Raw genomic sequence first — 56004 nt, forward strand, 5'->3', positions numbered from 1 at the left:
CACCTGCCGCTGAGCCACTCTCGCCTGTCCTCGGTTCCCCGCTGAGTCTCGTGGCATCGCTCGACTACCTCGACGTCGTGTGGCGCCTGCGCTTCGGAGTCGGCCTCTTGGTCATCCCCAGTGCTGAGCGAGCAGCACGGATCGTCTTCGGCGCTGCGACGGCGGAGGAGTTCGACAACCGGCTCAGCGCTCTAGGTGAGATGTTTAAGGGATTCGACGTTCCAGGCGATCAGCAGCAAGGAACGCTGCGACGGCTCCGAGCCTTCCTCGCCGCCCATCTCACAGACGAAGCAATCGCCCGCGTTGACGCGGCGCTGACGACGCTGCGGAACGTGACTCACATCCGCAACGCTGGCCAGCACATGGACGCGTCGCCCAACGCTGTTGCAGCCCTACCATCGTTCGGGCTGACCTATCCCATCAGCGACTTCGGCCGAGCCTGGCAGAGCGTGCAGGCGTACGTGGTGTTGGCGCTGGACGCTCTCAGAGAGGAAGTTCAGGCAACCCTGACAACCTCGGGCGCCCGCCGATCTCAAACCCAACGCCCAGGCCGCCGCCCACGACAAGCAGCGCGTTAGAGGGGCGGTTCTCCTATGCTGGCATAGTGCTAGTTGATCTTCGCTAGCCTTTGCCTACTTCATGACAGTTGATCGTTTGGGTAGGCGCGGGGTCGCGGTGTGTGGTGGCGCTGTGGGATGGTGCTGCCGTGAGTGAGACCGGACAGACCGAGGCGGTGGCGGTGTCGCCGGAGAAGCCGGACCAGTGGCATGACTTCCGTCGGGGCATCGCACTGTTGTCGATGGTGCTGTTCTTCTTCTGCATCGTCGCCCTGGGGTTCCTCGTCTACCAGCTGGTCGTCGGGGATGCCGGGAACGTGTTCGACGGCTGGTCGTTCTTCCGTTTCCTGTCGGTCGCGGTGCCGCTGGGGGTGGCTGCGGTGACGGGCCTGGGCGTCTACCGCGCGTCCAGCAACGCAGAGGCAAAGCGGCGCGGTCGGGTGATGGGTCTTGCACTGCTGCTCGCCGCTGTCCTGCTGGTCGTGACGGGCGTGATCGGGGATCGGCTGTCGTGAGTTTCTCCGTCGAGCCCGGTGCCCTGGAGCGGGCCGCCGGCCGTATGACCGATGCCAGCGTTGACGCCCAGGCGGCGAAGGCGTACATCACCAAGCACACCGACATGCCCTGGTATGGGCAAGGGCTGCTCAACGAGGCGTGGCCGGCGCATCAGAAGCTCGTCGACGAGATGACCGCGCGGCTGACCCACTTGGTGCAGCTGTTGGACAAGTCGCGTGACGCCCTGCAACGCACGGCGGACTACTACCGGCGCACCGACGCCCGGAGTGCTGGGCGCCTGGACGCCACCTTTCCGGCTGTTGATCGCGGGGAAGACACGATGTCCGGGGAGCGCACCGGTGCCAGGAGCTACCCGTGATCGAGCCGACCGATTTCCTGCGCGAGCCGGACAAGCCTGACCCCTCGATTTCCCAGGGCTTCGCCAACCCGATCGGCATCCTGGACGCCATCTCGATCTCCCACTGGGTCAACCAGGTCATCAAGGATGTCGCTGGCTACGACGTCATCGGCACCATCACCGCCGCGTTCGTCGGGGACTGGGAGAGCTTTTACAAAGTTGGTGACGCCTACGGCAACCTCGGCCAGAGCCTGCAAGCCCTCGGCGGCAACCTCATCGAGGTCTCCACCCAGGTCGACCAGCAGTGGGACGGCCGGGCCGCCGACGCCGCGTTCATCTACTTCCGCAAGCTCGCCGCCGCCACCGCCCAACAGAACGTCGTCCTGGCCCAAGTGCAGGACAAGTACCACGAGGCAGCCCGCGCCATCTGGCTGCTGGCCGACATGGTCGGCGGCCTCATCAAGATGATCATCGACAAAGCAATCATCATCGGCGTCAGCGCCGCAGCAGGCACCGCCCTCATCGAAACCGGCGTCGGCGCGGTCGCCGGATACGGCATCGCCACCTGGCAAGCCATCGAACTGGTCAAGAAGGTCAACGACGCCGCACTGAAGATCCAAACCGGCGGCACCCTCATCCTCGGCTTCTTCAGCTTCCTCAAGACCCTCGCCGAACAGGGCGGTGACCTGTCCAAGATTCCGCTACCGGACCAGCCCTACACCAGCCCGGTGCCCGCATGACCATCCCCGACCACGAGCCGGAGCGGCAGTTCCTCGACATCACCGAAGGCAGCCGCGGCCTGGCCAAGCTTCTCCACACCAGCCTGCGCCGACTCAGCGACGGCGTTGCCGGCGACGACCTCCAGGAGATGGCCCGCGACGTCCTCGCCGGCCACACCGACCTACGCCAGATCGCCGCCAGCGACGCCTACGGCAACCAACTCCTCGATCGCTACCACCACTTCAGACAGTGGGAACAGAGCCTCGACCCGGAGGAACGCCAACGCCTGGGCGCCCAGGCCGCAGAGACGTCCGGCCGCCTGGAGGAGGACGTGTAGGGGCAGCGGGCCCCTGTCTTGCAGCTCAATCGGCTGCTGTACTGCCGTTGCCTAGGGACTTCGCACGTCAGCCGCGGAACATGTTCGATTGGTGCCAGGCGAAGTAAGCCGCGCTCGCCTTCGTGTGGGCGCTGACGGGCCGTCCTTCGAGGTCGGCCAGCTTGTTCGCGATGGCTTTATTCGCTGGCTCGAAGCTGCTGGTGACGATCTGGCCGTTCTCGTTGACGCTGATGTAGCCCGTCTCGAACAGCGCATCGCAACCAAAGACACAGGCGAGCATCCCCACGTGCGATAGGTCTCGGCGTTCGGTGTCCGTGCAGACTGATCGTGGCTTGATGTGGGCTGCCCATAGAAAGCGTGCTGGGTAGGCCTCGCCGCAGATGGCGCACTCGGCTTCGGACACTGAGCCGAGCAGACGGCGGCGCAGAGCTGGTTGCTCTCCTCGCTGGGTTCCCGCGAACGGCTTCTCGAGACTGCCTGTGAAGGGATCCGTGGCGCCCTTGTCGGTCGCCGGCTGTGGGATGGCCTCTGGCTCAGCCTCATCATGGGCCTGGAAGCTGATGACGGGAGGGCTGCCGCTCGCCTGCGCGTAGGGCAACTGGAGTAGAACGGCTCCGATGAAAGCGCTCCGGTAGCCGACCTGGTCGGGGTGGATGGTGACTGAACCGTGTTCCCGCAGAAGCTGCAGCGCCTCCTCGACCCAAGCAATCGGCACCAGTTGCCCGGCAGGGGAAGATTCCGTGGCAACAACGACGTCCGGCGGTCGCATGGCGAGAATCTTGTTTGTCCGCCCCTTGACGGTAAGCAGAGTCACGCCAATGAGCGCACGGAGCAGCTCAACCGCCTCCATCCGCGCCTCGCTGGGCACGTAACTACCGGCGGCAACCCCCAAGGCCGGAAACCGGACGCCGAAGGCCGCCGTGAACGACTCCCCGAAGGCCTTACTCAGGGGGAAGAGGTAACCCTGCTTGACCTTGCCCGCACGATCGAAAGGCCCAGCCTGCGGCTCCTTCAGCCGGTCATCAAGCAGTAGCTCGTCTAAGGCAACCGCTTTCGCAGCTTCGCTGTAGGTCGTCCGAACCGTGCGCCCGTCACGGTCCCACATGTCTTTCGGCAGGTCGCCGGGCCTGTGCGCGTCGACCGCGGCGGTCGCCACCACGCTGAACGCACGAACCCCCTTCGCATAATGGAGGATCACGTCTCCTGGCCGCACGTCAAGCATCGACTGCCAGTGCAGAGGCTCGACGCCATTCTTCTGCACCTTCGGCGCCCAGAGGATCCCGGCCTTACGCTCCTGGTTGTAAGTCTGACCCTGGTTGACCCACCAGTAGTTCGTCTGTCCTAGCTTCGCTTCAGCCACGACGTCTGGTCTATCGGCTCCCGCCACCGAGAACAAGATGCGATCGGTCCAAGATCCTCACATGGCCGGTCCGGGCGATGAACATCATCACCGCCCTCCTGTTGTCGGCGGCGTTGGGGACTAGTCCAGTGCTCACGTAGATAACTCCTGGCGTCCGCCACGTGCGTACGCCCTCCTAGCAGGATCACTATGGCACCTCGTGGCTGGGTTCCTCTTCGGACGCAACCTGCCCCTCCAGGGTCAGGCGAAAGGACTGCCTAGCCTGCTACTGCCCGCCAGACGATGTCGGTCCGGCCTGCTAACGTCCCGACACCTAGACGGGAGGACTGTAGATGAACCATCCGAGATCCGGGCCCAGCACCGAGGTAAGACCGTGGGCCGAGCGATCGAACACGATCGGAATCCTGCCCGGCAGGAAGGAGAACCGCCTCGAAACTCTCCGGTACATATTCAGCCACCTTCCTGCAGCGCCTGGGTCGACGATCCCAGTCACCATGGCGTCCGGTGTCCAAGTTGATGCGACGGTTGAGGATCTCTTCGGTAAGCAGCTTTCCCGCGGCGCCCTCGTCCGCCGAGACTCCAAGGGGAATTGGGTTGCGGTTGAAGTTGTTGCACATTGGCTTGAAACATCGGACAACGACGCTCTCGCTGACTACTTGCACGCAAACGTAAAGCTCTTCGGCGAGTTGTTGAACGAGTTGAGTGGCATCCAGTCCAAAGGCGACCTCTTAGAGATCCCTAATAGGTACGGGCTTCCCTGGAGCAGCTCAGATCAGGTCCACCGGCGGATCGGATGGATGACATCGCTTGGGCTGGTCGAACGGTGGGACAACAGGTACGTTGTTACCCCACGGGGACATGCTTTCTTGGATCGGATCCGGATCTGCTCCGCAGACGAGGCGGTCGGCGCGTCCTCTAATGACGAAACCATCGAGGTTGAGCTTCCTGAAGCGGGCGAGGTGGTCTCTACGCTTACTGGGGCGCTAAGCTCTCAAGCGCTCGCTAAGCGAAGGGCGCTCATAGGGTATATTCCGCGAGGCCGCAAGGCCCCTGAGCGTGACGAGGGTGCTGGTTCACAGTCACCACTGGACGCGGTCAGGATTCTCGTTGACATCGTCGGCGCAGGAAGCTCTACAGAGGAGCTGTTCGAGCGGTTCAGCACGCAGCTCGGAATGAAGAAGAGCTCGATCAGCCAAACCCTGCAGACTCTCAAGAACATGCGGGCCATCGAAATGGTGGCCTTTAATCAGTACGGCACAAGAGAGGACTTTGCAGAGCTTGTCGAATTTGGGCAGGAGATCGACCTTGTGCGTTTTCTTCACACCCGCTACAAGTTCGTGGGCGAACTCCTGACGCACCTTGAAGAGGCTACGGCCGTATCCGAACTTGTGCGTACAGCGAACTCACTCTATCGCTGCACCCAGATTGATAACTACGAGGTTCGCACGCGCCTGGGCTTTATGGTCGAGGCTGGTTTGGTGGAACGGATTGACTGGACCCGTTACCGTATCACTGCGCTCGGCCGGCTTCTGGCAAAGGATTTGCCACTAGAGTCGCCTACCTGGCGGGACGATCCGGAAAGCGAATCCACCACCGAGGAGGTCGAGGCGCCACCCGCTACAGCATCCGTCGATTCCCTCACCGCCAGTCTTCGCAACTACTCCAACCGGGGCGACGCTAGCACGGAATTTGAGGCTACAGTGGCTGACGCGTTCAGGTTCCTCGGATTTCAAGCTGAGCATCTTGGAGGAAGCGGGCGAACGGATGTCGTCATTACCGCCGAACTCCCGGCGGCGGACCGCTATCGCAGCATCGTGGAAACGAAGTCGTCGGCAAGCGGAATCATCACCGACAATCTAATTAAGTTCGACGCACTCAAGGACCACCAGAAAAAGCATCGAACCGACTATGGAATGGTGGTGGGGCCCGATTTCTCTACGCGAGTCCGCGAGTGGGCCACGAACAATAACTTTACGCTGCTAACGGTCGAGGATCTGATCGGACTGCTGTCTAGACATGAGCGGTATCCCCTAACGCTTGTCGAGCTTCGTCTACTCTTCGAGCGGACCGGCGATGACCTCGCTGACATCGAGGAGCAGTACGGAGCGGCAGAGCGGACGGCGGATCTGCTAGCCAAACTGATCGAGCTGTTGCACAATGAGGCGAACGAGGACGACCCGCTAATGAATGGGTTCATCAGTAACGAGAACATCCACTATGCGCTGCGCAAGGAAATGAACCCTCGGCCATCGGCGTCCTCTATAGAGGAGTGCCTTCAGTTCCTGTCGCATGAATTTGTACGAGGAGCGATCAAGAGTGGTTCGAAGTATAAGCTGACTGATGCTCCGAGCAATATCATGCGCCGGCTTTCTGGTCTGGGCATCAAAGTCGGCGGCCTCACTCCGGATGCTCCATAAGATATGAGCCCCAGGGAAACCAGGTGGGTCTGAGGTAAAGCGCCAACCACGGCCATGAGGCGGGACCGCTGACGGGTCGGCTGCATGGGCAGCTGTGGAGCCACACCGGGCCACTCCTGGTCTAGCTTCTCAATGTCAGGGGGCTTGGTGGCGGGCGAGGTAGGCGCCGTAGCTGCTGGATCGCTCGACCTCGACCGCAAGCAGCCGGACGAAGGAGCTCAGCCATGCTCGCAAATCCTCGTCGCCGGCGGCGGTCGCCGGGAATTCGTCGTCGACCACCAGAGGCGGACTCCCTCGTCTTCGGCTCGCAGTGTCAGCGATCGAGGGTGGGGGCCAGTCCGGCCGGGCAGTCACTGGGCATCCCCGCCTCGTCGCATAGCCCCGACATCCCCAGCGAAGCGTTTGGCGAAGCTTGAACTTGTCGCCTCCAGTCATGAGCGTGCCGCAGCCCGAGGCTGCCGTGCCCCTGTACGCCCGTAGCGGCCTTGAGAGGCAGAACGCCAGCAGCCTCCTGAGGCGCGCCAGTTTGTCGGTGGGTCTAGCTAGAGTCAAGCTAGCCCGGTTCGGTCGACTTGCCCCTTTGGCCCCATGAAGGAGGTTTGGCTGTCAGATATGAGGCATTGTCATGCGTGACGCGCCCAAGTACGTTGTGCAGTTCAGCGTATGCACACAGCGACCGGGGAGCGGCATGCCAAAGCATTCATTTGCGGTATATGGCCTATTTGTGGCACCGCGCATGCGGCCAAACCTTCGCCTGCGCGTCGACAACATTGACGGCCAAGGCGCTAGCCTCCTGCATTTAACGTATGGCTTTCTTCGGAATGTTCAAAGCCAGCCGATTGACGATACGCGCCATAAGCAATACTTCTCAATCGACACTCTAGATGCATCGGGCACTCGCATTTGCTTTGGCGCCGACTACGGAAAATACGGCGTCGAAGGCGAGATCGTCAACAGGACGAATCATGAGACCACCCACACCTTCGGTGCAGATGAATCGACACTCACCACTGCTCGCAATATGGTCATCGTTCCCCCTGGCGGGCACATGGCTATTCTTCTGGCAGAACGGTATGGAGGACGTGGCGCTGCGAGCTTCTTCATGCGTCAACTCAAATCGGCGTTCAGGGGCCGCTTCGGCGGGGATTATTTGCTCCATGATGAAAACTTGATCGACCAGGAAGCCTGGCGTGATTACTTGGCGAACGCTAAACTTACTGGGATCAAGGTTGTTCGATATGACGCAAGTCATGATTTAGCGGACAGGATTAAGCCGGAGGTGGTGGGTCGGCTGGAGTACGAGATGAAGCCTCGGCGGGGCGTGAAGAGCTTCGGGCAGGCGGTGAAGGACGCGTTCCTTCGTAAAGACATCCAAGCCCAGCAGATGTTCGGCCTCCGTGAGGCGCTGGATTCCGACGAGACACGACTGAGTCTGGACGATGGCCACCAGCAGCGACAGGTGGTGATCGGCAAGGAGGAGCCCCCTGCTCTCGTTTACGTCCTCCCCCACGAAGGTAAGGATCGCGTTAAGGACGATGTGATCTTCGGACATATGGACCTTGTTGTTCCATCCCTCTGCCGGCAGCTACATCTGGAACTCTCGCCGGACTGGCGCGAAGGCGCTTGGACGGACGAACAGCTTGCAATTCGAATGGAGGTTATACGTGAGCGCCAAGTGGTCCGTAACTCCATTAGTGAAGAAGCATCTGGAAACGCTGTCTGATCAACGTGACCAGGATCGACTGCCTCGCCCTATCGACTTCGCTGGATTCTACGGGATCCCGTTAGCGCTCGGCACCTTCACGTGGATAGCCGGTTTTCGCCTCAGGGGGCCTGAGGGCATCCTATCTGGGGTCTCTATCTTTACCGCTTTGTTATTTGGCCTTCTAATCCACGTGTTCAGTCTCGGTATGCGGATTACGGACGATCCTCGCGTTTCGCGCACTAGCAGGGTTTCCCAGCTTGTAGATCAGCTGCAAGTCAACGTTGCTTACTCTGTTCTCGTGGGAGTTACGACAACGGCTACGCTGATTGTTGGTGTTAGCACTACCGTGAAAGACAGGCCACTCGGCGTGCCGATCAGCGCTTTGGTCGTGGCACTAATTGTCCATCTCCTGCTAACAATCCTAATGGCACTTAAGCGCACTCAGGCTGCGTATGAGAGCTTGCGCGATTAGGCTTCTTGCTTATGTCATCCCGTCTGCCGCCGACCCACACATCGTGGTGCAGACCAGGGCCAGGGTGACAAGGTGGAGCGCCCTACTGGACGTACGACCTTGTCGCCCTGGCCCTGGTCTGCTCGGCTTGCCTGGGTCGGTGGCTGGCGGGATGGCATCCCACCCCCACCACCCACAACCGGAACAGTTCGGCAACTGCATCCTGGAGTCGTCTGGCCCCCGCCGGAGGCAGCTCTAACCCCAACCCCGCCCCACCCCTCCGCCCCTCCGTCACCCCTCACCTCTTCCCCACCTCGGACCCGTGAGCGGCCGACGGATTCCGTTCGGCAACTCGACCCGACGACCGCAGACCGGTCCGCGGTGAGACGTCACGAGGCTGGAAGAGACGGTAGGGAGACGTTGTCGTCCTGGTCCCAGTCGTCCTTCGGGACTCGTCACCGGGTCACCTCACTGACCCAGGGGTGACGCGCGGGGCGGGGCGTGGGGTTCGGGCCGGCTGACTTTTCCGCCCCGGCGCCCTTGCGCCGGGGCGGCGGCTCCGCAGGAGCCGTTTGCCGCGCCCCGGCCCGCGCCGCGCGGAGCGCCTTGATCCAAGTACAGGCCAATTCGGCAACAGATCACAGGCAGCTCCGAGCCGACCAAGACCCAGCACGACACCACCAACCGCTGCGGCACCTTCCACCCGCAGCGACCCCGCAACCCGGGCCATCTTCTGAGGTCCGCCCGGCACGAGCTGCCTACCGCAGCTCGTCATGCTCGCTCCGGACTCCACACATCCTGATGGCCGAACATCAACCGCCGCGACCTGCTTGCACTCCTGCTCCGACCTACCTCACTCGACCGGCAACTCCTCACGCCACAGGTCCAGGGTCCGGCGCACCTCCGGCCATTCCTCCGCCGTGACGCTGTAGAAGATCGAGTGCCGGACGTGTCCGTCTCGCAGGATTCGGTGGTTCCGGAAGACCCCTTCCTTGGTGGCCCCCAGGTGCTCGATCGCCCGCTGAGATCGGAGGTTGCGGGAGTCGGTCTTGAAGACCACGCGGATGGCGCCGGCGGTTTCGAAGGCGTGCCGCATGAGCAAGTAGGAAGCCTCGCGGGCGGCACCGGTACTCCAGTGTTCTGGCGTTACCCATGCCCAACCGATCTCGACGCCTCGGTGCCTTGGCTGGATGTCGATGAAGCTGATGCTTCCGACGGCGGCTCCGGTCTTACGGTCCCTGATGATGTAGGGGATGCGCACGCCCTGGTCCTGCTCCTCAACCGCTTCCGTAACGAGGGCCGACACAGCCTCGCTCGTGCTCGGTGTTGGCTCGTCCAGGTAGGTCCAGATCGCTGCGTGGTTTGCGGCCTCCGCCAGCTCTGCGGTGCTCTCGAAGGTCAGCGGCTCCAACTGGACGACGCGCCCGGTCAGTACGGGCTGCCCCAGCTCCATCAGCTCATTCACTCGCCGGCCACCTCGTAGACCAAGACATGCTTATCCCCAGCTAGCAGCTGGTCGAACGCTTCTACAGGTGTGTCCTCAGCGTCGTACGCGACCCGAACCGCTCGGACGACGCAGACCCCTGGGTCAAGCCGTAGGGTTCCCGCCTCTTCGGGCGTGGGCATCCTGAAGCTCAACTCATCGATGTAGTAGGAGATCGGCTTCCCGTGCACCCGTTCAAGCACGGTCAACACGCCCTCCTCCACGGGTGCGGGCTCAGCGATGGCGGTGTCCTTGACCAGCTCGTGCACGTAGTAGCTGTCCCCGAGCTGGTACGGCTCTTCGTCAACGAGCATGACTCGTCGACGGGCGAGCACTGGCGTTCCTTCGTTGATCCTCAACCAACGGGCAACCTCAGCGTTCGCAGGCTCGGGCGCCACGCTGATGATGTTCTGACGCCCTATCCGGCCTTGACGGGCTACCTCGCTGTTGAAGGTCGCTGCGTGGTTCTCGGCGCGGCGGGCTCGTCGGTCCTGGTCCATTGCCATGACCCTGATCGGCCGCGCCTTGCGTACGTAGGTGCCCTGCCCTTGCCCTGAACCAATCAGTCCCTGTGATTTGAGGGCCGACAGCGCCAGGCGAACGGTCGTTCGAGATGCCTTGAACTTGTCGGCCAGATCCCGCTCTGCCGGCAGGCGTTCTCCCGGGGAGAACTCGCCGCGCACGATGGCGTCGCGCAGGGTCCTGGCCAGTGCGACATGGCGGGGCTCCTGCTCTTGCCCCAGGTCACGCGGTGTCTTGTCCGGGCTCATACCGCCACTCTACGACTTTGGTACGGACCAAGCATTGACGGGTCAACTCAGGTGTGGTTTCTTGGTAGGTACCAAGTGGGCGGCCCAAAAACTGCTACTGGTTGTCAAGGCCCCTGAGCAGGGGCGAAGCCATCGGCGCATGGAGGCAGAGCTATGGCTCTTCGTGGTGGTACGCGGTTTGCGGTTCCGTTCGAGGCGGTGTTTCCGCACGGGTGTGTGTTCGTGCCGGATTCGATCGCGGAGGCGCAGGACTTCAACGAGGCGACGCGGCAGCGCACGCCGTCGAAGGACAAGTTGACGGGTCAGCGGGTGTGGCAGTGCCGGGTGATGGACATGGACCCGGAGTTGGGGTCGCGCTCGCGTGAGGTGTCGATCAAGATCCTGTCGGACGTGCAGCCCGTCCCGCCGGTGGGTCCGTTCCAGCCGGTGGAGTTCGAGAACCTGAACGTGACCCCGTACGTGGGCAGCAACGGCCGCCTCGCCTACTCGTTCCGGGCGTCGGGGATGGTCGCGCCGAAGACCCTCGCGGAGTCGCGGAAGGCGTCGGCCTGATGGGCGCCGCCCCGTACCTGTCGACGGGTGTGCACATCGACCCCGACACGTCGCTGTCGTTCCGGTCGCACCCCGACGACGACCGGGTCGTGGTGATGCTCGGCGACAACGGCGGGTACGTCGCCGTGTTCCTACCCCGGACGGAACTCGACCGCCTCGCCGAGGTCATCGCCCAGGCGCAGCAGTCCCTGTCGGCCGTGAAGGTGGCGGCCTGATTCCACGTGGTGCGCGGGGCGGCCCATGCCCTAGGAAAGCCGGCCGCCCCGCTGCCCGTCCGAAGTCCTCTCGGCCTGGAAGGGCAGGTCCATCATGCCAACTTCTCTGGACTGGTCGCGCTCTGGTGGCGCTGGCGAGTCCGCTCCCTGTGTGATCTGCGGGCGCCCGGCGATCTGCCGTAGTCCCGCTGGTAAGCCGGTGCACAAGGTCTGCGCGGAGGCGTGGACCGAGCAGCACCGCAGCAACCGTCAGGCGGTGGCGTGATGCGCGCTCCGCTGGTCAACTTCCGCCGTTTCCAGATCGCGGCCCCGTGGCCCCTGGTCTGGACGGCGACCGCTGTTCTGCTCCTGGTTCGCCTCGTCGTGGGCACCATCCGCCTGGTGCTGTTCGCCCTGCGGCACTGGCGGGCCTGGCCGGCCGTCGCCCTGGTCCTGCTCGCTGTCGACATCTACCGGGATCACGGCTGGTGGCCGCACGTCCTGGTCCTGCTCGTCCTCGCCGGCTCGGCCGCCGGCTGGTGGTGGCGGGGTCGGGAGTCCTTCCACCGCCTGGTCGTGCTGCGGGCCGTGTCCTGGTGGCGGCGGTTGTGGGTGTATCGGCGTCAGTGGCACGAGGTCATGTCCCTGTGCAGGCTGGTGAAGAAGTACGACGGCGGGGAGAAGGTCCCGACGCTGCTGTCGGTGCGCTGCACCTACGCCACCGATGAACTCGTGTTGCGGATGCCGCGCGGGCAGAACCCGGAGGTCTACCACAAGGCGGCTCGGGATCTGGCGTACTCGTTCGGCACCCGCCACTGCCGAGTCTTCTCCGGCCGCCGCCAAGCACCCCCGCCGCGCTCCGGCCGCCTCGCCTGGCTGCTGCGCCTGGTCGACCGGGTCCGGTTCCGTGACCGGCCCCGGCATGTCTGGCTCGTGTTCATCCGCCGCGACCCGCTCACCCGCATTGTCGCTCCGCTGCCCGTGCCCACCCGCCCGGACTTCACCGCCCTGCCGCTCGGCCTGCGGGAAGACCTCGCCGTCTACTGCCTACGGCTGCTCGCCACCCACGTGCTCATCGGTGGAGCGACCCGGATGGGCAAGGGCTCAGTGATCTGGTCGCTCATCCGCTCGCTTGCCGCTGGTATCCGCTCCGGCCTGGTGCGGGTGTGGGCCATCGATCCCAAGGGCGGGATGGAACTGGCGATCGGTCGGCCGTTGTTCTCCCGCTACGTCGATGACGACTGGTCCCGCATGGCCGACCTCCTAGACGACGCCGTAGCCCGGATGCGTGCCCGTCAGCAGATCCTGCGGGGCAAGGCACGGGTGCACACGCCGACGGTGGATGAGCCGCTGATCGTCGTCGTCATAGACGAGATCGCCGCCCTGCTGGCGTATCTGCCTGACAGCGAGATCCGCAACCGGATCGCGCAGTCGTTGGGGTTGCTGCTGTCGCAGGGCGCGGGCCTGGGTGTCCTGGTCGTGGCTGCCACCCAGGACCCCCGCAAGGAAGTCGTCTCCGTCCGGGACCTGTTCCCGACCCGCATCGCCCTGGGGCTGACCGAACGCGGCCACGTCGACCTGCTCCTCGGAGACGGCGCCCGCGACCGGGGAGCCCTGGCGGATCAGATCCCGCTGTCGGGCAAGGGCGTCGCCTACGTCCTCCTGGATGGTCAGCCCGAGCCCGCGCGGGTGCGGTTCTCCTTCATCTCCGACGACGTGATCCGAGAGATGGCCGCGACGTTCCCCGCCCCGGTCGAGACGCAGCCGGAGCCCGTGGTGGTGCCGGCGCAGTCCAAGCCCGTCCGGACCAACGGCAACGGCCGGCACACCTACCGGCCCACCGCGCCGAAGCAGGCCGCGCCGCTGCTGCCGCCGTCGCTGCTCAACGCCCTCGACCTCGACACCACCCCGAACGGAGGGGAGCCCCGATGACCGCTCAGAACCTGCCGGAGTCGGCTCCGGTCCCGATGCCCTACGCCGACGAGCCCGACGAGCTGACCGACCAGCCGCGCCGGTTCTACCGGCTGCGTGCCCCGCACGTCGACAAGGCATCCGTCCCGGTCACCGTCCGGGTCACCCCCGACGCCGACCTCTACCTCGCCGTCGGAGCCGGCCGGCGCCGCATGTACCTGACCCCAAACGAGGCGTGGGCGCTGTGGCGCTGCCTCTCCGAAGCCGTCGCCTCCACTGGCGAGCCGCCGGAGTGGATCCGCGTGCACGTCAAGCCCACCACCCGCTGACCCGCCTTCACCCGCTGGGAGCACCCGATGCGTACTCGTCGCCTGGCCCGCCGGCCGATCCGCCGCACCTGCCTCGACCTGCACCACACCGACCCCGACCAGACCTGCCCCTACTGCAACCCGGACACCCACGCCGACGCGATCCTCGCCGCCGCCCTCAACCGGCACGCCCAGCTCGCCGCCGAAGACGCCGAGATGTGGGGGTGGGCGGCATGAACCACCAACTCTGGTCGTGGCTGCTGATGGCCGTCGGCGTCACCGGCCTCTGGCTGGCCGGTAAGCGCTCCTGGACTGGCTGGGCCGTCGGGCTCGCCGCCCAGGTGCTGTGGCTGGCCTACTCCATCGTCACCGAACAGTGGGGATTCCTCGTCTCCTGCTTCGTCTACGGCGCGATCTACCTGCGCAACCTGCGCGCCTGGCTCCGCCCGGACCCCGCCCCGTCCGTCACGACCACGGCGGGGGTGAGTGCTCATGTCGACCATTGAGCCGGTCTCCTTCACGGAGCAGTTCGCCGCCGAGTACGCCCGCAACGCGGTCCCGACCATGCTCAAGGCCATCAGCGCGATCAAGCGGTACAACCGCTTCGTCCTGCTCGGCGCGCTGCTGACCAGCTACCTGCACCAGGCCCACTACCTGTGGACCCAGAACGCCGGCTACTTCGCCTACCTGGTGCCGCTGATCTTCGACGCCGCCATGGTGTCCATGCTCATCGTCGTCCGCACCCCGGGCATCGCCCGCGATGCCAAGCGCGGGGCCATGGTCGTCTTCGCCGCCGCCGCACTGCTGTCGGCCACCATCAACTTCGCCTCCCCCGGCAGCCTGGGCCTGCGCGTGGTCTTCGCCCTGGTCGTCGTCCTCGTCATCGGCGTCGAACTCGTCGCCGGACGCATCCGACCCGACTTCGCCGCCATCGAAGCCGAAGCCGCCGCCCTCCTCGCCGCCGCCCGCGACCTGGCCGACAAGAACGCGCCAGCCACCGAGGACACCGCACCCACCGACAGCTCCGCCCCGGTGCCGGCGGCAGAGCCGATCGACCTGGACCCGGCCGACCTGACCACCACCCCAGCCCCGGCTCCGCCCGTCCCCGCTTACGTCCCGCCGACCCCGACCCCGGCCCCGGTCTCGACGCCGGCTCCGGTGCGGTCGGCGCTCATCTCGTCCGTCGTCCAGTCCCCCCGCACCAACGGTCAGGTCTTCGCCTCGGAGGTGATCCGGTGACCCGCACCCAACTCGCCCGCCACAGCTCCACCCGCCACCGCTCCACCGTCCTGGTCCGCCGCATCGTCGGCGCCCCCGGAGAGGTCGCCGCCACGGTCGCCCTGGTTCGTGACTCCGGCCGCCTGCTGTCCATGACCCAGCCCCGCGAGGTTCCCGGCAGCGACCGGGTCACCGTGACGGTGCGGTTCCTCGACACCCACCTACCCGCCCCGGCCCCGGTACGCCGGCTGCGACGCGGCCACATCATCGCCGCCGCCACCGTCCCGGCCGTGGGCGCGCTGGTCGGGGTCGGCTACCTCGCCGCGCAGCTCGTCGACGAGGTCCGCTCCGCCGCCCCGCTGATCGCGGGCGTGGTCCTGGTCCTCGTCGTCCTCGCCCTCCTGCTCCGACGCAAGCCGGGCTGCACCGGCCTGCACTGCTCCGGCTGCCAGCACTGACCGCCATGACCACCGGTCGGCCCACCTACTGCGCCCGCTGCCGTAGGTGGGCCACCGCCCTCATCGAAGCCGGCCACCCCGGCACCGGCCACTACCGCGCCGAAACCGCCTGCGACCGGCATCAAGCCGCGGCAACCCGCTGGGCCAGCCACGCCGGCCCAACTCGCACCACCCCGCTCGCCCCGATCCAGCCCGTGTTGTTCGACCTTCCGGAGGTGACCCGATGACCGCACCCACCCTGCCCGGCCTCACCCCCGACACCCCACCCGCCGTCGTTCCGGCCACCGTCGACTCGCCGGCGCCCGGGTCCCGTGCTGCCCGCATGGCGTTGCCCATGTCGCGGCAGGTGCTCAAGGAGATGGCCGCCGAATACGGCGTCTGCCTCCACCCGGTCACCCTGCGCCGCACCGACCTGCACACCGGCCACACCGAAGTCATCGACCTGCCGTGCGGGTCGACCCGGGAAGACAAGTGCCCACCGTGCGCGAAGCGTGCTCGCCGGCTGCGGCAGACGCAGATCCGGGAGGGCTGGCACCGCGCCGACGAGCCGTCTCCGTTCGGTCCGCTCTGCGCCACCGAGGAGCAGCGGGAGTTGGTGATGCTGCGCGCGCATCTGGAGTTCGCCCGCGACGAGGCCCAACGCTCTGCGCAGTTCGACCAGGTTCCCGGCATCGACCAAGCCATCAGCGAGGTAGAGGAAGCCATCGCCGCCGAAGGGCTGCGCGGGCAGGTCGCCCCACCCCACGAAAGCGAGGAAGACGACAACCCCGGTGGGCGCCGCAAGCGGTCCACCCGCCGCCGACAGGACGCGCCCGACCTGCCGCGCAAGAAGGTCGAACCGCGCACGGTCGGGAAGGTCTACGTCGCGCCGGACGGCACCGAGCATCGGCCGTCGATGTGGCTGACGCTCACCCTCGACTCCTACGGCCGCGTCCACCCGGACGGCACCCCCGTCGACCCCACCACCTACGACTACCGGCGGGCCGCCTGGGACGCCGTGCACTTCGCCCGGCTGCTCGACCGGTTCTGGCAAAACCTCCGGCGGTGTGTCGGCTGGAACGTCCAATACGCCGGCTGCGTCGAGCCCCAGCGCCGGTTGGCGCCGCACGCGCACTTCGCGATCCGGGGAACGATCCCTCGGGCGGTGCTGCGGCAGGTCGCCGCCGCGACCTATCACCAGGTGTGGTGGCCCCCGGCCGACGAACCGGTGTACTCCCTCGACCGGCTTCCCGTCTGGGACGGCCGCCGTAGTGAGTGGGTCGACCCCGACACCCAGCAGCCGCTGACCTCGTGGGCTGACGCCCTGGACGCCATCGACACCGACCCCGACGCCGAACCCGTCCACGTCGTCCGCTTCGGCGTCCAGCTGCGCGCCGAGGGCGTCACCCCCGGGACGGTCCACGCCAACCGCACGATCGGCTACATCACGAAGTACATCACCAAGTCCGCCGCCGACTGCCACAAGACCGGCACCGACCGCCAACGCGACCACCTCGACCGGCTCTGGCACCAACTGCGAGTCACGCCGTGCAACGACCGCTGCGCCAACTGGCTGCTCTACGGCATCCAACCCAAGAAGGCCCACGGGCGCCTGCAAGCCGGCCGGTGCAAGGGCAAGGTCCACCAACGCGCCACCCTCGGCATCGGCGGCCGACGCATCCTCGTCTCGCGTGACTGGTCCGGCAAGACCCTCGCTGACCACCGGGCCGACGCCCGGGCTTGGGTACGCCGACTCCTGGGCGTCAGCAACGGCGCGGACGACGCCGAGCCCGTCGACCAGCAGGCCCCGCCCGCGTACGCGTGGGAACTCGCCCGGCCCGACGACGCCGACGTGCCACCCCTGCAACACCGGCTCCTACGCGCCCTGTCCCAACGGGCGCAGTGGAAAGCCGCGCTCCTGGCCGCGAGAGATCGCGCCGCCACCACCGCCCCAACCACCGTCGACCGCCCCACGTCCTGACCGGAGGAACCATGGAACGCGCCACCATCCCCACCACCACCCGCCCGGACCTGCCCGGCCGGATCATGCGCAACGGCGACAGCCGGGCCGTCTACTCCGTCCGCGAGGTCGCCCGCCTGCTCTCCCTCTCCCTGGGCAGCACCTACGCCCTGGTCCGCGAGGGCGAGATACCCGCCCGCAAGCTCGGCGGACGCTGGGTCATCCCCAAGAAGCGATTCCACGACTGGCTCAACGAGGCCACCGAGCAGGACAACCGCGCTCCGGAGGGGTGGGCCTGATGGGCTTCGTTCGGAAGACTCCAGCTGGTCGCCACCGGGCGTGCTGGCGTGATCCGGCTGGTCAGCAGCGGTCGAAGACGTTCCGCACGAAGAAGGAGGCCAACGCCTTTCTGGCGGAGGTGGAGTCGGCGCTGAACCGCGGGACGTACGTCGCTCCCGACGCCGGCCGGCTCCGCTTCGCTGACTACGCGCAACGCTGGCTGAGTAACCGCAACGACGAGAAGGCGACCGCTGCCCGCGATGCCTCCATCATGCGCAACCACGTCGTACCGAGGTGGGGTGCGGTGCCGCTGGCGAAGATCGAGCACTCGGCCGTGCAGGAATGGGTGACCAGGCTGGGGGAACGGTTGTCACCGGCCACCGTCCGCGAGTGCTACCGGCTCACCTCCGGGGTCCTCCGGTCGGCGGTCCGGGACCGGCTCATCGGCTTCAACCCCTGCGAGGGCGTCCGCCTCCCACCTCGGCGCCGCATGGATACTGACGAGCTGGTCATCTCCCGGTCGGACCTGTTCGACCGGCTTCTCCCTGTCGTCCCGGACCGGTATCGCGCCCTGGTCGCCGTCGCGGCCGGCACCGGCCTGCGCTGGGGAGAGTGCGCCGGGCTGCGCTGGGATGCCGTCGACCTGGCCGCGAGCGTCCTCCGCGTGGTGCGGGTCGCCGAGGAGGTGTCCGGGCACGTCACGCTCAAGCCGTACCCGAAGTCACGAGCCGGCCGGCGAACCGTGCCGCTGCCCCCGTTCGTCGTCCAGGCGCTGACCGACCACCGGCAGACCTTCGAAACGGGCACTGACGGTCTGATCTTCGTCGCCCGGACCGGCGAACCGCTCAAGCGGGGCACCTTCCGGGCGCGCGTCTGGAAGCCCTCGCTGCAACGCGCCGGCCTGCCCCTTGCGCTCCGGTTCCACGACCTACGGCATTCGTACGCCACATGGCTCGTCTCCGACGGCGTACCGATCAACGACGTAGCCAAGGTGATGGGACACGAGCAGACATCCACGACCTTGGACCGCTACACGCATTCGACCCGGGACCGGGATCGCAGGGTGCTCGCGTCGTTCGCTGCCTTCTCGCTGCCTCTGCCGGAGCAGTGATCGGCGGAAACGAATCAAGGCCCCTCCGTGGAGGGGCCTTGACCTTTGCTTACCTCTGGTCGGGGTGGCCGGATTCGAACCGACGACCTCTTCGTCCCGAACGAAGCGCGCTACCAAGCTGCGCCACACCCCGAGGCGTGCTGAGAAATAGTAGCCCACCCGCTCCGATGGTCAAACTCGGTACCCCCTTGGACGCCGCGCCGGCCCGGCGTCCAAGGGGGTACCGGCCGGGCGGACGCGGCGCGCGCAGGTCAGCGGGGGATGAGGGTGAGCACGCTCGCCTCCGGCGGGCAGGCGAACCGCACCGGGGCGGTGGGGTGGGTGCCCAGGCCGGCGGAGACGTGCAGCCAGGAGTCGGAGCCGGGCCAGCGGTGCAGGCCCTTGGCCATCGACCGGGGCAGCCCGCAGTTCGTCACCAGGGCGCCGTAGCCGGGCACGCAGACCTGGCCGCCGTGGGTGTGCCCGGCCAGCAGCAGACCGAAGCCGTCGGCGGCCATCTGGTCGAGCACGGCCGGTTCGGGGGAGTGGGCGATGGCGATGGAGAGGTCGGCGGCGGCGGAGACGGGCCCGGCGACGGAGGGGTAGTCGTCCCGCTCGATGTGCGGGTCGTCGACCCCGACCAGCTCGACCAGCCGGCCACCGGCCTTGAGCGTGGTACGGGCGTTGTTGAGGTCCACCCAGCCGGCTCCGACGAAGACGTCGCGCAGTTCCTCGTAGGGCAGCTCGACGCCCTCGGCGTACTCGCGGTCGGGCAGGAAGTAGCTGAACGGGTTCTTCAGGACGGGGCCGGTGTAGTCGTTGGAGCCGAAGACGAAGGCACCGGGTAGGTCGAGCAGCGGTTGCAGCGCCCGCAGCACGCCCGGGACGGCGGCGGGGTGGGCCATGTTGTCCCCGGTCACCACGACCAGGTCCGGGTCGAGGGCGGCGAGCGACGCCACCCACTGCTGCTTGCGCTGCTGGTCGGGCATCATGTGCAGGTCCGACAGGTGCAGCACGCGCAGCGGCTCCGCGTCGGTCGGGAGCACCGGCACGTCGTACCGGCGCAGGGTGAACATGTTGCGCTCGATGAGCGACGCGTACGCCAGGGTGGCCGCTCCGGCGGCGATGGTCCCGGCGGCGAGCCGGAATAGTGTGCGCTTTCGCATGGCGTTCAGGGTAGTTTGACCGACCATGAGCACGCTGAAGGACCGCCTCACCGCCGACATGCGCGCCGCCCTCAAGGCGCGCGACGAGCTGACCACCTCCACGCTGCGGATGGCGCTCGCCGCCGTCGGCACCGCCGAGGTCGCCGGCAAGGCCAAGCGCGAGCTCACCGACGACGAGGTGCTCGCGGTGCTGACCAAGGAGGCGAAGAAGCGGCGTGAGGCCGCGACCGCCTTCTCCGACGCCGGCCGCGCCGAGCAGGCCGCGAAGGAGACCGCCGAGGGTGACGTGCTGGAGCGCTACCTGCCGAAGCAGCTCTCCGACTCCGAGCTGGCCGAGCTGGTCTCGGGGGCGCTCGCCACGGGCGGCTTCACCGGCAAGGCGCAGATGGGCCTGGCGATGAAGGCGGCCCAGGCCGCGGTGGCCGGCCGGGCCGAGGGGGGCCGGGTCGCCGCCGAGGTACGCCGGCAGCTCGGTCTCTGACCTTCCCGGGTACGCGAAACGGGCGGGCACCCTCAGGGGTGCCCGCCCGTCCTGCTTGTGCCGGGTGTGTCAGCCGCGGCCCGGGGGCCGGCCCGGTCGGGTGGGGCTCGTCGGCGTGGTGCCGCCGGGGCCGGCGGTGGGGCCGCCCGGCGTGGCGGGTGAGCCGCCACCGGCGCTGATCTGGATGGTGACCACGCCACCCTTGATCGTCCGACCGTCGGGGCTGGTGCCGGCGGCGGTGCCGGCCGGGCAGCTCGACGGGACCTTGACGTCGGAGACGACGGCCTCGAAACCGGCGCCCTTGATCCGGCTCTTCGCGGTGTTCACGTCCTGGCAGGTGACGCTCGGGATGGAGCGCTGGTCACCCTCGGAGATCTTCTTGCCGGGCGGCTCGAAGTTGATCCGCTCCTTGCCCTTCATGGCGTCGCGCAGCGTCTCGATGACCGGCGGGTTGATGCCGTCGGGCTGGTTGTGCTTCATCTTGACGTTGGTCTGCGGCCAGTCCGGGTCGGCCATGATGCCGGCCACCGCGTACTGCTTGGTCATCGCGACGAGGGCGGCGGTCTTCTCGGAGTCGGTGGTGCCGGACTTGCCGGCCACCGGCGCCTTGACGACCTGCTTCACCTGACGGGCGGTACGGCTGCCGCCACACTTGCTGGTGGAGGAGTCGTCGCCGACCGGGCAGCGGGCGGCGTCCACGGCGGCCCGGGCCACCTCGGTGCTCAGCCGCTTCTCGCAGCGCGGGTTGGCGATGTCGAGCTTGTTGCCCTCCGGGTCCCGGATCTCCTGCACCGGGATCGGCTCGCAGTACTTGCCGTCGGCGGCGAGGGTGGCGTACGCGTTCGCCAGCTCCAGCGGGGTGGTCTGCGAGACGCCCAGGGTGAACGCGCCCCACTGGTGGGCGTAGTCCTTGGTGCTGGCGAACTTGGCGTCGTTGCTGGCCCGGAACTGGATGCCGAGCCGCCGCGCCACGTCGACGACGTTCTCCGCCCCGACCTGCTGCTGGAGCGGGACGAAGTAGGTGTTGGTCGACTGGGCGAAGGCGCTCCACATGGTCTGCACGCCACCGGCCTTGCCGCCGGCGTTCTTCGGGCAGTAGAAGTGCGTGCCCGGGCAGGCGGCCGGCGAGCTGCTGTCGATGATGTATTCCGACTTGAACGTCTGCTGCGCGTTGATGGTGTAGCTGAGCGGGATGCCCTTCTCCAGGGCGGCCACGATCGTGAAGATCTTGAAGGTCGAGCCGGCCTGGTAGCCGGTGATGCCCTGGCCGCCGGTGAGCAGCGGGTTCACCGTGGCCGGGTAGTTGCCCCGGATCTTCTTCTTGGCCTTGGCCGGGTCGCTGGAGATCTTGTTCTTCGGGTTCCTCGGGTCGTCGAGCCTGAACTGACGGTTCACCGCGAGCGCCCGGACCCGGCCGGTGCCCGGCTCCACCACGGCCACCATGGCGGCCTCCTTGGCGCTCTCCTTCTTCGCCTTGCGGACCGCCTTGTCCGCGCCGCGCTGCGCCTGCGCGTCGAGGGTGGTGACGACGGTGTAGCCGCCGCTCTTCAGCCGCCGCTCCCGGTCGTACGAGGTCGAGCCGAAGGTCTCCTGCTGCAGCCACCAGCGGTAGAAGTAGTCGCAGAAGAAGCCCCAGCCCTTCTCGTTGGTGGAGACGCAGCCGTTGGGCGTGCGCTTGTCCTTCACCACGAGCTTGGTGGCCTTGGCGGCGTCCGCCTCCTGCCGGCTGATCTTGCCGATCTTGACCATGTTCTCGATGACGTAGTTGCGCCGGTCGAGCGCGAGCGGGTACCCGCTGCGGGTGGTCGGGTCGTTGGTGGTCGGCGCCTTGACCATGCCGGCCAGCAGCGCCGCCTCCTCCAGCTTCAGCTTGCTCGGCGGCTTGCCGAAGTAGACCTGGCTGGCCGCGTAGATGCCGTAGGCGCCGTTGCCGAAGGAGGCGATGTTCAGGTAGCGCCGCAGGATCTCGTCCTTGGGGAACTCCTTGTCGATCTGGATGGCGTACCGCATCTCGCGCAGCTTGCGGGCGCTGGTGTCCTCGGTCGCGGCGACCACGTCGGCGGGGTGGGTCGCCGAGTAGGCGATGGCCAGCCGGACGTACTGCATGGTCAGGGTGGAGGCGCCCTGCTGCGAGTTGGTGCCGGACTGGTTGTTGACGAAGGCGCGGGCGACGCCGTTGAGGTCGACCCCGTTGTGCTTGTAGAAGTCGTGGTCCTCGGCGGCGATGATGGCGTCCCGCATGACGGGGGCGATGTCTTCCAGCTTCACGTCGCGACGGTTCTCGTCGTACATGGTCGCCAGCGGTGTCTTGCCGTCCGAGGCGAGCAGGTAGCTGATCTGTGGCGCGCGGGCCACGGTCAGCTCCTTCGGCAGCGCGCCGAAGGTCTCCGCGCCGGCCTTCGCGGCCAGTCCGGACATCGCCACCGCGGGGAAGGCCGCCGCCGCGACCACCACGCCGGCCAGCAGGCCACAGATCAGCAGCGATGCGGCATTGGTGAAGACATTGTGGTCACGTTTCCGCATCCAGGTCACCTCGACAGGGTACGCGAGCAGGGAACGAGGGTCGCTGGGGCGTTCTTTCCCCATTTCCTGCGCGCGCGACCCTCGTTGTGCTAAACGCACGACCCCCGGTGCGTGGTTGCGTGTGACCGCCGCCGAGTCTCCACCCGATCGGTGGAGCGGCGCAGCGTTTTCACCTACTCGGGCCGGGTATGCGGCGAGCGAAGGCCCGGGAAGCCGGGAGTGTCCGGAATGATGGATTTCGCCGACAACGTTGCGTAATCAGGCGACTACAGAGCATGATGGTGGCGGCGACATGGCCACACGTCGTCCGTGCCTCCTTGGGGAAGGAACGGGCCGGACGACCGGGGGGAATCGACGGCTGGTCGCACGAGGTCGGTAGGTACTGCAAGGGGGGACGTGTACAGATGGGCATGATCACTGACTGGCCGTCACTGGCGGCATGTCAGAACGGGGACCCGGACGCGTTGTTCGTACAGGGCGCCGAACAGAACGTGGCGAAGAGGATCTGCCGGAGCTGCCCAGTTCGGTACGAGTGCCTGGCCGACGCGCTCGACAACCGGATCGAGTTCGGGGTGTGGGGTGGCATGACCGAACGCGAACGCCGGGCGTTGCTGCGCCGTCACCCGCAGGTGACGAGCTGGCGCAAGATGTTCGAGGCCGCGATGAAGAAGAACGCCAAGGACAAGACCGGCAAGGACAAGGTCCTGGTAACCGCCGGCTGACGCCCGGTCACGGCCGGCTGATCGCCGCGCCGATCGTCCGCAGCCCGTCGACGTCGTGCACGTCGGCGGGCTGCGCCGTCACCGACACCGCCGGCACCGTCGGGAACGCCTCGGTGAACCGGGCCGCCACCTGCTGCTCGCGTGCCGCCTGCCGGGCCAGCGCGGCGTGTGCCCGCAGCACGTCGACGGTGGCGGCGTGCCCGCCCAGCTCCGCCAGCCGGTCCGCCGCGGCCAGGCTCTCGGCCGCGTCCAGCCGCACCGCCGGGCGGTGCACCCGGTTGAGCACCAGCCCGGCCAGCGGCATCCGCTCCTCGCGCAGCCGCCCGGCGAAGTACGCCGCCTCCCGGACCGCGTCCGACTCCGGTGCCGCGACCAGCAGGAACGCCGTCTCGCGGGCCTGCAGGATCCGGTACGTCTGCTCCGCGCGCTGACGGAAGCCGCCGAACATCGAGTCCAGCGCGGCGACGAAGCCGGACAGGTCGGTCAGCAGTTGGGCGCCGAGCACCTTCTGCACCACCTTCGAGAACATCCCGAAACTGGCGGTCACGAAGCTGAACATGCTCCGCCCGCCGGTGCGTGCCGGCGCGAGCAGCAGCCGCAGCATCCGACCGTCGAGGAACCGGGAGAGCCGGGCCGGGGCGTCCAGGAAGTCCAGCGCGGAGCGCGACGGCGGGGTGTCCACCACGATCAGGTCCCACTCGCCGCGGGCGTGCAGCTGGCCGAGCTTCTCCATCGCCATGTACTCCTGCGTGCCGGCGAAGGTCGAACTCATGGCCTGGTAGAACGGGTTCGCGAAGATCTCCGCCGCCTTCGCCGGATCGGTGTGCTGGAGCACCACGTCGTCGAAGGTGCGCTTCATGTCCAGCATCATGGCGTGCAGCTCACCGCCGCTGGCCTCGACCTCGATCCCCTTGACCTGGCGCGGGGTGTTGTCCAGCTCGGTCAGGCCGAGCGACTGGGCCAGCCGGCGGGCCGGGTCGATGGTGAGCACCACCGTCCGCCGGCCGTGCCGCTCGGCCGCCCGCAGCGCGAGCGCCGCCGCCGTGGTGGTCTTGCCCACCCCGCCGGCCCCACAGCACACGACGATCCGCACACCGGGGTCGGCGAGGATCTGGTCGACGTCCAGCCGTGGCGCCGCGTCTTCGGAAGGCACCAATCGAGCGTATCGGGCCGCTGCCGTCCGTGCGCCCGAGCCGACGTCAGGTGTGAGTCAATCGGCCCGACCGAGCAGCTCGGCCAGCCTCGCCAGCCCGGCCCGGTCCACCCCGTCGGGCAGCAGCGGCAGCTCGGTCATGGGCAGGCCCAGCTCCACCAGGTCGGCCCGGAGCGAGTCCTCCAGCTCCCGGCGGACCTGCTGGTCGCGCGCCTCCCCGGCCAGCCCGGCGACGGTCGCCCGGTCGGCGGGCAGCCCGGCGGCGAGCAGCCCCCGCCTCAGCTCCGCCTGGGTCACCTCACGCCCCGCCGGCACCGGCGGCCGGGCGCCGTTGACGATCACCCGTCCCACCGGAAATCCGAGCTGGGTCAGCTCGGCGATCGCGTCGACCGTCTCCTGGACCGGCATCTCCTCCAGCAGGGTCACCACGTGCACCGCGGTCATCGGGGAGCGCAGCAGGGCGGAGACGCCCTCGCTCTGGGTCTTGATCGGGCCCACCTTCGCCAGCCGGGCCGTCTCCGCGGTGACGTTGAGGAAGCGGCCGATCCGCCCGGTCGGTGGCGCGTCCAGCACCACCGCGTCGTACGTGCGGCGCTGGCCGCTGGTGCGGGTGGTCGCCTCCTTCACCTTGCCGGTGAGCAGCACGTCGCGCAGCCCGGGGGCGATGGTGGTGGCGAAGTCGATCGCGCCGAGCTTGCGCAGCGCCCGCCCGGCCGCCCCGAGCTTGTAGAACATGTCGAGGTACTCCAGCAGCGCCTCCTCGGCGTCCACCGCCAGGGCGCGCACCTCGCCGCCGCCGGGGGCGTCGGTCAGGTGGCGTTCCTCGTACGGCAGCGGTTCGGTGCCGAAGAGCTGCGCGATGCCCTGCCGCCCCTCCACCTCGACGAGCAGGGTGCGTCGCCCGCCGGTGGCCAGGGCCAGCGCCAGGGCCGCCGCCACGCTCGTCTTGCCCGTGCCGCCCTTGCCGGTGACCACGTGCAGGCGGGAGGGCCATCCGGTGCCGGCCGGTTCGGCCGGGGGGTCAGCAGCTCGCACCCGTCGAGCCTATCCACCCGTCGGCGTCAGGCGACCTCGCAGACCCGCCAACCCGCCTTCCGTACGACGGTGAAGCGCAACGCCTGCTCGGCGATCTTCTCGTCGGCGGTGGTCATGGTGACCTTCGCGCTGACCGTGGCGCGGTCGCCGTTCTGGCTGTCCACCGTCGGGGTGGCCCACCGGAAGCGCGGGCTGGCGTACTCGGCGGCGTACCGGTCCACCTCGGCGACCTTGGCGGCGATCTTCTCCGGGTCCCGCGACGCCGCACAGACGAGGTCGGTCGCCTTCCTCGCGTCCCGCTCCCGGTAGACGGCGCTGAGGAAGTCGTCCACCGCCGCGGCCGGCTCCTTCGCGCCCGTACCCTCCTCGGTGTCCCGCAGCGCCAGGTAGGCGGCCGTGCCACCGCCGCCGCACAGCAGGATCGCCGCGACGAGGGTGAGCGTGGCGACGAGCATGCTGGGCCTGCGCCCTCCCGTCGGGGACCGGTAGGCCGGGTACGCCGGTGACGGGGTGACGCCCCCGGGCGACGACGTGCCCGGGGAGACCGGGCCGGGAGGCGGGGAGCTGGGCGATCCGGTCGCACCGTCGGTCGGCGGTTGGGTCATGTGGTCCCCCGGGGGATGGGCGTCCTCGCCGCCCCTGGCGCGGACGCGGGTTCGGGCACGCGGGCGACCCCTGATCGCCCGTCCGAGGCGAAGGGTAGCGGTCGATGGATGATTTGTGACCAACCGCTCACGAGACGCGCTTCCACGCGGTCACGTTCCGGACCGGCGATGTGTCGCATATGTGACTCGACGTGATCAGGTGTGCGCGTCCCGTTGTGACCCTCCGGTGATCGGTCCTACTTTCGTGCCGTCGCGGGGGAGCGGGTCGGACAGCGGGTCCGGTCCGGACGGCGGTCAGATCACGTACGAGGCCCGGAGGCAGTGCATGCGCGACGCGGACAACATCGCTCGAGCCCAGTTCCCGCCCGGTGGCGGGGCCGGACGGGTCGGCGCCCGGGGCGACGCGGACGGGTCGAACGGCGGGCTGCCGATCAACGAGCGGTCGTACCGGCGGTCCGTCGAACCCAACGAGGTGCTGCGCATCCTGAACCACTCCGGCGACCGCGGCCGGGACGAGGAGGAGCCCGGCTACGTCATCCACCTGCCGATCCGGGTCGCCGACCTCGCCGCGGCGACCGCGCTGGCCGGCACGGTGGCGACCTCGCTCGGTTTCCTAGCCGAGCTGGACGCGGGAGAGACGACCGTCTCCACCGCCGACGACCAGAACAACCGGCACCGGGTCTTCTGCGATCTGCTGCTGCCGGACCGGTCCCGCTGCCCCCAGCCGTACGACCACGAGGGCCCCTGCGGCGAGTCGCCGGTCGCGCCGGAGCAGCGTCCCGCGCCCCGGCCGTCGTCCGGACCGTAGGCTGTGTCCGGTAACACGTCCACGCCAGGCAAGGGAGCCCTCCACCGATGCAGAAGTGGGAATACGCCACGGTCCCGCTGCTGGTCCACGCGACCAAGCAGATCCTCGACAACTGGGGCGAGGACGGCTGGGAGCTCGTCTCCGTGGTGCCCGGCCCGAACCCGGAGCAGCTCGTCGCCTACCTGAAGCGTCCGAAGGGCTGAGCTGCATGAGCAACGGACCGCACGCGAAGCTCGCGGAACTCGGCCTGACCCTGCCCGAGGTCGCGCCGCCGGTGGCCAGCTACGTCCCGGCGGTGCAGTCCGGCCAGCACGTGTACGTCTCCGGTCAGCTGCCGATGGCCGAGGGCAAGCTGCTCGCCACCGGCAAGGTCGGCGCCGGGATCTCCGCCGAGCAGGCCAAGGATCTCGCCGAGCGGTGCGCGTTGAACGCCCTGGCGGCGGTCGACGCGCTGGTCGGCCTGGAGAACGTCGTCAAGATCGTCAAGCTGACCGGGTTCGTGGCGAGCGCGCCCGGGTTCACCGGTCAGCCCGGCGTGATCAACGGCGCCTCCGACCTCTTCGGCGCGGTCTTCGGCGAGGCCGGCCGACACGCCCGCGCCGCGGTCGGCGTCGCCGAGCTGCCGCTCGACGCCCCGGTCGAGGTCGACGTGATCGTCGAGGTCGCCTGACCCTCCCCCACCCCCGCGATCTTGCACTTCCGGCCGGGACGAAAGCCGTGAAGGTCCACAAACCTGAGGCCGAATCCGCAAGATCGCGGGGAGTGGCGGGCAGGGTCGTACGATCGCAGCCATGACCGGGCATCTGACCGCGCCGGCGGCGGCGCTCGCCGACGCGCTGCCGGACTGGGTGACGCTGCTGCGCGCCCCCAACCCCGGGCCGATGACCCTCGACGGCACCAACACCTGGGTGCTGCGGGCCGCCCCCGGAGCGCGGGCCGTGGTGATCGACCCCGGCCCGGCGCACGACGACCACCTCGACCGGATCGCCGCGCACGCGCCCGTCGGGTCGGTGCTCATCACCCACGGCCACCCGGACCACACCGAGGGCTCCGCGCCGCTGGCCGACCGGCTCGACCGGGCCGCCGTCCGGGCCGCCGACCCCGCACACACCATCGGCGGCACGCCGCTGACCCCGGGCGCCCCGCTGGAGGCCGAAGGCTTCACCATCCGGCTCGTGCCCACCCCCGGGCACACCGCCGACTCCGTCTGCTTCCTCGCCCAGCGCGGCGACGAGCGGGTGGTCCTCACCGGCGACACCATCCTCGGCCGGGGCACCACCGTCGTCGCCCACCCCGACGGGCACCTCGGCGACTACCTCGCCAGCCTGGAGCTGCTGTCGGCGTACCGGGGGATCCCGGCGCTGCCCGGGCACGGCCCGGCGCTGGCCGACTGCGGCGCGGCCGCCGAGTTCTACCTGGCCCACCGCCGCGCCCGGCTCGACCAGGTCCGCGCCGCGGTGGCCGCCGGCGCCACCACCGCGCCCGAGGTCGTCGCCACCGTGTACGCCGACGTCGACCGCTCGCTGTGGTGGGCCGCCGAATGGTCGGTCCGCGCGCAGCTCGAATACCTCGGGGTGGGCGGGACGGCACAGCCGTGACCTGCCCGGTCTGCGGCACACTCGCCGTCCCCGGGGCGCGGTTCTGTCACAACTGCGGAGCCGCGCTGCCGGCTGCCGCCACCCTGCCGACCGCCGAGCGGCGGGTGGTCACCGTGCTCTTCGGCGACCTCTCCGACTTCACCTCCTGGTCCGAGGACCTCGACCCGGAGCGGGTCGGCGCGGTCACCGACCGGGTGCTCGCCGCCCTCGCGGGCGCGGTCAAGACGTTCGGCGGGCACGTCGACAAGCTCACCGGTGACGGCATCATGGCGGTCTTCGGCGCGCCCGTCGCGCACGAGGACGACGCGGAGCGGGCCGTGCGCGCCGCGCTCTCCATGCAGCGGGCCGTCCGCCGGGTGCTCGACGACGAGCGGGGCGGCGGCGCGCCGCTGGGCCTGCGGGTCGGGCTCAACACCGGCGACGTCATCGCCGGCATCCAGGCCGCCATCGAGTACACGGTCATCGGCGACACGGTGAACACCGCCGCCCGGCTCGCCGATGCCGCCGCCGTCGGCGCGGTCTACGCCGGTGGCCGCACCTCCGCCGCCACCCGGCACGTGGCCTCCTGGCGGGCGCTGCGACCGCTGCGGCTCAAGGGCAAGCGGGAACCGGTCGAGGCGTACGAGCTGCTCGGCCTCCTGGACGCCCCGGGCACCCGCTCCGGCCTCGGTGACGAGGCGCCCTTCGTGGGCCGGGAAACCGAGATCGGTCGGGTCGCCGGCCGGCTCGCCGAGGTGATCGACCGCAGCGAACCCCGGGTGCTGCTGATGACCGCGGAGGCGGGGATCGGCAAGTCCCGCTTCGCCGCCGAGGTGGAACGCCTCGCCGCCGGGTACGACGTGGGCGCCGGCCGGTACGCCGCGCACACCGGCGCCCGGGTGCTCTCCGTACGCTGCGCCGCCTTCGGCGAACGGCGCCGGCTCGCCCCCCTCGCCGACCTGGTCCGGGCCGCGGTCGGCCTGCCCAACGACACGTCCACCGCGCTGACCCGCCCGGCCGTGGAGGAACGGCTGCGCCGGCTCGGCCAACGGCTCGGCCAGCGTGGCGGCAGCCCGCTCGCCACCGACCAACTGCTCGCCCTGCTCGGGTACGCGGAGCTGCCCGGCGCGCACGGCACCGCCACCGACAACGGGGAGTGGAGCGGCACCACCGCGCCCGCCGACGCCGAGGCGGTGCCGAACGCCGTCGCCGGCCTGCTCAGCGCCCTGGCCAGCGAGGCGCCGCTGGTGATGGTGGTGGACGACCTGCACGACGCGACGGCCGAGACGATCAGCGCGCTCGGGCTGACCCTCTCCCGGCTCAGCGGCCCGGTGCTGGTGCTGCTGCTGGGCCGCCCGGAGCTGGTGCGTACCGCCGGGGCGCTGACCCGGGTCGCCGACGCCGAGGTGCACGTGCTGCCCGCGCTGCGTGGCGCCGACGCGGCCCGGCTGCTCACCAGCTACCTCGGCGGCGGGAAGCTGCCGCAGGTCGACGCGGACCGGCTCCTCGCCACCGCCCAGGGCAACCCGTTCTACCTCGCCGAACTGGTCACCCTGCTGATGGAGCGCGGCGCGCTGACCGCGGTCGCCGAGCGTCGCAGCGGTCCCGGCGGCTGGCGGCTCGCCCCCGGCTCGCTGGGCAGCCGGCTGCTCTCCCGGGACCTGGCCGCCGTGCTCGCGGCCCGGATCGACGCGCTGCCGCCGGACGCCCGCTCGGTGCTGCGCGACGCCGCCGTGGTCGGCGACACCGTCCCCGAGGGAGCGCTGGAGGCGCTGCGCGAGCAACGCGCCGGGCGGGACGGCCGACCCGCCGCGGTGGCCGCCGTCGAGTTGGAGCGGGCCGTCGAGGAGCTGCTGCAACGGCGGATGCTGCACCGCACCCGCAGCGGCTACGCCTTCGCCACCCCGCTGATGCGGGAGGCCGCGTACGCGGGGGTCAGCAAGGCCGAACTGGCCGAGCGGCACGCCGCCCTGGCCCGCTGGGCCGCCCCCGGCGGCACCGGGTCCACACCCGGCGGCTTCACCGACCCGGCCCGGGACGACTTCGTCGCCGAGCACGTGGAACGGGCCGCCGCGCTCGCCGACGCGGTCAAGCTGCGCCCGGACGCGCCGGCCCGGACCGTCACCCCGCTGGGCGTGGCCGCGCTGGGCCGGTCCGCCCGCCGGTCGCTGCACGCCGGGGAGCCGGCCCTCGCGGTCGAGTACGCCGAACGCGCCGCCGAACTGGCCCGCGACGGGGTGCCCACCGCCGACCGGGTGGTGCACGCCCGGGCGTTGCTCCAGGTCGGCCGGGTGGCCGACGCGCTCGCGTCCGCCGAGAAGATCGCGGCCAACGCCGGTGACGAGGCGGCCGTGCGCACCGGCGCGCTGCTGCTCGCCGGGCAGGCCCACCAGACCCTCGGTGACCAGAGCCGGGCGGTGTCCAGCTGGCAGGAGGCGTTGCAGGTGGCCACCGCCGGCGGCCTGCCCGCCCTGCGCGCCTCGGCGATGCGCCGGCTCGGCATGGCCGACTTCATCGCCGGCCGGCTCGGTCAGGCCAGCAGCCGGCTCGCCGCGTCGTACCAGGTCAGCCTCGCCGCGCAGGACCCGCGCGGGCAGGCGTGGTCGTTGCAGAACCTGGCCTGGGTCACCACCACCCGGGGCGACTTCGCCGGCACCGACGCGGTGCTCGGCCGGGCCGCCCGGCTCTTCGCCCAGCTGAAGGATCCGTACGGGCGGGCCTGGCTGCGCGGCACCACCGCGTTCGCCCGGCTGCTCGCCGGCCGGCTGCGGGAGGCCCGCCGCCTGGCGCGGGTCTTCCTGCCCTTCGGGGAACGGGTCGGTGAGGCGTGGGCGGTCGGCACACTGCGCGCGGTCGAGGCGTTCGCCGGGGCGGAGCTGGGCGAGGTCGCCGAGGCCGACCGCGAGGCCCGTCGCGCGTACCGGGACTTCGCCGAGGTCTCCGACGACTGGGGGCGCGGGTTCGCGCTGGTGGTCCGGGGGGTGGTGGCACGCGGGCTGGGCGAGCCGGAACACGCCGCCGACCTGCTCACCGACGCCCTGGCGTACGCCGGGCGCACCTCGCACCCGCTGCTGACCGGGATGGCCGGCACGCTGCGCGGCTTCGTGGCGCTGGACATGGGCGACTGCGAGACCGCCGAGCGGGACGCCCGGGCGGTGCTGACCGCCGTCGAGCCGCACAACCCGCAGGCGCCGGCCCAGGCCGCGCCCCGGGTGCTGCTGGCCACCGCCCGGCTCGCCGCCGGGGACTCGGCCACCGCGGTGGGGCTGCTCGCCCCGGTGGCGACGACCGCCGCGAGCACCCCGACGTTGCTCTTCTCCCGCCGCCAGACGATGGCCCGGTACGCTTCCGCGCTGCTCGCCCACGGCCAGCGGGAGCAGGCGCTGGACTGGGCGCGGCGGGCGGTGGCCGCCCCCGCCGAGGACGTCCGCAGCCAGGTGATCGGGGCGAGCGTGCTGGCCGAGGCGCTGGCCGCCTGTGGCCGGCCGGTGGAGGCGCTGGCCAGCGCCGAGGAGGCGGTCCGGCTGGCGTACGCGACCGAGCAGCGCAGCGAGCGGTTCGCCGCCGACGCCCTGCGCGTCCGCCTCGCCGCCGGCTGACCTGCCGCGCCCCTGCACCCCCGCGCCCGGCCGAACCCGGTTCGCTTGTTGATCAAGAAGTTCTGGTCGGGATCCGCGCTCCACCGGACGCAAACCTCTTGGTCAACAAGCCGGGACCGGGTCGGGGTCGGTAGGGGAGGTCTGGCGGTTCCGGGGATGTGTGAGGTCGGGGTGCCGGTCTAGCGTGTGGGTTCCAGGAGGCCGCCCACGGCGGTGCTCGCGGATGGGGAGGACAAATGAGGCTGCCGCGTTCCGGCGCCGGCTGGACCATCGCGGTCTTCGGCGTACTGGCGCTGCTGCTCGGCGCGCTCGGGCTGCTCTGGCCCGAGGTGCAGTTGCGGATGCTCGGGTTCGAGGTGCCGGACCGGCGGGCGGCCGGCGACTACACCGGCACGTTCCTCACCGCGTCCTCGATGGCCTCGTTCAACATGGGTGTCTACTACCTGCTGGCGGTCGCCACGGAGTGGCGGGCGTTCTACCGCTTCACGGTCGTCTTCCGGCTGGTCACCTTCACCGTCTTCACGTTGACCGTGCTGGCCGACGTGGCGCCCGACCGGTTCTTCGGAGTGGCCCTGTGGGAGGGGCTCGGTGCGGTGGCCACCGCGCTCGGTCTGCGCTGGGACGCCCGCCGGGCCGGTGGGGATCGCCCCGCGACGACCGGGGGCGCCGACGGTCCGGCCGCCGTGCTGACCGTCGATGGCCCCGAGCCCCGGGCGAAGTCGCAGGTCATCGACGCGGAGGGTGGCCCGGCCGCCGCGGGTCCCGGGTCCACCGCCGGTACGGTCCGCTGAGCGTCCCGGCGTAACAGGTATTTTCGACCCGTGACCGAGACCCCGCCCGGCGCCCTCCGGCTGCCCATCGTGCCCGGTCTGACCGATCTGCGGGTGTTCGCCCGGGGTGGGTACGCCACCGTCTACCGGGCCACCCAGATCTCGGTGGGGCGCGAGGTCGCCGTCAAGGTGGAGAACCGGACGCTGGCCAGCGAGCGGGACCAGGCCCGGTTCCTCCGGGAGGCGCGTGCCGCCGGCAGGATGTCGTCCCACCCGCACGTGGTGGACCTCTTCGACGTCGGGGTCACCGTCGACCAGCATCCCTATCTGATCATGGAACTCTGCGACGGCTCGTACGCCGAGCGGATGCGTACCTCGCCGCTGGGCGCCTCGGAGACCCGCGATCTAGGCATCAAGATCGCCGATGCGCTCGCCCACTCGCACGCGGCCGGGGTGCTGCACCGCGACGTCAAGCCGGCGAACATCCTCTTCTCGCACTTCAACCCGGCGGTGCTGGCCGACTTCGGGCTCGCCGTGCTGGCCGAGGTGCGCGACGCCTCGGTCACCCTGGAGGTGCTGACCCCGGCGTACGCGCCGCCGGAGATGTTCAGCCACAGCCCGCCCTCGCCGGCCGTCGACGTGTACGCCCTCTGCGCCACCCTCTACGCGGTGATGAACGGTCGGCCGCCGCGCTGGCAGTCGGAGCGCAACCCGAGCCTGGTCACCGTGCTGGAGATGTTCAACCAGCCGATCCCGGAGCTGCCCGGGGTGCCGACCGAACTGGTCGACGTGCTCCGTGCCGGGATGTCCAACGACCCCGGCGCGCGGCCGTCGGCGATCGAGCTGCGGGACCTGCTCGTCGCATTGCCGCTGGACCCGCCACCCTCCCCGGTGAGCGGGGCGCCGGTGAGCGGCGCGCCCCTGTCCGGCGGCTCCACCGGCGGCGGCTACACCACCGGCGGTTCGTACACCGTGGACCCGTCGGGCCCGCCCCGGCCGCCGGTGGAGGACCCCCCGCCGGCGGTGTCGCGCGGCGGCCGGCGACGGCGACGCTGGTTCCTCGGTGGCGCCGGGGTCCTCGCCCTGGCCGCCTCGGCGAGCGCCGGGGCCTGGGTCGCCGGCGGCGCCCCGCCGGTGGTCGCGCCGACCCCGACGCCGGTGGCCAGCGCCTCGTCGGAGCCGGGCGGGAACTGGGGCGCGCTGCCGGGTTGCCTGTCCGGGGCGTCGGCGGCGTCCCTGCCGGCGGGGGCCCGATGCGCCCCCGAGCTGGAGTGCTTCGGGCCGGTGCGGCTGCGCGGCGACCGGGCCGAGGCGGCCCAGGTCTCGTGCGACGGCCGGCACACCTGGGAGGCGTACGTGCAGGGCGAACTGCCCACCGCGCTGGTGGGGGCGGGGCACGCGGAGATCGTCGCCGATCCGGCCGTCCAGCGGGTCTGCAGCCCGCGCACATTCCGGCTGACCAGCGGGATCAGCTACCCGCAGGGGTGGAACCTGGAGGTCCTGCCGCCGAGCGGCACGGGCGCCGACCGCACCTACCGCTGCCTCGCGGGCAAGGGCGCGAACGCGTTGCTCGCGCCGACCCTCACCGGTCGCTGACCCCGCCCAGGCTGCCCAGGCGGGAGCGCACCGCCGAGCTGTCGAGCGCGTCCAGGGTGTCCGCGTCGATGCCGCCGAGCAGGGCGTCCGGCTGGCCCGCCGGGACCGCGCCGTGCTCCGCCCGGGCGTCGCGGTCGCGCAGCGCGGCCACCGCCGTGCCGGTGACCGTCGCGAGCAGGACGACGAGCAACGCCAGCGCCACTGTCAGGATCCCGGCGGGGTGCCAGCTCAGCAGTACCACCAACGCCGCGAGCGCCGCGAGCGCCGCGAGCACCGCCACGGTCCGCGCGTCCGGCCTGAGGATTCGCCCCACCCGACAAGCATCCCCACCGGACGCCGGCTGTCAACCCGCGTCCGGTACGTCGTGAGCCGCCGCCGTCCGGTTCAATGACCGGTGAAGATCATCTCGTACGAGGAGAGGAACGCCGGTGCAGCGGATCACCCGGATCGTCGCCGTACTGCTGGTGTCGGGCGTGCTCGGCGCGTGCGGGACGGAGCAGCCCTCGGCCGACCCCGGCGGCGCGGCGACGCCGTCCGCCCTGGCCCTGTCGCCGACGTCCCCGTCGACACCGTCCCCGTCGGTGGGCCCGCAGTCGAGGACGACCTTCGCCCAGGCGATGGCGGCCTGGGTGCGGGCCGCCTATCGGGGCGACCACCGGTACGTCGGTGACTGCCGCGACGCCGAGCCGAACCCGGGCGCGGTCTGCGCCAAGCGGGAGGCCACCGTGGACGGTGGCGTCGTCTACGGCGTCGGCGCGCCGAGCAGCGAGATCGACGTCTACGTGTACGCCCGGGAGAGCGGGGCGGGTTGGCGGATCGTCGACGAGTTCACCCCGTCGTCGGACATGTACGGTCCGGCGACCGAGCCGACCCCCGACTGGTTCGAGGCGGTCGGGCGCGGTTGACGACCGTGCAGGCGTGTCTCAGCCGGCGAGAAGAATGCGAATAGCGTCGACCATGAAAATTTCGTTACATCGGTCGGCAAGAAAGACCGTTTGATGGCGTTTCGCCGGGCCGTCCTCATGGGCCGTCCTCCCTAGAGTGACGGAGGTCGAGGATTCGTCCTCGACAGTCCCCGTCCTTTACCGGAAGGCAGCACATGCCACGTATCACCCGGTCCCTGGCCGCGGCGGGAGTCGCCGGCCTCTTCCTCGCCGGATCGGTGGTCGCGCCCGCAACCGCGTCACCGGAAAGCACCGGCTGGGGCCGTCCCACCGTGCCGGACCGCACCAGCCCGACCGAGGCCCGGCGGGTCGACCGCGTGCCGACGCCGAAGCTCGACTGGTACGCCTGCTACGGCTACGCCGAGTGCGCCACCGTCGACCTGCCCTTGGACTACGACAAGCCCAAGGGGGCCACCACCGAGATCGCCCTGCTCCGGGTCAAGGCCCGCAACCAGCAGGCCCGGATCGGCAGCCTCTTCCTCAACCCGGGCGGCCCGGGCGGCTCCGGCACCGACATCGCGCTCGCCGCGCCGTACTTCCTCTCCGACGAGCTGCTGGACCGCTTCGACGTCGTCGGCATCGACCCGCGCGGCGTCGCCGCCAGCGAGAACGTCAAGTGCTTCCCGTCGGTGAAGGACCAGACCCGGGCGTACGCCGGGCTGAACGTGGCCTTCCCGTGGACCAAGGCCGAGGAGAAGTCGTACGTCGCCTCGTCCCAGGCGGTCGGCCGGGCCTGCTCCACCACCGGCAAGCCACTCACCGGCGCGATGTCGACCGCCGAGGTCGCCCGCGACATGGACGTGCTGCGCCGCGCGGTCGGCGACAAGAAGCTCAGCTACCTCGGCTTCAGCTACGGCACCGCCCTCGGCCAGTACTACGCCAACATGTTCCCCGACCGGGTCCGCGCCGTCGTCGTCGACGGCGTGCTCGACCCGAACGCCTGGGTCGGCCGGGGCGCGGCGCGCAACCAGCTCCAGGAGACGCGGCTGCGCAGCGCCGACGGGGCGTACAAGGCGCTGCGCGAGATCCTGGACCGGTGCGAGAAGGCCGGCGCGGAGAAGTGCTCGCTGGCCGCCGGTGACCCGGTCGCCTCGTACGAGCTGGTCGCCCAGCGGCTGCGCAAGAAGCCGGTCGTGATCGACGATCCCGACCTGGGCAGCTTCACCGTCAGCTACGCCGACTTCGTCGGCGGCAGCCTCAGCGCCCTGTACAGCCCGTACGGTTGGGCCGACATCGACGCCATGACGTCGGACCTGCTGGTGCTCACCGACCCGTCGTCGGGCACCGCCGCCCGCTTCGGCGCGGCGCGCAAGGCCGTCGCCGAGCGGGCCGACCGGGCGCGCCAGCAGCGCCGCTTCGACTTCCCGTACAACAACGGGCTGGAGACGTTCCTCGGGGTGGACTGCACCGACGCGTACCACCCGACGGACGCGGGCGCCTGGCCGGCGCTGGGCGCCGCGGAGGACAAGCGGGCCCCGTACTTCGGCCGGGCCTGGGCCTGGGCCACGGCGCCCTGCGCGCGGGACACCTGGACCGTGCGGGACAAGGACGCCTTCACCGGTCCGTTCAACCGCAGGACCAGCTCCCCGGTCCTGGTGGTCGGCAACTACTGGGACCCGGCCACCAACTACGACGCGGCGGTCAGCTCGTCGAAGCTGCTGCCGAACAGCCGGCTGCTCAGCAGCGACAGCTGGGGTCACACCGCGTACGGAACGTCGGCCTGCGTGACCGGCGCGGTGGACGCGTACCTGCTCCAGGGCACCCTGCCGAAGAAGGGCACCGTCTGCACCGGTGACGTGCAGCCCTTCACGGAGCCGGCGGGTGAGTCCGAGACGACCCGGGCCGCCGCGCCGAAGAGCGCGCTGGCCCGCCAGGGCGCGCCGGCCCGGGGCGAGCCGAAGCGGCTCCCGCCGGTCGTCGCGCCGCTGCCGGCGGTGGGCACGCTCACCCTCCGCTGACGGACGCCGGGGTACGACGGGCGCTCGGGTCGCCCGTCGTACCCCGGTCCTCATCGGAGGGTCCCCGGTGACCACGCAAGTGGACCCCGACCGCTACCCTCGGTGTCCCGCAGGCCGTGTCCGTCAGCGAGGTCGCCGATGAATGCCTTTCCCTCCCACCGGCTCCGTTCGGTCGCCACCACGCTGGCGGTGGCGTTGACCCTGAGCCTCGCGGCGGCCGCCGGGTGCGACAACCGCCGCGACCCGCCGCTCCCCTCGGTGCTGGACAAGTTGCGCGAGTCGCACATCGACGGCCAGCCCCGGATCAAGATCGGAGTGGCCGCCACCGAGCCGCTCATGGGTGAGCTGCGCAACGGCACCTACACCGGGTTCGACGTCGAGATCGCCCGGTACATCGCCTCGTCCCTCGGCTACGAGGGGGACCAGCGGATCGAGTTCGTCTCGCTGGCCACCGAGGACCGCATCCCGGCCCTGCAGGGCGGGGTGGTGGACCTGGTCGTCTCCAGCTTCTCGATGACCGAGGAGCGCAAGAAACTGGTCAGCTTCGCCGGGCCGTACTTCGTCACCACCCAGGAGGTGATGGTGCCGAACCGGCTCAAGGACAAGATCCGCACCATCGAGGACCTCCGCCGGCCGGAGTACAAGATCTGCACCAGCGGTGGTTCCACCACCGAGGCGGAGTTGGAGAAGCACCAGGTCAGAGCACTGGTGGTGAAGCGGGTCGGCGACTGCGTCAAGGGCATCCGCGAGGGCCGGTACGACGCGGTCAGCTCCGACGAGACGATCCTGGCCGGTTTCCTCTCCCAGTACCCGACCGAGTTCGAGATCGTCGACATGCCCTTCGGCACCAGCGAGACGCTCGGCATCGGGGTGCCGATCGGCGACCCCGCCCTGCGCGACCTGGTCGCCTTCTTCCTCGACAAGAGCTATCAGCAGGGCCGCCAGGGGCTCAGCAGCCCGTGGCTGACCGCGTACAACCGGACCCTCGGGCCGTGGATGAAGCAGCCCAAGGTGCAACCGCAGCCGCTCGACGTACCGAAGCTGGTGGACTTCGACGACAAGGCCCCCACCCGGTGAGCGCCCCGGCGGTGCCCGTCACGGACGGCGTGGGCCCCGCCGCGGCGTCCTGGGACGGGTCGGATCTCGCCGAGCGGCGGGCCCGCGCCAGCCAGTCGTTCTGGACGGCCGTGGTCGGGGTGCCGGCGATCTTCTCGGTGCTGCGGCTCGGCGTGGAGGCCGGCGGCGAACTCCAGACGACGCTGCTGCTGGTGGCGAACGTCGGCCCGGTGAACCTGCTGGCCGGCTTCCTCACCACGGCCGCCCGGCTGCTCTCCACCGGCCTGGTCGCCGTCTTCGCGCTCGGCGCGGTGCTCCGGGTCAGCGTGGACCGGATGCCCGCCGGCGTCCGCCGGCCGCTCTTCGTCCGCTGGATGGACATCGTCCCGGCCTGGTTCGTGCTGGCCGGCTTCCTGCTCGCCCTGGTCACCTGGCAGTTGCTCTACCTGCCGCTGCTGATCCCGGCGTTCGTCGCCGCGTTCCAGCTCACCCCCGCGCGGCTGCACGAGCAGTGGGTGCCGCGGCTGCTCCTGCTCGTGGCCCTGTACGCCGGGTACGCCTGGCTGCTCGCCCCCACTCTCGTCGAGGCCGGACGACAGGGGGAACTGCTGGCGTTGCTGCTGTTCGTCGCGCCGCCGCTGCTGGCGCTTGGGGTCACCGGCCCGCTGCCGGCGGCGGTGATCCGACCGCTGGCGTCGATCACCGAGGCGGCCGTGCTGGCGATGCTGGTCTGGGCGGCGCTGCCGGTGATCAGCACCCCGGTGCTGCCGCTGACGGTCACCACCGTCGAGCCCGTCCCCGGGGTCACCGAGGACGTCCGGGGGCACGTGGTCACCGTCGACGACGTCAACGTCGTGCTGCTCCAGGAGCGCGGCGGCGTCCGCTACGTGCCGGTCGACCAGGTCCGGGCGCAGGTGCTCTGCCCCAGCGAGGAGGAACTGCCCCGGCACCGGCTGCGGGTGCGGGACTTCCACGTCGAGGACTCGCTGCTGGAGGGGATGGGCCGGCGGGTGCGCCCGGTGCACCGGATCGACGCCGCCTGCCGCGTCGTGCGTTGACCGGTACGGTCCGACGCGCCCGGGGCCGGCGTCGCCCCGCCGACCCGGGCGCGGCACCGGTCAGCCGAAGGACGTGGTGTGGTAACGGACCCGATAGAAGCGCGCCCCGCTCGTGCGGTGGCTGCCGGAGCTGAAGTGGATGGTGCTGCTCCACCGGCCCTCGCCGGAGCCCGGCATCACCCAGGTCCGCACCCCGTTCGGCAGTCGGGTGTACGCCTTGACGTGGTCGGCCCCGCTCACGTGGGCGGAGGTGAACTGCCAGCTGTTGCCGGCGTGCACCAGCTGCAACGAGCGCACGTTGTACGACGAGGTGAAGAAGTAGCCGCTGCCGGCATGGTCGGGCAGGATGTCGTGCCCCACCTCGGCCCGTCCCGCGCCGTCGCTGAACGTCAGCCGGGTCCGGTAGGACAGCCGGGTGCCGGCGGCGTTGCCGGTGATCGCGTACAGCCGCACCTCACCGGTGCCCACGGCGATGACGAAGCCGTTCGGGTCGTGGACGACGCCGTGCGCGCCGGGGAACCCGTAGAACTTCGCCGCCCGGGTGCCCGGCTTGCCGCCGTCGCCGGACGGCACGAACAGGTGCAGGCCACCACCATCGGACGAGCCGGTCGGCCCCTCCGAGGTGGCCACCACGATCGCCCCCCTGCCCTCGATCCGCTCGATCGAGTGCGGGTTGCCGTCCACCGTCGCCTGCCAGACGATGCCACCGGTGCGGGTCGAGCCGATGGCGCTCTCGTCGATCATCGCGGCCCGCCCGAGGTGGTCCCCCTCGCCGGAGGAGGCCACCAGCATCACGCTGCCCCACTTCGCGGTCTTGCGCCGCTTGACGTCGGAGAGGTTGCGCCAGGTGCCGGTGGTGCTCGGCGCCTTCCACAGCACTGTGCCGTCGGTCCAGGCATCGGGATCGAACCGGAGGATCCGGCCGCTGGCCTGCTCGGTCGCCATCACGTAGTGGGTGGCCGCCTGCGCCGGGGTGGCCGCGAGCACGCCGGCGGTCGGGGCGGCCACCGCCGCGCCGGCGATCCCCCGGAGCATCGTCCTTCTGTCCATGACACCCTCCCCTGTGGTCTGTCGTCACTGATCGTGACAGTGGGGAGTCGGTGGATCACGGTGTCGGTCCGGCCACCTTTTCGGGTACGGCCCGGCCTGACGATCCCTGCGCCGTCGGCCGGACAGGCGCTCGACCGGCCGGTGACGACGAACCAAGGGGCGTGCCGCGCCCGGCTTCAGTAGGACTTGTCCTGACCGAGGACGTGCTGGGCGACGAAGTTGAGGATCATCTCCCGGCTGACCGGGGCGATCCGGCCGGCGCGTACCGCCCCGAGCAGGGTGGCCACGCCGTACTCGGTGGTCATGCCGGCCCCGCCGAGCGCCTGCACGGCGGTGTCCACGGCGAGCGCGGCGGCCTCGCCGGCGGCGTACTTGGCCATGTTCCCGGAGATGCCGGCCTCCAGGTCGCGGCCCTCGTCGTACAGGGTGGCCGCCTTGTGGATCATCAGTCGGGCGAGTTCCACCTGCACCGCCGCGTGCGCGAGGGGGTGCGCCACGCCCTGGTGGGAGCCGATGCTCCGGCCGCCCCAGATCTTGCGGGTGGCGGTGTACTCGCTGGCGCGCTCGATGGCGTACCGGCCGGTGCCCGCGCCCATCGCGGCCACCGTGATCCGCTCCGGGTTGAGCCCGGCGAAGAGCGCCGGCAGGCCGGCGTCCAGCGACTCGCCGACCAGCGCGTCGGCGGGCAGCCGCACGTCGTCCAGGTAGAGCAGGAACTGGTTCTCCGGGGAGAGGATCTCCATGTCCAGCTTGGCGCGTTCGAGGCCGGGCGCGTCGGTGGGGACGATGAACAGGGCCGGCTTGAGCTTGCCGGTTGTGGCGTCCTCGGTGCGGGCCACGACCAGCACGTGCTGTGCCTCGTCGACGCCCGAGATGTAGACCTTGCGGCCGGTGAGCAGCCAGTCGTCGCCGTCCCGTCGGGCCACCGTGCCGAGGCGGTGGAAGTTCGACCCGGCGTCCGGCTCGGTGATCGCGAAGACGATCTTCCGGGAGCCGTCGGCGAGGCCGGGCAGGTGACGCTTGCGCTGTTCCTCGGTGCCGTGCCGGGCGATGACCGTGGCGGCGATGGCGGGGGAGACGACCAGCAGCAGCAGCGGGCAGCCGGCCGCGGCCAGCTCCTCGCAGACGATGGCCAGCTCGGTGATGCCGCCGCCCCCGCCGCCGTACTCGGTGGGGATGTTGACGCCCAGGTAGCCGAGCCGACCGGCCTCCTCCCACAGTTCGGTGGTGTGCTCGCCGGCCTTGGCCTTCGCCACGAAGTAGCCGTGGCCGTACCGTCGGCCCAGCGCCCGCACGGCGTCGCGGAGCTGGTCCTGCTCGGGGGTGAGGTCGAAGTTCATCGGGGGTCCTCCTCGGGGTTCGACGGCTCCCGGTCGCGGCGCGGCGAGGTGGTGCTGTCGATGACGGCCAGCACGGCGCCGGTGTCGACCTGACCGCCGGCCGGCACCGGCAGTTCGGCGACCACGCCGTCGGCCGGGGCGAGCACGGGATGTTCGAGCTTCATCGCTTCCAGGGTCAGCAGCAGGTCACCGGCGGCGACCCGCCGGCCGACCTCGACGTGCACCCGGGTCACCGCGCCGGGCAGTGGCGCGAGCAGCGACCCGGCGGCCAGCTCCGCGGTGGGCAGCGGGAACCGGGGCAGCTCGACCAGCTCCGCCGCCCCGTCCGGGCCGTCCACGAAGACCTCCGACCCCACCCGGTGTACGCGCAACGTCCGCCGCACCCCGTCCACGTCGAGCACCACCCGATCCGGGGTGGCCTCGACCAGGCCGACCGTCGGTGTCGCCCCGGCCGGTCCGCCCGTGGGATCGCCGTCGGCTGCCGCGTCCGTCGGCCCGGTGCCCGCCGTGCCGCCGGGCAGGGTGGTGGACCACTCGGCGAGACCACCGGCCCGGTCCAACCGGTAGCGGACCTCGACCTCCCCGCCGTCCGGCGTGGCGAAGCGGGTGACCTGCGGGAACGCGGGCACGTTCCGCCAGCCCGACGGCAGGCCGGCCAGCGCCCGGGCCCCGGCGCGGCGGCCGGCGGCCGAGGCCAGCGCGGCGGCCAGCGCGGTCACCGGCACGAGCGCGGCCGGCAGCAGCGGGGCGAAGACCTCGGCGTGCCGGTCCAGGAAACCGGTGTCGACCTCCGCCGCGCCGAACTCCCGGCTGCGCAGCACCCGCACCAGCAGGTCCCGGTTGGTGGTGACGCCGTGCACCTCGGCGCGGGCCAGCGCGGCGGCCAGCGTCCGGGCCGCCTCCGCCCGGGTGGGCGCCCAGGCGACCAGCTTGGCGAGCATGGAGTCGTAGTGCACGCCCACCACCGAGCCGTCCACCACCCCGGAGTCGAGCCGCAGGCCCCGGGTCGGGGTGAACTCGCCGGTTACCCCGGGCACCGTGAACCGGTGCAGGAGCCCGGTGGCGGGTCGGAAGCCCTGCCGCGGGTCCTCGGCGCAGAGGCGTACCTCGATCGCGTGGCCCTCGGCCGGCGGGGTCGCCGGCACCGGCAGCGGGTCGCCCTCGGCGACGAGCAGTTGCAGCCGGACCAGGTCCAGCCCGGTGACCGCCTCGGTGACCGGATGCTCCACCTGGAGCCGGGTGTTCATCTCCAGGAAGAAGAACTCCCCGGTCGGGGCGAGCAGGAACTCCACCGTCCCGGCGCCCACGTAGTCGACGGCGCGACCGGCGGCGACCGCCGCCTCGTGCAGCCGCCGCCGCAGCTCCGGCGGCACCACCGCGGGCGCCTCCTCGACGATCTTCTGGTGCCGGCGCTGGATCGAGCAGTCCCGTTCGCCGAGGGCCACCACCGTGCCGTGGGTGTCGCCGACGATCTGCACCTCGACGTGCCGGCCGTGTTCGACGTACCGCTCGACGAAGACCGTGCCGTCGCCGAACGCGCCGGCCGCCTCGCGCCGGGCGGAGGCGACGGCCTCGGCGAGCCCGGCGGCGTCGCGGACCACCCGCATGCCCCGCCCGCCGCCACCGGCGGACGCCTTGACCAGCACCGGGAAGTCGGTGATCTCGTCGTCGTCGGTCCAGGTCGGCAGCATCGGCACGCCCGCCTCGGCGAGCAGCGCCTTCGCCTTCATCTTGTCGCCCATCGCGGCGACCGCCTCGGCCGACGGGCCGACCCAGGTCAGGCCGGCGTCGGTCACCGCCCGGGCGAACGCGGCGTTCTCGGCGAGGAAGCCGTAGCCGGGGTGGACCGCGTCCGCGCCGGTCCGGCGGGCCGCGTCCAGGACCAGGTCGACCCGCAGGTACGTCTCGGCCGGGGTGTTCCCCGGCAGGCGTACGGCCTGGTCGGCCTCGGCGACGAACGGCGCGTCGGCGTCGGCGTCGGAGTGCACGGCGACCGTCTCGACGCCGAGCGCGCGGCAGGTGGCGAAGACCCGGCGGGCGATCTCGCCCCGGTTGGCCACGAGCAGTCGGGTGATCATGGGCACGCCCCTCACATCCGGAAGACGCCGAAGCCGTCGGCGCCCTTCACCGGTCCGTTGTGGATCGCCGACAGGCAGAGCCCGAGGACGGTACGGGTGTCCCGGGGATCGATCACCCCGTCGTCGTAGAGCCGGCCGGAGAGGAATAGCGCCCCGGACTGGGACTCGATCTGCTGCTCCACCATCATCCGCATGGCCGCGTCGGACTCCTCGTCAAAGGAGCGGCCCCGGGCGGCGGCGGCCTGCCGGGCGACGATGGAGAGCACCCCGGCGAGCTGCGCCGGCCCCATCACCGCCGACTTCGCGTTCGGCCAGGTGAACAGAAACCTCGGCTCGTACGCCCGGCCGCACATGCCGTAGTTGCCGGCCCCGTAGGAGGCGCCCAGGTTGACCGTCAGGTGCGGCACTGTGGAGTTCGCCACCGCGTTGATCATCAAAGCGCCGTGCTTGATGATGCCGCGCTGTTCGTACTCGGTGCCGACCATGTAGCCGGTGGTGTTCTGCAGGAAGATCAGCGGGGTGTCGGCGGCGTTGGCGAGTTGGATGAACTGGGCCGCCTTCTGCGCCTCCTCGCTGAACAGCACGCCCCGGGCGTTGGCCAGCACGCCGACCGGCCACCCGTGCAGCTCGCCCCAGCCGGTGACCAGCGCGCTGCCGTAGCCCGGCTTGAACTCGTCGAACTCGCTGCCGTCCAGCACCCGGGCCAGCACCTCGCGCGGGTCGAACGGCACCTTCAGGTCGGCGCTGGCGATGCCGAGCAGCTCCTCCGGGTCGTACTTCGGGGGCAGCGGGATCCGGTTGCGCGGCGGCGGCCCCTGCTTGCGCCAGTTGAGCCGGCGTACGCACTGCCGGGCCAGCCGGATGCCGTCCCGTTCGTCGGCGGCGAGGAAGTCCGCGAGGCCGGACTTCGTGGCGTGCATCGCCGCGCCGCCCAGCGACTCGTCGTCGGTGACCTCGCCGGTGGCCATCTTCACCAGCGGCGGACCGGCCAGGTAGACCTGCGACCGGTCCCGGATCATGATGGTGAAGTCCGACATCCCCGGCACGTACGCGCCGCCGGCGGTGGCGTTGCCGAAGACCACCGCGACCGTGGGGATCCTCGCCGCGGAGAGCCGGGTCAGGTCGCGGAACACCCGACCGCCGGGGATGAAGATCTCCGCCTGGGTGGGCAGGTCCGCCCCGGCCGACTCGACCAGGTTGACCATCGGCAGCCGGTTGGCCAGGGCGATCTCACCGGCCCGCCGGGTCTTCGCCAGCGACCACGGGTTGACCGCGCCGCCGCGTACCGTCGGGTCGTTGGCGACGACCAGGCACTCGACGCCCTCGACCACCCCGATGCCGGTGACCACGCTGGCCCCGACCGGGAAGTCGGTGCCGTACGCCGCGACCGGCGACAGCTCCAGGAACGGGCTGTCCTGGTCGAGCAGCAGCTCGATCCGCTCCCGGGGCAGCAACTTGCCGCGTCCGTGGTGCCGGGCCACGTACTTCTCCCCGCCTCCGGCGCGGGCCCGGTCGAGGGTGGCGTCCAGTTCGGCGAGGCGTTCCAGCAGGGCCTCCCGGTTGGCCCGGTACGCCGGCGAGGACGGGTCGATCGCGCTGTCGAGTGTGGTCACAGCCCCATGCCCTTCGCGATGATCTCGTTCATGATCTCGGTGGTGCCACCGCCGATGCCGAGGATCCGGGCATCGCGGTAGTGCCGTTCCACCTCCGCGTCCCGCAGGTAGCCGAAGCCGCCGTGCAGTTGCAGCGCCGCGTCCACCACGTGGTCGCAGGCGGCCACCGCGACGTTCTTCGCCATCGCCACCTCGGTGACCACCGGTTCGCCCGCGGCCACCCGGGCCGCCACGTCGTGCACGTACGCCCGGGCCGCCTCGGCGCGGGTGTGCAGCTCGGCCAGCCGGTGCCGGACGAGCTGACGACTCGCCAGCGGTCGGCCGAACGTGGACCGGTCCCGGCACCAGCGGGTGGCCAGCTCGACGCAGCGCTGCGCGGTCGCGTACGCCTGCGTGGCCAGCGAGAGCCGTTCGGCGGCGAAGTTCTGCATGATCGCCAGGAAGCCGGTGTCCTCCTCGCCGACCCGGTTCGCCACCGGCACCCGTACGTCGACGAAGGACAGCTCGGCGGTGTCGGAGCAGTGCCAGCCCAGCTTCTCCAGCCGCCGCCCGACCGTGAAGCCGGGCGTGTCCTTGTCGATCACCAGGAGGCTGAGCGAGCCGCTGCCGGGGAAGTCGGTGCAGACCGCGGTGGTCACGAAGTCGGCGCGGATCCCGCTGGTGATGTAGGTCTTCGACCCGTTCACCACGTAGTGGTCGCCGTCGCGTACGGCGGTGGTGCGGATCGCCGCGACGTCCGAGCCACCGTCCGGTTCGGTGATCGCCAGCGCTCCGATCATGGAGCCGGCCAGGGTGGGGCGGACGTACCGGTCGACGAGGTGGTTGCCGGCCGGGTCGCCGCCGCCCGGGCCACCGAGGCTGCCGCCGGTGCGGGCGCCGGCCGCGGCGACCATGTGCGGCAGCGCGATGCCGTGCGTGAAGAGCGCCGCGATCAGCCCGGACGAGCCACCGGACCGGATGATCTCCTCGGTGACGACGATCGAGTCGAGCAGGTCGCCGCCGCTGCCGCCGACCGACTCGGGGAAGCCGATGCCGAGCAGGCCGATCTTCGCGGCGGTGGCGTGCAGCGACCGGGGGACCTCACCGGCGCGTTCCCAGTCGTCCAGGTGCGGCAGCACCTCGCGGGTGACGAAGGACCGGGTGAGCTCGCGGAGCTGCCGCCGTTCCGGAGTGTCCACGATGGTCACGTCAGGTCCTCTCCTGGGGCGCTCCCGGGCCGCCCGGCGGGCAGGTCGGTGGGCAGGTCGACGAGGCGGGAGCGGAGCAGTTCACCGAGCGCCTTGGCCTGCGGGTCGAACCGGGTGGAGGCGGCCACCCCCTGCCCGAGCAGTCCACGGATCACGAAGTTGACCGCCCGCAGGTTCGGCAGCTCGTACCGCTCCACGGCCAGCGGCGCGGTCTTCGGCAGCAGCGCGGCCAGCCGTTCGACGGTCAGCCAGTCGCGCAGCCAGGCCCAGGTCGCGTCGGTGCGCGCCCAGACGCCGAGGTTGGCGTCGCCGCCCTTGTCCCCCGAGCGGGCCCCGACCAGCTCACCGAGCGGCCCACGCCGGGTCGGGCCGGCGTCCCGGGTCGGGTCGGCGTCGCGGGTCGGGTCGGGCGCGGTCGGGTCGGGCGGGAGGGGCGCCGTGCGGGCCGGCGGGGCGATCGACACCCGCTCACCGCCGGGCAGGACGGCGACGTGCGCGACGGCACCCTGGGGCACGGTATCGGCGGTGAACACGCCGTACGGGGTGGCGTCGCCGGGCAGGGTGGTCAGCGTGCAGCCCGGGTAGGAGGCCAGGGCCAGTTCCACCGCCGCCGCCGAGAAGGCCCGACCGGCCCGCGTCCTGTCACCGTCACGCAGGTGTACGTGCAGCAGCGCGCTCGCCGCCTCCGTGTCGGCGGCGTCCGGGTGGTCGGTACGGGCCAGGGTGAACTCCAGCCCCTCGGCGCCCACGGCCTCCTCGAGCTGGCCCCGGACCAGGGCCGCCTTGGCGGGGATGTCCAGCCCGCAGAGGACGAACGTCATCGAGTTGCGGAAGCCGCCCAGGTTGTTCACGCCGACCTTCAGGGTGGGCGGCGGGGGCGTGCCCCGGACCCCGGTGACGCGTACCCGGTCCGGGCCGTCCTGGCGCAACCGCACCGTGTCCAGCCGGGTCACCACGTCCGGCCCGAGGTACCCGGGCCCGGCCACCTCGTAGAGCAGTTGGGCGGTGACCGTCTCGACGGTGACCGCGCCGCCCGTGCCGGGGTGCTTGGTGAGCACCGACGAGCCGTCCGGGTGCAGCTCCGCGATCGGGAAGCCGGGCCGGTGTCCGCCGTCGGGCAGTTCGGTGAAGAAGCTGAAGTTGCCGCCGGTGACCTGCGCGCCGCACTCGACCAGATGCCCGGCGACGGTCGCCCCGGCCAGCGCGTCGAGGTCGTCGCGCCCCCACCCGAAGTGGGCGACGGCCGGGCCGACGACGAGGGAGGCGTCGGTGACCCGCCCGGTGACCACGACGTCCGCCCCACGGTCGAGGCAGGCCGCGATCCCGAACGCCCCCAGGTACGCGTTGGCGGTGAGCGCGTCCGGGCGGGCCAGGGCGTCGCCCTCGACGTACCCGATCCGCACGGTGAGGCCGAGCCGGTCGGCGAGCGCGCCGAGCGCGGCGGCCAGGCCGGCCGGGTTCAGGCCGCCGGCGTTGGTCACGATCTTCACGCCCCGGTCGAGCGCGGTGCCGAGGCAGCCTTCGAGCTGGCGCAGGAAGGTCTTCGCGTACCCGAGGGAGGAATCGCGCATCCGGTCCCGGCCGAGGATCAGCATGGTCAGCTCGGCCAGGTAGTCGCCGGTGAGCACGTCCAACTCGCCGCCGTCGAGCATCTCCCGCCAGGCGGCGGAGCGGTCGCCGTAGAAGCCGGAGGCGTTGCCGACCCGCAGCACGCCGGTCACGCCGGCGCTCCCGCCTCGCGGCCGGCGCCGGGTGCCCGGCCCGCGCCGGGCGGCCCGGCGAACGCCTGCGCCACGTCCAGCCAGGCGTCGGCCGTCGGGCCGGCGGCGACGAGGGCCAGGTCGGCGCGGTGCCGGCGTTGGGTGACCAGCAGGCAGAAGTCGAGCGCCGGGCCGGTCACCCGATCAGCCGCGTCCGCCGGCCCCAGGGCCCAGGTGCCTCCGTCGGGCGCGGTCAGCTCGACCCGGACCGGTGCCGTCGGCACCGCACGGCCGTGTGCGGCGAAGCTGTGCCCGAGGGTACGGAAGCCGAGGTACGCGACGTGCCGCAACCGGTCGGTCGGGGTACGGGTGACGCCGAGCGCGTCGGCGACGTCCTCGCCGTGCGCCCAGGTCTCCATGATGCGGGCGGTGGCCATCGAGGTGGCCGACATGCTGGTCCCGTACCAGGGCAGCTTCCGACCTGCCGGCACGGCGGCGAGGGTGCCGGCGAGCGCGGCGCGACCGGCCCGCCATCGGGCGAGCAGGTCGCCGGGCGGGGCCAGGAACTGCTCCGCCCCGTCGTCGACCAGCCGCCCCGGGTCCGGTGCCGAGGCGATCGAGGCGTAGAAGGCGTCGGCGTCGGTGGCGGCCAGGTGCGCCACGTGGTCGGTCCAGGCCAGGTGGGCGATCTGGTGGGCGACCGTCCACCCGGGGGCCGGTGTCGGTCGGTCCCACGCCGCCGGCGGCAGCGCCGCGACGAGCGCGTCGAGCTGCTCGGACTCGGCGGCCAGATCCGCGAGCAGTGCTGTCAGGTCGACCATGGTGCCTCCGGGCGGATCGGTGCCGGTCAGGGTGGGCGGGTCAGGGCCTGTCGTGCGCGGGCTCTCCGGGTGGGGACTCCGCCGCCGGTGGGTGCCGGTCGGGCGGGCCCGGGTCGGGAGTGAGCAGGGTGGCGAGCTGGCGCTTCCAGGTGTGCAGCAGGGCGGTGCGGCGGGCCGAGTCGTCGCTGAGCAGGTTGGCCACGCCCAGCCCGCGCAGCAGGTCGAGGGTGGCCTGCACGGCCTCCCGTACGCCGGGACGACGTTCGTCGACCCCGAGCAGCGCGACGGTGAGCCGGTGCATCTCCCGGCCGATCCGGGCCTCCAGCGGCACCAGGGCGTCGCGGAGTTCGGGGTCGGTGCGGGCGGCCACCCAGAGTTCGAGGGCGGCGACGAAGAGCGGCCCGGTGAAGGCGGCGCCGAGCAGGTCGATCACCCGGTCGAGCCGCTGCGGGCCGGCGGGCAGGGCCTCCGCCTCGCCGCGCAGCTCCGCCGCGCGCCGGTCCGCGAGGTGGACCACGGCGGCGGTGACCAGGGCCGCCTTGGTCGGGTAGTGGTGCAGTTGCGCCCCGCGCGAGACACCGGCCCGGGCCGCGACGACCGTGGTGGTGGTGCCGGACCAGCCATGTTCGACCAGGCAGTCGACGGTCGCCTCCAGCAGCCGGGTCTGGGTGGCGCGGCTGCGCTCCTGCTGAGGGACGCGGGTCGATGCGGTGGGCACGGGGACAGCGTGCTCCCCGCGAAACAAACAGTCAAGACTGACTTTTTTTTGGGTGGGTCGGCTCCGGTCGCGGTGGTGCCGGGGCGGGGACGGGTCGCCGGACGGAGCCTGGACGGGGCGCCGGTAGGGGCGGGGTGGGCTGTGCGGACGCTACAGACCTGATCGCATCAATGAATCACCACGGGCGATTCACCAACGCCATCAAGTCCGTAGCGTGCCCGAGAGGTACCGGCTGCCGGCGGCGCACCGGCCGCCCCGACCCCGGATTGGGCGGTTCAGCGGCCGTCGCGGGGGCCGAAGGCGGCCAGCGCGTCCAGGTCGCCGTGCCGGGAGCGCAGGTACTCGTCGGCCCAGTCGGCGGCCTCCGGGAAGTCCGACCCGGCGGCCACCCGGGCGCACGCCGCGTCCACGTCGAACCCGGTGCGCCGCAGCTGCACCCCCGGCCCGAGCAGCGCCCAGTACGCCCCCGGCCCGCCGTACGGCATGCCGACGCTGCCCGGGTTGACCACCAGGCGACGGTCCACCAGTCGGGTGAACGGCATGTGCGTGTGCCCGCAGACCACGGTGCGGACCTCGGCCGGCAGCCCCGCGAACACCTCGGACCAGCGTTCCGGCCGTGAGTCGACCAGCACGACCTCCTCGTCGTCGCGTGGGGTGGCGTGGCAGAAGAGCACGTCGCCGAGGCCGGCGACCGGCAGGGTGAGCGTCAGCGGCAGCGCGGCGAGGAGGGCCAGGTGGTCGTCCCGGAGCTGGGAGGCCGCCCAGTTGGACACCGCGATCGGCGAGGGCCGGCCGGCGCGCGCCCCGACCAGTTCCCGGTCGGCGTTGCCGCGTACCCAGCGGACCCGGTCGCCGAGCGAGACGAGCAGGTCCAGCACCTCGACCGGCTGCGGGCCGGCCGCGACGTCGCCGGTGAGCACGATCAGGTCGGCGGCGGCCACGTCCGGCTCGGCCAGGACGGCCTCCAGCGCGGGCAGCGCCCCGTGGACGTCGGAGAGTACGGCGACACGTTCGACCATCAGCACAGCGTGGGCGTGCCGTGCGCGGGCGTCCAGTGATTCTGCGCCGGGCAGATCGAGCCGGGGACGAGCAGCAGCCGCGGCGTGGTGGCGCGACCGGCCCGGACCGCGACCGGCCCGGACCGCGACCGGCCCGGACCGCGACCGGCCCGGACCGCGACCGGCCCGGACCGCGACCGGCCCGGACCGCGACCGGCCCGGACCGCGACCGGCCCGGACCGCGACCGGCCCGGACCGCGAGGCGGTCCGGGCCGGGATGAGCCGGTGGCCGGGGTGACCCGGCCGGGTGGGGCGTCAGACCCGCGCGCGGCGGGCGAGGCGCTCCGGGTCGAGGATGATGATGCTCTTGCCGTCCAGCCGCAGCCAGCCCCGCGAGGCGAAGTCGGCCAGCGCCTTGTTGACCGTCTCCCGGGAGGCGCCGACGAGCTGGGCGATCTCCTCCTGGGTCAGGTCGTGGGTCACCCGCAGGACGCCGCCGTCGCGGGTGCCGAAGCGGCCGGCCATCTGGAGCAGGTTCTTGGCGACCCGGCCCGGCACGTCCGTGAAGATCAGGTCGGCCAGCGAGTCGTTGGTCCGGCGCAGCCGGCGGGCCAGCACCCGCAGCAGCTGCTCGGCGATCTCGGGCCGGTTGTTCAGCCAGGGCCGCAGCGCCTGCTTGCGCAGCCGTACCAGTCGGGTGTCGGTCACCGCGGTGGCCGTCGCCGTACGCGGGCCGGGGTCGAAGAGCGACAGCTCACCGACCATGTCCGACGGGCCCATCACGGCGATCAGGTTCTGCCGGCCGTCGGCCGCCCGACGCCCCACCTTGATCTTGCCTGACAGGAGGATGTAGAGACTGTCGCCGGGCTCGCCCTCGTTGAACACGACCTCGCCCTTGCGGACGTCGATCGTCTCCATCTCCTTGGCGAGCGCCTCGGCAGCCTCCGGGTCGACACCCTGGAAGATCCCGCTGCGGGCCAGTACCTCGTCCATCGCGCACCTCCGGTTGCGCGTCGCCGTCCGTCGGCCGGGTCCGCCGTCCGCTTATCCCTCGCGCGCCGCCAAGTCTAAGTGCACGTGAGCACGAATCAGAGGTGCACCCCTGGAAACTTGATCGTTGGGCGTAACCTTCCCGCCCTGATGAGGGGCTAGGATCCCGCGTCCGGCCCCCGGGTGGTCACCGTTGGTCGCCACGGCGGGCCGTAGGGTGACCGACGTGCTGAGCGAGCCCGACCTGACCACCCGACCCGAGGACGGGTGGGACATCCCGCTGCTGGTGTGGCGTGCCGCGGCCCCGCTGCGGGCGGTCAGCTCCGGCCCGCTCGGCGGCGGGATCGGCGTACGGAACTGGATCGTGAACGCGACCGTGCCGATGTCGTACCACCGGGACGACCCGGCGGAGCACCTGGCCGCCCTCGCCGACCGGCTCGGCCTCGACGGGCCCGGGGTCGGCCTGCTCACCGGGGTGGACGTCGCCGAGGTGGTGCACCGGGTCGACACCGGCGTCCGGGTCTGGGCGACGGTCGGGCTGGGCACGCCCGTCCAGGCCGCCGCGCCGGCCCCGGCGACACCGGCCCAGCGGGTGGGCACGGTCAACATCGTGGTGTACGTCCCGGCGGCGCTCGGCGACGCCGCCCTGGTCAACGCCGTCGCCACCGCGACCGAGGCGAAGACGCAGGCGATCCGGGACCTGGGCCTGGCCGGCACCGGTACGCCCACCGACTCGGTGACCGTGCTCTGCCCCGCCGACGGGCCGGCGGAGCCCTACGGCGGGCCGCGCTCCACCTGGGGCGCGCCGCTGGCCCGGGCGGTGCACGCCGCCGTCCGCGACGGCGGCGCCGTGCCGTGCGTGCCGTGGTCCGACCGGCGGGCGGCCGAGTGACATTCCGTCCGATCGGCCGTCGTCGCGCTGTCGAGCTGCGGGTAGGGTCGCCAGCGATGTCCGCTTCCGCGCCCCCCAGGGTCCGCCGTCGTGCCGCGCTCGCCGCCGGCACGCTCCTCGCCGTGCTCCTCGCCACCGGCTGCAACGGATCCGAGGAGGACGTCGCGGTCTGGCAGCCGGGCGGCGGTGCAGGCACGAGCGGGTCGCCCGTCCCGTCGGACGGCAGCGCGGCCCAGGACGGCACGACGGACGAGGCGATCTCGCTCTCCGCGACCGGCGACATCATCATGGGCAACGCCCCCTCCCGGCTCCCGGCGAACGGCGGCAAGGGCTTCTTCGACGAGATCTCCGACGCGCTCGACGCCGACCTGGTGATGGGCAACCTGGAGGAGCCGCTGACCGAGGACACCGGCAGCGGCAAGTGCGGCGCGAACTCCACCGCCTGCTACCAGTTCCGGGCCCCGTCCAGCTACGCCGCGCACCTCAAGGACGCCGGCTTCGAGCTGCTCAACCAGGCCAACAACCACGGGTACGACTACGGGCCGCAGGGCTACGAGAACACCCGGAAGGCGCTGGAGGCGCAGGGCCTGAAGCACACCGGCGCGCCGGACCAGATCACCGTCGTCGAGGTCAAGGGCGTCAAGGTGGCGGTGGCCGGCTTCTCGTCGTACCCGTGGTCGAACAGCCTGACCGACATCGACGCCGCGACGGCGGTCGTGGAGAAGGCCGCCACCATGGCCGACATCGTCGTCGTGCAGGTGCACATGGGCGCCGAGGGCGCCGACAAGACCCGGGTGAGACCCGGCACCGAGTTGTTCTACGGCGAGAACCGGGGCGACCCGGTGAAGTTCTCCCACGCCGTGATCGAGGCCGGCGCGGATTTGGTCGTCGGGCACGGCCCGCACGTGCTGCGCGGGATGGAGTTCCACCAGGGCCGGCTGATCGCGTACAGCCTCGGCAACTTCGCCGGCGGCGGCCGGTCGCTGAACCCCAGCGGCCGACTGGGCTGGGGCGGTGTGCTCAAGGTGTCGCTCAAGCCGGACGGCAGCTTCGCCGGCGGCTCGTTCACCTCCACCCGGATGAACTCGGTCGGCAAGCCGACGATGGACTCGGCCGACCAGGGCCTCGGCCTGATCAAGCAGCTCAGCCGCAGCGACTTCCCGCGCACCGGCGCGCGCTTCGACGCCGACGGGAAGATCAGCGCCCCGCAGGCCGACTGACCGGCCGCGGCCGCACCGCGAGCCGGAACGGCGGGCGTGGGCCCGGCGGGTGGTCGTACCGGCGACGTAGGCTGGCCGGCGTGACCATCAGCTCCCCCGTACGGGCCGAGACCGACCTCGGCCGCACCCGGCGCGCCCGGCGGATCGGCCGGGCGCTGACCGAGGCGCACCCCGACGCGCACTGTGAACTCGACCACTCCGACGCCCTGGAGCTGGCCGTCGCCACGATCCTCTCGGCGCAGTGCACCGACAAGAAGGTCAACGAGGTCACCCCGAAGCTCTTCGCCCGCTACCGCGACGCCGCCGACTACGCCGGGGCCGACCGGGCGGAGCTGGAGGAGCTGATCCGGCCGACCGGCTTCTACCGCAACAAGACCGACTCCCTGATCAAGCTCGGTCAGGCACTGGTCGAACGGTACGACGGCCGGGTCCCCGGCCGGCTGGCCGACCTGGTGACCCTGCCCGGGATCGGCCGCAAGACCGCCAACGTCATCCTCGGCAACGCCTTCGACGTCCCCGGGATCACCGTCGACACCCACTTCCAGCGGCTGGTGCAGCGCTGGCGGCTCACCGCCCAGACCGACCCGGTGAAGATCGAGCACGAGATCGGGGCGCTCTTCCCGAAGCGGGAGTGGACCATGCTCTCGCACCGGATCATCTTCCACGGCCGGCGCGTCTGCCACGCCCGAAAGCCGGCCTGCGGCGCCTGCACCCTGGCGAAGCCCTGCCCGTCGTACGGCACCGGGCCGGTCGAGCCGGCCGCCGCCGCGAAGCTGCTCAAGGGCCCCCGCGCCCGGGACCTGGCGGCCGCCGCCGGCCTCGACCCGGAGCTGGTGCCGCAGCAGGCCGTCGTCGCGGAGGCGCCGTGAACCGGCGACTCGCCGCGCTGCTCGTCCCGGTGCTGCTGGCCGTGGCCGGCTGCACCGCCACCGGGCCGGAGCGGCAGACCACCTCGGCCGGGCGGGCGGAACGTCCGTCGCCGTTCGCCGACTGCGCCGCGTTGACCCGCGCCCCGGGCCCGTCCGGCTCCGCCGCGCCGGCGGGGTCGTCCGGGTCCGCGTCCGGCCCCGCCCCGACCGCGTCCGCCGCCGCGCCGACCCCGACCGCCGGTGGACCGCTCCTGCCCGAGCTGACCCTCAACTGCTTCACCGGCGGCGCGCCGGTGGCCCTGCGCGACGTGCGCGGCCCCGCCGTGGTGAACCTCTGGGCCTCCTGGTGCCCGCCGTGCCGCAAGGAGCTCCCGGCCTTCCAGCGCCTCAGTGAGCGGGCGGCGGGCCGGCTCCAGGTGCTCGGCGTCAACAGCCGGGACACCCGTACCGCCGCCCAGTCGATCGGCGAGGACTTCGGCATCCGCTTCCCCGTCCTGTTCGACCAGGGTGAGGCGCTGCAACGGGAGTTGGGGCGCAACGCCCTCCCGCTCACCCTGCTGGTCGACGCCGAGGGCCGGGTGGTCCACGTCGACGCCAGCGGGGCCCTCGACGACGCCCGCCTCGCCGCGCTGGTGCAGCGGCACCTCGGCCTGGCGGTGCCGGCGTGAGCGGCACGAGCACCGCCGCGCGGGGTGCCGCGGACCGGGCGTCGCAGGGACCACGGGCCGCCGGCTCGGGTCCGGAGGTGCGCCGATGACCCGCCGCCCGCCCACCTGGATCGACCCGCTGCTCGGCCGGCTCGGCACCGCCCGCGCCGAGGACTTCACCCGGCTCACCACCCCCGAGGAGGGCGGCCGGGAGAGCGCGGTGCTGGT

The 56004-nt window shown here is 71.2% G+C and carries 55 protein-coding genes, 1 tRNA gene and 1 pseudogene (2 of these 57 running past the window's edge); 36 read left to right on the plus strand and 21 right to left on the minus strand.

Translation table 11 applies throughout. From position 1 onward, the window contains the following. From ACPFP2_RS12595 to ACPFP2_RS12615, 5 genes are all read left to right on the plus strand, one after another. On the plus strand, positions 1-578 hold the 3' portion of the coding sequence (locus tag ACPFP2_RS12595) for a hypothetical protein (protein WP_424089145.1). Its footprint begins 607 nt before the window's first position; the window shows 578 of its 1185 coding nt (coding positions 608-1185); its start codon lies beyond the left edge, outside the window; it ends in the stop codon at positions 576-578. Positions 579-706: 128 nt separating this feature from the next. After that, positions 707-1072 (plus strand): hypothetical protein, encoded by a 366-nt coding sequence (locus tag ACPFP2_RS12600; protein WP_424089147.1) that lies wholly within the window; start codon positions 707-709, stop codon positions 1070-1072. Next, positions 1069-1431: a hypothetical protein gene (locus ACPFP2_RS12605; protein WP_424089149.1), complete on the plus strand. Its 363-nt coding sequence runs from the start codon at positions 1069-1071 to the stop codon at positions 1429-1431. The genes ACPFP2_RS12600 and ACPFP2_RS12605 overlap by 4 nt, the downstream gene beginning before the upstream one ends. Then, the gene (locus ACPFP2_RS12610) at positions 1428-2150 is read left to right on the plus strand and encodes a hypothetical protein (protein WP_424089151.1); all 723 of its coding nucleotides are present in this window, start codon (positions 1428-1430) and stop codon (positions 2148-2150) included. Before ACPFP2_RS12605 ends, ACPFP2_RS12610 begins: the two co-directional genes overlap by 4 nt. Beyond that, a complete protein-coding gene (locus tag ACPFP2_RS12615; RefSeq protein ID WP_424089152.1) occupies positions 2147-2467 on the plus strand; it encodes a hypothetical protein in 321 nt (106 codons plus the stop codon). Before ACPFP2_RS12610 ends, ACPFP2_RS12615 begins: the two co-directional genes overlap by 4 nt. A gap of 67 nt (positions 2468-2534) precedes the next feature. Here ACPFP2_RS12615 and ACPFP2_RS12620 read toward each other — a convergent pair whose 3' ends face one another. Continuing rightward, a complete protein-coding gene (locus ACPFP2_RS12620; protein WP_424089154.1) occupies positions 2535-3827 on the minus strand; it encodes a hypothetical protein in 1293 nt (430 codons plus the stop codon). 332 nt (positions 3828-4159) lie between these two features. Here ACPFP2_RS12620 and ACPFP2_RS12625 point away from each other — a divergent pair, with 332 nt between their 5' ends. After that, positions 4160-6244: a restriction endonuclease gene (locus tag ACPFP2_RS12625; protein ID WP_424089156.1), complete on the plus strand. Its 2085-nt coding sequence runs from the start codon at positions 4160-4162 to the stop codon at positions 6242-6244. A 135-nt stretch (positions 6245-6379) separates the two neighbouring features. Here the strand turns inward: ACPFP2_RS12625 and ACPFP2_RS12630 are convergent, their stop codons facing one another. Continuing rightward, a complete protein-coding gene (locus tag ACPFP2_RS12630; protein ID WP_424089158.1) occupies positions 6380-6523 on the minus strand; it encodes a hypothetical protein in 144 nt (47 codons plus the stop codon). A 409-nt stretch (positions 6524-6932) separates the two neighbouring features. Between ACPFP2_RS12630 and ACPFP2_RS12635 the strand changes: the two genes are divergently transcribed. Continuing rightward, positions 6933-7967 carry a hypothetical protein gene (locus ACPFP2_RS12635; RefSeq protein ID WP_424089160.1) on the plus strand — a complete coding sequence of 345 codons (1035 nt, stop codon included), beginning with the start codon at positions 6933-6935 and terminating at the stop codon, positions 7965-7967. A gap of 1286 nt (positions 7968-9253) precedes the next feature. Here ACPFP2_RS12635 and ACPFP2_RS12640 read toward each other — a convergent pair. Both ACPFP2_RS12640 and ACPFP2_RS12645 read right to left on the minus strand, forming a co-directional pair. Then, the gene (locus ACPFP2_RS12640; RefSeq protein WP_424089162.1) at positions 9254-9865 is read right to left on the minus strand and encodes a GNAT family N-acetyltransferase; all 612 of its coding nucleotides are present in this window, start codon (positions 9863-9865) and stop codon (positions 9254-9256) included. Next, the gene (locus ACPFP2_RS12645) at positions 9862-10653 is read right to left on the minus strand and encodes a GntR family transcriptional regulator (protein WP_424089164.1); all 792 of its coding nucleotides are present in this window, start codon (positions 10651-10653) and stop codon (positions 9862-9864) included. The genes ACPFP2_RS12640 and ACPFP2_RS12645 overlap by 4 nt, the downstream gene beginning before the upstream one ends. A 153-nt stretch (positions 10654-10806) precedes the next feature. On the opposite strand from ACPFP2_RS12645, the gene ACPFP2_RS12650 reads away from it, so the two are divergent. From ACPFP2_RS12650 to ACPFP2_RS12700, 11 genes are all read left to right on the plus strand, one after another. After that, positions 10807-11205 (plus strand): transcriptional regulator, encoded by a 399-nt coding sequence (locus ACPFP2_RS12650; RefSeq protein ID WP_424086409.1) that lies wholly within the window; start codon positions 10807-10809, stop codon positions 11203-11205. Next, positions 11205-11420, plus strand: a complete 216-nt coding sequence (locus tag ACPFP2_RS12655; protein WP_424089166.1) for a hypothetical protein — start codon at positions 11205-11207, stop codon at positions 11418-11420. The genes ACPFP2_RS12650 and ACPFP2_RS12655 overlap by 1 nt, the downstream gene beginning before the upstream one ends. Before the next feature lie 264 nt (positions 11421-11684). Then, on the plus strand, positions 11685-13331 hold the full coding sequence (locus ACPFP2_RS12660; protein WP_424089168.1) for an FtsK/SpoIIIE domain-containing protein: 1647 nt from the start codon (positions 11685-11687) through the stop codon (positions 13329-13331). After that, positions 13328-13639 carry a spread protein gene (locus ACPFP2_RS12665; RefSeq protein ID WP_424089170.1) on the plus strand — a complete coding sequence of 104 codons (312 nt, stop codon included), beginning with the start codon at positions 13328-13330 and terminating at the stop codon, positions 13637-13639. The genes ACPFP2_RS12660 and ACPFP2_RS12665 overlap by 4 nt, the downstream gene beginning before the upstream one ends. A 27-nt stretch (positions 13640-13666) precedes the next feature. After that, a complete protein-coding gene (locus tag ACPFP2_RS12670; RefSeq protein WP_424089172.1) occupies positions 13667-13855 on the plus strand; it encodes a hypothetical protein in 189 nt (62 codons plus the stop codon). Then, entirely contained in the window at positions 13852-14124 is a 273-nt protein-coding gene (locus ACPFP2_RS12675) for a hypothetical protein (protein ID WP_424089174.1), read from the plus strand. Before ACPFP2_RS12670 ends, ACPFP2_RS12675 begins: the two co-directional genes overlap by 4 nt. Continuing rightward, positions 14111-14857, plus strand: coding sequence for a DUF2637 domain-containing protein (locus tag ACPFP2_RS12680; RefSeq protein WP_424089175.1), 747 nt, complete (start codon positions 14111-14113; stop codon positions 14855-14857). Before ACPFP2_RS12675 ends, ACPFP2_RS12680 begins: the two co-directional genes overlap by 14 nt. Continuing rightward, complete coding sequence (locus tag ACPFP2_RS12685) at positions 14854-15294, plus strand: hypothetical protein (RefSeq protein WP_424089177.1); 441 nt, start codon at positions 14854-14856, stop codon at positions 15292-15294. The genes ACPFP2_RS12680 and ACPFP2_RS12685 overlap by 4 nt, the downstream gene beginning before the upstream one ends. Before the next feature lie 223 nt (positions 15295-15517). After that, the gene (locus ACPFP2_RS12690) at positions 15518-17254 is read left to right on the plus strand and encodes a replication initiator (RefSeq protein ID WP_424089179.1); all 1737 of its coding nucleotides are present in this window, start codon (positions 15518-15520) and stop codon (positions 17252-17254) included. Between the two features lie 11 nt (positions 17255-17265). Continuing rightward, positions 17266-17532 (plus strand): helix-turn-helix domain-containing protein, encoded by a 267-nt coding sequence (locus ACPFP2_RS12695; RefSeq protein ID WP_424089181.1) that lies wholly within the window; start codon positions 17266-17268, stop codon positions 17530-17532. Beyond that, positions 17532-18623: a tyrosine-type recombinase/integrase gene (locus ACPFP2_RS12700; RefSeq protein WP_424089183.1), complete on the plus strand. Its 1092-nt coding sequence runs from the start codon at positions 17532-17534 to the stop codon at positions 18621-18623. The genes ACPFP2_RS12695 and ACPFP2_RS12700 overlap by 1 nt, the downstream gene beginning before the upstream one ends. 56 nt (positions 18624-18679) lie before the next feature. Here ACPFP2_RS12700 and ACPFP2_RS12705 read toward each other — a convergent pair. Together ACPFP2_RS12705 and ACPFP2_RS12710 are read right to left on the minus strand one after the other, a co-directional pair. Then, positions 18680-18756 (minus strand) — tRNA-Pro (locus tag ACPFP2_RS12705). A gap of 118 nt (positions 18757-18874) precedes the next feature. Continuing rightward, positions 18875-19768 carry a metallophosphoesterase gene (locus ACPFP2_RS12710; protein WP_424089184.1) on the minus strand — a complete coding sequence of 298 codons (894 nt, stop codon included), beginning with the start codon at positions 19766-19768 and terminating at the stop codon, positions 18875-18877. Positions 19769-19793: 25 nt separating this feature from the next. On the opposite strand from ACPFP2_RS12710, the gene ACPFP2_RS12715 reads away from it, so the two are divergent. Next, positions 19794-20249: a GatB/YqeY domain-containing protein gene (locus ACPFP2_RS12715; RefSeq protein ID WP_424089186.1), complete on the plus strand. Its 456-nt coding sequence runs from the start codon at positions 19794-19796 to the stop codon at positions 20247-20249. A 69-nt stretch (positions 20250-20318) separates the two neighbouring features. On the opposite strand, the gene ACPFP2_RS12720 is transcribed toward ACPFP2_RS12715, so the two are convergent. Next, positions 20319-22772: a penicillin-binding protein gene (locus ACPFP2_RS12720; RefSeq protein WP_424089188.1), complete on the minus strand. Its 2454-nt coding sequence runs from the start codon at positions 22770-22772 to the stop codon at positions 20319-20321. A gap of 404 nt (positions 22773-23176) precedes the next feature. Here ACPFP2_RS12720 and ACPFP2_RS12725 point away from each other — a divergent pair, with 404 nt between their 5' ends. Next, on the plus strand, positions 23177-23494 hold the full coding sequence (locus tag ACPFP2_RS12725) for a WhiB family transcriptional regulator (RefSeq protein ID WP_424089190.1): 318 nt from the start codon (positions 23177-23179) through the stop codon (positions 23492-23494). A 7-nt stretch (positions 23495-23501) separates the two neighbouring features. On the opposite strand, the gene ACPFP2_RS12730 is transcribed toward ACPFP2_RS12725, so the two are convergent. The 3 genes from ACPFP2_RS12730 to ACPFP2_RS12740 are packed head-to-tail and all read right to left on the minus strand — an operon-like array spanning position 23502 to position 26287. Continuing rightward, the gene (locus tag ACPFP2_RS12730; protein ID WP_424089192.1) at positions 23502-24650 is read right to left on the minus strand and encodes an ArsA family ATPase; all 1149 of its coding nucleotides are present in this window, start codon (positions 24648-24650) and stop codon (positions 23502-23504) included. Between the two features lie 54 nt (positions 24651-24704). Next, positions 24705-25682 (minus strand): ArsA family ATPase, encoded by a 978-nt coding sequence (locus ACPFP2_RS12735; protein ID WP_424089195.1) that lies wholly within the window; start codon positions 25680-25682, stop codon positions 24705-24707. 26 nt (positions 25683-25708) lie between these two features. Next, positions 25709-26287 (minus strand): hypothetical protein, encoded by a 579-nt coding sequence (locus ACPFP2_RS12740; protein ID WP_424089197.1) that lies wholly within the window; start codon positions 26285-26287, stop codon positions 25709-25711. A gap of 325 nt (positions 26288-26612) precedes the next feature. Here ACPFP2_RS12740 and ACPFP2_RS12745 point away from each other — a divergent pair, with 325 nt between their 5' ends. The 7 genes and pseudogenes from ACPFP2_RS12745 to ACPFP2_RS12775 all read left to right on the plus strand — a co-directional run bounded on the left by ACPFP2_RS12745 (position 26613) and on the right by ACPFP2_RS12775 (position 34637). Next, positions 26613-27095 (plus strand): hypothetical protein, encoded by a 483-nt coding sequence (locus tag ACPFP2_RS12745; protein ID WP_424089199.1) that lies wholly within the window; start codon positions 26613-26615, stop codon positions 27093-27095. Positions 27096-27142: 47 nt separating this feature from the next. After that, positions 27143-27298 (plus strand): DUF4177 domain-containing protein, encoded by a 156-nt coding sequence (locus tag ACPFP2_RS12750; protein WP_013289021.1) that lies wholly within the window; start codon positions 27143-27145, stop codon positions 27296-27298. A 5-nt stretch (positions 27299-27303) separates the two neighbouring features. Further along, positions 27304-27765: a RidA family protein gene (locus tag ACPFP2_RS12755; protein WP_424089202.1), complete on the plus strand. Its 462-nt coding sequence runs from the start codon at positions 27304-27306 to the stop codon at positions 27763-27765. A gap of 121 nt (positions 27766-27886) precedes the next feature. Then, positions 27887-28693, plus strand: a complete 807-nt coding sequence (locus ACPFP2_RS12760; protein ID WP_424089204.1) for an MBL fold metallo-hydrolase — start codon at positions 27887-27889, stop codon at positions 28691-28693. Then, positions 28690-32271 (plus strand): adenylate/guanylate cyclase domain-containing protein, encoded by a 3582-nt coding sequence (locus tag ACPFP2_RS12765; RefSeq protein ID WP_424089206.1) that lies wholly within the window; start codon positions 28690-28692, stop codon positions 32269-32271. The genes ACPFP2_RS12760 and ACPFP2_RS12765 overlap by 4 nt, the downstream gene beginning before the upstream one ends. Before the next feature lie 236 nt (positions 32272-32507). Beyond that, positions 32508-32906 (plus strand): annotated as a pseudogene (locus tag ACPFP2_RS12770) (hypothetical protein); the annotation flags it as partial. Positions 32907-33092: 186 nt separating this feature from the next. Next, on the plus strand, positions 33093-34637 hold the full coding sequence (locus tag ACPFP2_RS12775) for a serine/threonine-protein kinase (RefSeq protein WP_424089208.1): 1545 nt from the start codon (positions 33093-33095) through the stop codon (positions 34635-34637). Here the strand turns inward: ACPFP2_RS12775 and ACPFP2_RS12780 are convergent. After that, positions 34624-34950, minus strand: coding sequence for a hypothetical protein (locus ACPFP2_RS12780; RefSeq protein WP_424089210.1), 327 nt, complete (start codon positions 34948-34950; stop codon positions 34624-34626). The two genes, ACPFP2_RS12775 and ACPFP2_RS12780, sit on opposite strands and share 14 nt — an antisense overlap. Before the next feature lie 115 nt (positions 34951-35065). Here ACPFP2_RS12780 and ACPFP2_RS12785 point away from each other — a divergent pair, with 115 nt between their 5' ends. The 4 genes from ACPFP2_RS12785 (at position 35066) to ACPFP2_RS12800 (ending at position 39653) form a co-directional block, all read left to right on the plus strand. Continuing rightward, complete coding sequence (locus ACPFP2_RS12785) at positions 35066-35542, plus strand: hypothetical protein (protein ID WP_424089212.1); 477 nt, start codon at positions 35066-35068, stop codon at positions 35540-35542. A gap of 194 nt (positions 35543-35736) precedes the next feature. After that, on the plus strand, positions 35737-37539 hold the full coding sequence (locus tag ACPFP2_RS12790; RefSeq protein WP_424089214.1) for an alpha/beta hydrolase: 1803 nt from the start codon (positions 35737-35739) through the stop codon (positions 37537-37539). A 138-nt stretch (positions 37540-37677) separates the two neighbouring features. Continuing rightward, a complete protein-coding gene (locus tag ACPFP2_RS12795) occupies positions 37678-38616 on the plus strand; it encodes a transporter substrate-binding domain-containing protein (RefSeq protein ID WP_424089216.1) in 939 nt (312 codons plus the stop codon). Then, the gene (locus ACPFP2_RS12800; RefSeq protein ID WP_424089218.1) at positions 38613-39653 is read left to right on the plus strand and encodes a hypothetical protein; all 1041 of its coding nucleotides are present in this window, start codon (positions 38613-38615) and stop codon (positions 39651-39653) included. The genes ACPFP2_RS12795 and ACPFP2_RS12800 overlap by 4 nt, the downstream gene beginning before the upstream one ends. 60 nt (positions 39654-39713) lie before the next feature. Here the strand turns inward: ACPFP2_RS12800 and ACPFP2_RS12805 are convergent, their stop codons facing one another. The 10 genes from ACPFP2_RS12805 to ACPFP2_RS12850 all read right to left on the minus strand — a co-directional run bounded on the left by ACPFP2_RS12805 (position 39714) and on the right by ACPFP2_RS12850 (position 52151). Next, entirely contained in the window at positions 39714-40703 is a 990-nt protein-coding gene (locus ACPFP2_RS12805; RefSeq protein WP_424089220.1) for a hypothetical protein, read from the minus strand. A gap of 176 nt (positions 40704-40879) precedes the next feature. Next, positions 40880-42043: an acyl-CoA dehydrogenase family protein gene (locus ACPFP2_RS12810; protein ID WP_424089222.1), complete on the minus strand. Its 1164-nt coding sequence runs from the start codon at positions 42041-42043 to the stop codon at positions 40880-40882. Beyond that, positions 42040-44121, minus strand: coding sequence for an acetyl/propionyl/methylcrotonyl-CoA carboxylase subunit alpha (locus ACPFP2_RS12815; protein ID WP_424089224.1), 2082 nt, complete (start codon positions 44119-44121; stop codon positions 42040-42042). Before ACPFP2_RS12815 ends, ACPFP2_RS12810 begins: the two co-directional genes overlap by 4 nt. 11 nt (positions 44122-44132) lie before the next feature. Next, entirely contained in the window at positions 44133-45734 is a 1602-nt protein-coding gene (locus tag ACPFP2_RS12820; protein ID WP_424089225.1) for an acyl-CoA carboxylase subunit beta, read from the minus strand. Further along, on the minus strand, positions 45731-46921 hold the full coding sequence (locus ACPFP2_RS12825) for an acyl-CoA dehydrogenase family protein (RefSeq protein ID WP_424089227.1): 1191 nt from the start codon (positions 46919-46921) through the stop codon (positions 45731-45733). Before ACPFP2_RS12825 ends, ACPFP2_RS12820 begins: the two co-directional genes overlap by 4 nt. Further along, positions 46918-48573 (minus strand): acyclic terpene utilization AtuA family protein, encoded by a 1656-nt coding sequence (locus ACPFP2_RS12830; protein ID WP_424089326.1) that lies wholly within the window; start codon positions 48571-48573, stop codon positions 46918-46920. Before ACPFP2_RS12830 ends, ACPFP2_RS12825 begins: the two co-directional genes overlap by 4 nt. Before the next feature lie 65 nt (positions 48574-48638). Next, positions 48639-49442, minus strand: coding sequence for a TIGR03084 family metal-binding protein (locus ACPFP2_RS12835; protein WP_424089229.1), 804 nt, complete (start codon positions 49440-49442; stop codon positions 48639-48641). A gap of 40 nt (positions 49443-49482) precedes the next feature. Further along, a complete protein-coding gene (locus ACPFP2_RS12840; protein ID WP_424089231.1) occupies positions 49483-50160 on the minus strand; it encodes a TetR/AcrR family transcriptional regulator in 678 nt (225 codons plus the stop codon). A 275-nt stretch (positions 50161-50435) separates the two neighbouring features. Beyond that, positions 50436-51179, minus strand: coding sequence for a metallophosphoesterase family protein (locus ACPFP2_RS12845; protein ID WP_424089233.1), 744 nt, complete (start codon positions 51177-51179; stop codon positions 50436-50438). Positions 51180-51473: 294 nt separating this feature from the next. Further along, complete coding sequence (locus ACPFP2_RS12850) at positions 51474-52151, minus strand: Crp/Fnr family transcriptional regulator (RefSeq protein ID WP_088976469.1); 678 nt, start codon at positions 52149-52151, stop codon at positions 51474-51476. Between the two features lie 223 nt (positions 52152-52374). On the opposite strand from ACPFP2_RS12850, the gene ACPFP2_RS12855 reads away from it, so the two are divergent. The 5 genes from ACPFP2_RS12855 to ACPFP2_RS12875 all read left to right on the plus strand — a co-directional run. Beyond that, positions 52375-53040, plus strand: a complete 666-nt coding sequence (locus ACPFP2_RS12855; RefSeq protein WP_424089236.1) for an adenosylcobinamide amidohydrolase — start codon at positions 52375-52377, stop codon at positions 53038-53040. A gap of 56 nt (positions 53041-53096) precedes the next feature. Continuing rightward, positions 53097-54260: a CapA family protein gene (locus tag ACPFP2_RS12860; RefSeq protein WP_424089238.1), complete on the plus strand. Its 1164-nt coding sequence runs from the start codon at positions 53097-53099 to the stop codon at positions 54258-54260. An 80-nt stretch (positions 54261-54340) separates the two neighbouring features. Beyond that, positions 54341-55129 carry an endonuclease III gene (gene nth, locus ACPFP2_RS12865; protein ID WP_424089240.1) on the plus strand — a complete coding sequence of 263 codons (789 nt, stop codon included), beginning with the start codon at positions 54341-54343 and terminating at the stop codon, positions 55127-55129. After that, a complete protein-coding gene (locus ACPFP2_RS12870; RefSeq protein WP_424089242.1) occupies positions 55126-55797 on the plus strand; it encodes a TlpA family protein disulfide reductase in 672 nt (223 codons plus the stop codon). The genes nth and ACPFP2_RS12870 overlap by 4 nt, the downstream gene beginning before the upstream one ends. An 85-nt stretch (positions 55798-55882) precedes the next feature. Continuing rightward, on the plus strand, positions 55883-56004 hold the 5' end (the start) of the coding sequence (locus ACPFP2_RS12875; protein ID WP_424089244.1) for an NUDIX hydrolase. Its footprint extends 577 nt past the window's final position; the window shows 122 of its 699 coding nt (coding positions 1-122); the start codon lies at positions 55883-55885; its stop codon lies off the right edge, out of view.

The sequence above is a fragment of the Micromonospora citrea genome, from assembly GCF_049629545.1.
Taxonomy (GTDB): Bacteria; Actinomycetota; Actinomycetes; order Mycobacteriales; family Micromonosporaceae; genus Micromonospora; species Micromonospora citrea_A.

What these genes read in the sequence shown, in the direction of transcription:
- ACPFP2_RS12615 (WP_424089152.1), top strand. Translation starts at nt 2,147, where the DNA reads ATGACCATCCCCGACCACGAGCCGGAGCGGCAGTTCCTCGACATCACC.
- ACPFP2_RS12740 (WP_424089197.1), bottom strand. Translation starts at nt 26,287, where the DNA reads ATGACCCAACCGCCGACCGACGGTGCGACCGGATCGCCCAGCTCCCCG.
- ACPFP2_RS12760 (WP_424089204.1), top strand. Translation starts at nt 27,887, where the DNA reads ATGACCGGGCATCTGACCGCGCCGGCGGCGGCGCTCGCCGACGCGCTG.
- ACPFP2_RS12625 (WP_424089156.1), top strand. Translation starts at nt 4,160, where the DNA reads ATGAACCATCCGAGATCCGGGCCCAGCACCGAGGTAAGACCGTGGGCC.
- ACPFP2_RS12810 (WP_424089222.1), bottom strand. Translation starts at nt 42,043, where the DNA reads ATGAACTTCGACCTCACCCCCGAGCAGGACCAGCTCCGCGACGCCGTG.
- ACPFP2_RS12850 (WP_088976469.1), bottom strand. Translation starts at nt 52,151, where the DNA reads ATGGACGAGGTACTGGCCCGCAGCGGGATCTTCCAGGGTGTCGACCCG.
- ACPFP2_RS12815 (WP_424089224.1), bottom strand. Translation starts at nt 44,121, where the DNA reads ATGATCACCCGACTGCTCGTGGCCAACCGGGGCGAGATCGCCCGCCGG.
- ACPFP2_RS12845 (WP_424089233.1), bottom strand. Translation starts at nt 51,179, where the DNA reads ATGGTCGAACGTGTCGCCGTACTCTCCGACGTCCACGGGGCGCTGCCC.
- ACPFP2_RS12720 (WP_424089188.1), bottom strand. Translation starts at nt 22,772, where the DNA reads ATGCGGAAACGTGACCACAATGTCTTCACCAATGCCGCATCGCTGCTG.
- ACPFP2_RS12695 (WP_424089181.1), top strand. Translation starts at nt 17,266, where the DNA reads ATGGAACGCGCCACCATCCCCACCACCACCCGCCCGGACCTGCCCGGC.
- ACPFP2_RS12725 (WP_424089190.1), top strand. Translation starts at nt 23,177, where the DNA reads ATGGGCATGATCACTGACTGGCCGTCACTGGCGGCATGTCAGAACGGG.
- ACPFP2_RS12755 (WP_424089202.1), top strand. Translation starts at nt 27,304, where the DNA reads ATGAGCAACGGACCGCACGCGAAGCTCGCGGAACTCGGCCTGACCCTG.
- ACPFP2_RS12700 (WP_424089183.1), top strand. Translation starts at nt 17,532, where the DNA reads ATGGGCTTCGTTCGGAAGACTCCAGCTGGTCGCCACCGGGCGTGCTGG.
- ACPFP2_RS12635 (WP_424089160.1), top strand. Translation starts at nt 6,933, where the DNA reads ATGCCAAAGCATTCATTTGCGGTATATGGCCTATTTGTGGCACCGCGC.
- ACPFP2_RS12715 (WP_424089186.1), top strand. Translation starts at nt 19,794, where the DNA reads ATGAGCACGCTGAAGGACCGCCTCACCGCCGACATGCGCGCCGCCCTC.
- ACPFP2_RS12665 (WP_424089170.1), top strand. Translation starts at nt 13,328, where the DNA reads ATGACCGCTCAGAACCTGCCGGAGTCGGCTCCGGTCCCGATGCCCTAC.
- ACPFP2_RS12710 (WP_424089184.1), bottom strand. Translation starts at nt 19,768, where the DNA reads ATGCGAAAGCGCACACTATTCCGGCTCGCCGCCGGGACCATCGCCGCC.
- ACPFP2_RS12680 (WP_424089175.1), top strand. Translation starts at nt 14,111, where the DNA reads ATGTCGACCATTGAGCCGGTCTCCTTCACGGAGCAGTTCGCCGCCGAG.
- ACPFP2_RS12675 (WP_424089174.1), top strand. Translation starts at nt 13,852, where the DNA reads ATGAACCACCAACTCTGGTCGTGGCTGCTGATGGCCGTCGGCGTCACC.
- ACPFP2_RS12790 (WP_424089214.1), top strand. Translation starts at nt 35,737, where the DNA reads ATGCCACGTATCACCCGGTCCCTGGCCGCGGCGGGAGTCGCCGGCCTC.
- ACPFP2_RS12750 (WP_013289021.1), top strand. Translation starts at nt 27,143, where the DNA reads ATGCAGAAGTGGGAATACGCCACGGTCCCGCTGCTGGTCCACGCGACC.
- ACPFP2_RS12645 (WP_424089164.1), bottom strand. Translation starts at nt 10,653, where the DNA reads ATGAGCCCGGACAAGACACCGCGTGACCTGGGGCAAGAGCAGGAGCCC.
- ACPFP2_RS12835 (WP_424089229.1), bottom strand. Translation starts at nt 49,442, where the DNA reads ATGGTCGACCTGACAGCACTGCTCGCGGATCTGGCCGCCGAGTCCGAG.
- ACPFP2_RS12830 (WP_424089326.1), bottom strand. Translation starts at nt 48,573, where the DNA reads ATGCTCGACGGCGGCGAGTTGGACGTGCTCACCGGCGACTACCTGGCC.
- ACPFP2_RS12745 (WP_424089199.1), top strand. Translation starts at nt 26,613, where the DNA reads ATGCGCGACGCGGACAACATCGCTCGAGCCCAGTTCCCGCCCGGTGGC.
- ACPFP2_RS12660 (WP_424089168.1), top strand. Translation starts at nt 11,685, where the DNA reads ATGCGCGCTCCGCTGGTCAACTTCCGCCGTTTCCAGATCGCGGCCCCG.
- ACPFP2_RS12690 (WP_424089179.1), top strand. Translation starts at nt 15,518, where the DNA reads ATGACCGCACCCACCCTGCCCGGCCTCACCCCCGACACCCCACCCGCC.
- ACPFP2_RS12805 (WP_424089220.1), bottom strand. Translation starts at nt 40,703, where the DNA reads ATGGACAGAAGGACGATGCTCCGGGGGATCGCCGGCGCGGCGGTGGCC.
- ACPFP2_RS12670 (WP_424089172.1), top strand. Translation starts at nt 13,667, where the DNA reads ATGCGTACTCGTCGCCTGGCCCGCCGGCCGATCCGCCGCACCTGCCTC.
- ACPFP2_RS12650 (WP_424086409.1), top strand. Translation starts at nt 10,807, where the DNA reads ATGGCTCTTCGTGGTGGTACGCGGTTTGCGGTTCCGTTCGAGGCGGTG.
- ACPFP2_RS12795 (WP_424089216.1), top strand. Translation starts at nt 37,678, where the DNA reads ATGAATGCCTTTCCCTCCCACCGGCTCCGTTCGGTCGCCACCACGCTG.
- ACPFP2_RS12655 (WP_424089166.1), top strand. Translation starts at nt 11,205, where the DNA reads ATGGGCGCCGCCCCGTACCTGTCGACGGGTGTGCACATCGACCCCGAC.
- ACPFP2_RS12860 (WP_424089238.1), top strand. Translation starts at nt 53,097, where the DNA reads ATGTCCGCTTCCGCGCCCCCCAGGGTCCGCCGTCGTGCCGCGCTCGCC.